Annotated in this window: 51 protein-coding genes and 2 pseudogenes (2 of these 53 cut by a window edge); 19 read left to right on the forward strand and 34 right to left on the reverse strand. The window is 67.8% G+C overall.

Annotation, left to right across the window (positions count from 1 at the left end):
• Positions 1-798, reverse strand: the 5' portion of a protein-coding gene (locus tag A5744_RS03030; RefSeq protein ID WP_076058239.1) for a DUF3068 domain-containing protein. The gene continues 483 nt to the left of window position 1, outside the view; only the first 798 of its 1,281 coding nucleotides appear in the window; its start codon is at positions 796-798; the stop codon falls past the left edge of the window.
• Between the two features lie 147 nt (positions 799-945).
• Between A5744_RS03030 and A5744_RS03035 the strand changes: the two genes are divergently transcribed.
• Positions 946-2,112, forward strand: a complete 1,167-nt coding sequence (locus A5744_RS03035) for an acyltransferase (protein WP_240562947.1) — start codon at positions 946-948, stop codon at positions 2,110-2,112.
• Here A5744_RS03035 and A5744_RS03040 read toward each other — a convergent pair.
• The 4 genes from A5744_RS03040 to A5744_RS03055 are packed head-to-tail and all read right to left on the reverse strand — an operon-like array spanning position 2,078 to position 5,936.
• On the reverse strand, positions 2,078-3,559 hold the full coding sequence (locus A5744_RS03040) for an AMP-binding protein (protein WP_076058243.1): 1,482 nt from the start codon (positions 3,557-3,559) through the stop codon (positions 2,078-2,080). The genes A5744_RS03035 and A5744_RS03040 overlap by 35 nt on opposite strands.
• The gene (locus A5744_RS03045; protein WP_076058245.1) at positions 3,560-4,537 is read right to left on the reverse strand and encodes a phosphotriesterase-related protein; all 978 of its coding nucleotides are present in this window, start codon (positions 4,535-4,537) and stop codon (positions 3,560-3,562) included.
• A 52-nt stretch (positions 4,538-4,589) separates the two neighbouring features.
• The gene (locus A5744_RS03050; RefSeq protein WP_076058247.1) at positions 4,590-5,036 is read right to left on the reverse strand and encodes a nuclear transport factor 2 family protein; all 447 of its coding nucleotides are present in this window, start codon (positions 5,034-5,036) and stop codon (positions 4,590-4,592) included.
• Positions 5,037-5,075: 39 nt separating this feature from the next.
• Positions 5,076-5,936, reverse strand: coding sequence for a hypothetical protein (locus tag A5744_RS03055; protein ID WP_139331215.1), 861 nt, complete (start codon positions 5,934-5,936; stop codon positions 5,076-5,078).
• A gap of 125 nt (positions 5,937-6,061) precedes the next feature.
• On the opposite strand from A5744_RS03055, the gene A5744_RS03060 reads away from it, so the two are divergent.
• The 5 genes from A5744_RS03060 to A5744_RS03080 all read left to right on the forward strand — a co-directional run bounded on the left by A5744_RS03060 (position 6,062) and on the right by A5744_RS03080 (position 11,139).
• Positions 6,062-6,424, forward strand: coding sequence for a YciI family protein (locus A5744_RS03060; protein ID WP_240562950.1), 363 nt, complete (start codon positions 6,062-6,064; stop codon positions 6,422-6,424).
• Positions 6,421-7,629, forward strand: a complete 1,209-nt coding sequence (locus A5744_RS03065) for a sigma-70 family RNA polymerase sigma factor (RefSeq protein WP_205866280.1) — start codon at positions 6,421-6,423, stop codon at positions 7,627-7,629. Before A5744_RS03060 ends, A5744_RS03065 begins: the two co-directional genes overlap by 4 nt.
• A 64-nt stretch (positions 7,630-7,693) precedes the next feature.
• Entirely contained in the window at positions 7,694-9,391 is a 1,698-nt protein-coding gene (locus tag A5744_RS03070) for an acyl-CoA dehydrogenase family protein (protein ID WP_076058252.1), read from the forward strand.
• Between the two features lie 141 nt (positions 9,392-9,532).
• Entirely contained in the window at positions 9,533-10,201 is a 669-nt protein-coding gene (locus tag A5744_RS03075) for a TetR/AcrR family transcriptional regulator (protein ID WP_076058254.1), read from the forward strand.
• Positions 10,198-11,139 carry a R2-like ligand-binding oxidase gene (locus A5744_RS03080; protein WP_076058256.1) on the forward strand — a complete coding sequence of 314 codons (942 nt, stop codon included), beginning with the start codon at positions 10,198-10,200 and terminating at the stop codon, positions 11,137-11,139. Before A5744_RS03075 ends, A5744_RS03080 begins: the two co-directional genes overlap by 4 nt.
• A gap of 4 nt (positions 11,140-11,143) precedes the next feature.
• Here A5744_RS03080 and A5744_RS03085 read toward each other — a convergent pair whose 3' ends face one another.
• Positions 11,144-12,520: an NADP-dependent succinic semialdehyde dehydrogenase gene (locus A5744_RS03085; RefSeq protein ID WP_076058373.1), complete on the reverse strand. Its 1,377-nt coding sequence runs from the start codon at positions 12,518-12,520 to the stop codon at positions 11,144-11,146.
• Positions 12,521-12,611: 91 nt separating this feature from the next.
• Between A5744_RS03085 and A5744_RS03090 the strand changes: the two genes are divergently transcribed.
• Both A5744_RS03090 and A5744_RS03095 read left to right on the forward strand, forming a co-directional pair.
• Positions 12,612-13,046 (forward strand): nitroreductase family deazaflavin-dependent oxidoreductase, encoded by a 435-nt coding sequence (locus tag A5744_RS03090; RefSeq protein ID WP_076058258.1) that lies wholly within the window; start codon positions 12,612-12,614, stop codon positions 13,044-13,046.
• Between the two features lie 42 nt (positions 13,047-13,088).
• Positions 13,089-14,735 carry an acetolactate synthase large subunit gene (locus A5744_RS03095; protein ID WP_076058260.1) on the forward strand — a complete coding sequence of 549 codons (1,647 nt, stop codon included), beginning with the start codon at positions 13,089-13,091 and terminating at the stop codon, positions 14,733-14,735.
• On the opposite strand, the gene A5744_RS03100 is transcribed toward A5744_RS03095, so the two are convergent.
• The 4 genes from A5744_RS03100 to A5744_RS03115 all read right to left on the reverse strand — a co-directional run bounded on the left by A5744_RS03100 (position 14,678) and on the right by A5744_RS03115 (position 21,029).
• Positions 14,678-16,156, reverse strand: coding sequence for a lipase maturation factor family protein (locus A5744_RS03100; RefSeq protein WP_076058262.1), 1,479 nt, complete (start codon positions 16,154-16,156; stop codon positions 14,678-14,680). The two genes, A5744_RS03095 and A5744_RS03100, sit on opposite strands and share 58 nt — an antisense overlap.
• Positions 16,157-16,242: 86 nt before the next feature.
• Positions 16,243-20,448, reverse strand: coding sequence for an alpha-(1->3)-arabinofuranosyltransferase (locus tag A5744_RS03105; RefSeq protein ID WP_076058264.1), 4,206 nt, complete (start codon positions 20,446-20,448; stop codon positions 16,243-16,245).
• Between the two features lie 118 nt (positions 20,449-20,566).
• A complete protein-coding gene (locus tag A5744_RS03110) occupies positions 20,567-20,740 on the reverse strand; it encodes a DUF2613 domain-containing protein (protein ID WP_065443914.1) in 174 nt (57 codons plus the stop codon).
• Positions 20,741-20,831: 91 nt separating this feature from the next.
• Positions 20,832-21,029, reverse strand: a complete 198-nt coding sequence (locus A5744_RS03115; protein WP_076058265.1) for a DUF2613 domain-containing protein — start codon at positions 21,027-21,029, stop codon at positions 20,832-20,834.
• A 111-nt stretch (positions 21,030-21,140) separates the two neighbouring features.
• Here A5744_RS03115 and A5744_RS03120 point away from each other — a divergent pair, with 111 nt between their 5' ends.
• Genes A5744_RS03120 through A5744_RS03130 form a run of 3 tightly spaced genes read left to right on the forward strand, consistent with a single transcriptional unit; the run spans position 21,141 to position 24,232 of the window.
• Complete coding sequence (locus A5744_RS03120; RefSeq protein WP_076058268.1) at positions 21,141-22,274, forward strand: glycoside hydrolase family 3 N-terminal domain-containing protein; 1,134 nt, start codon at positions 21,141-21,143, stop codon at positions 22,272-22,274.
• A gap of 50 nt (positions 22,275-22,324) precedes the next feature.
• A complete protein-coding gene (locus A5744_RS03125) occupies positions 22,325-22,966 on the forward strand; it encodes a TetR/AcrR family transcriptional regulator (RefSeq protein WP_076058269.1) in 642 nt (213 codons plus the stop codon).
• Between the two features lie 15 nt (positions 22,967-22,981).
• Positions 22,982-24,232: a chloride channel protein gene (locus tag A5744_RS03130; protein WP_076058271.1), complete on the forward strand. Its 1,251-nt coding sequence runs from the start codon at positions 22,982-22,984 to the stop codon at positions 24,230-24,232.
• Here the strand turns inward: A5744_RS03130 and A5744_RS03135 are convergent.
• Both A5744_RS03135 and A5744_RS03140 read right to left on the reverse strand, forming a co-directional pair.
• Positions 24,229-25,074: a MaoC/PaaZ C-terminal domain-containing protein gene (locus A5744_RS03135; protein WP_076058273.1), complete on the reverse strand. Its 846-nt coding sequence runs from the start codon at positions 25,072-25,074 to the stop codon at positions 24,229-24,231. The genes A5744_RS03130 and A5744_RS03135 overlap by 4 nt on opposite strands.
• 16 nt (positions 25,075-25,090) lie before the next feature.
• Entirely contained in the window at positions 25,091-26,455 is a 1,365-nt protein-coding gene (locus A5744_RS03140; RefSeq protein WP_076058274.1) for a 3-oxoacyl-ACP reductase, read from the reverse strand.
• A gap of 148 nt (positions 26,456-26,603) precedes the next feature.
• Between A5744_RS03140 and A5744_RS03145 the strand changes: the two genes are divergently transcribed.
• On the forward strand, positions 26,604-27,920 hold the full coding sequence (locus A5744_RS03145; RefSeq protein ID WP_076058276.1) for an acetyl-CoA C-acetyltransferase: 1,317 nt from the start codon (positions 26,604-26,606) through the stop codon (positions 27,918-27,920).
• A gap of 323 nt (positions 27,921-28,243) precedes the next feature.
• Here A5744_RS03145 and A5744_RS03150 read toward each other — a convergent pair whose 3' ends face one another.
• Complete coding sequence (locus A5744_RS03150) at positions 28,244-30,079, reverse strand: acyl-CoA dehydrogenase (RefSeq protein ID WP_076058278.1); 1,836 nt, start codon at positions 30,077-30,079, stop codon at positions 28,244-28,246.
• Between the two features lie 193 nt (positions 30,080-30,272).
• On the opposite strand from A5744_RS03150, the gene A5744_RS03155 reads away from it, so the two are divergent.
• Together A5744_RS03155 and A5744_RS03160 are read left to right on the forward strand one after the other, a co-directional pair.
• Positions 30,273-31,292, forward strand: a complete 1,020-nt coding sequence (locus A5744_RS03155; RefSeq protein WP_076058280.1) for a 2-oxoglutarate and iron-dependent oxygenase domain-containing protein — start codon at positions 30,273-30,275, stop codon at positions 31,290-31,292.
• A 39-nt stretch (positions 31,293-31,331) separates the two neighbouring features.
• Positions 31,332-31,820, forward strand: coding sequence for a flavin reductase family protein (locus A5744_RS03160; protein ID WP_076058281.1), 489 nt, complete (start codon positions 31,332-31,334; stop codon positions 31,818-31,820).
• A 6-nt stretch (positions 31,821-31,826) separates the two neighbouring features.
• Here the strand turns inward: A5744_RS03160 and A5744_RS03165 are convergent, their stop codons facing one another.
• The 4 genes from A5744_RS03165 to A5744_RS03180 form a co-directional block, all read right to left on the reverse strand.
• On the reverse strand, positions 31,827-32,573 hold the full coding sequence (locus A5744_RS03165) for a succinate dehydrogenase/fumarate reductase iron-sulfur subunit (RefSeq protein WP_076058283.1): 747 nt from the start codon (positions 32,571-32,573) through the stop codon (positions 31,827-31,829).
• The gene (locus tag A5744_RS03170; protein ID WP_076058284.1) at positions 32,570-34,489 is read right to left on the reverse strand and encodes a fumarate reductase/succinate dehydrogenase flavoprotein subunit; all 1,920 of its coding nucleotides are present in this window, start codon (positions 34,487-34,489) and stop codon (positions 32,570-32,572) included. The genes A5744_RS03165 and A5744_RS03170 overlap by 4 nt, the downstream gene beginning before the upstream one ends.
• A gap of 40 nt (positions 34,490-34,529) precedes the next feature.
• Complete coding sequence (locus A5744_RS03175) at positions 34,530-35,357, reverse strand: hypothetical protein (RefSeq protein ID WP_076058287.1); 828 nt, start codon at positions 35,355-35,357, stop codon at positions 34,530-34,532.
• Between the two features lie 78 nt (positions 35,358-35,435).
• Positions 35,436-35,741: a hypothetical protein gene (locus tag A5744_RS03180; protein ID WP_076058289.1), complete on the reverse strand. Its 306-nt coding sequence runs from the start codon at positions 35,739-35,741 to the stop codon at positions 35,436-35,438.
• A gap of 112 nt (positions 35,742-35,853) precedes the next feature.
• Between A5744_RS03180 and A5744_RS03185 the strand changes: the two genes are divergently transcribed.
• Positions 35,854-36,615, forward strand: a complete 762-nt coding sequence (locus A5744_RS03185) for an isocitrate lyase/phosphoenolpyruvate mutase family protein (RefSeq protein ID WP_076058290.1) — start codon at positions 35,854-35,856, stop codon at positions 36,613-36,615.
• A gap of 107 nt (positions 36,616-36,722) precedes the next feature.
• Here the strand turns inward: A5744_RS03185 and A5744_RS03190 are convergent, their stop codons facing one another.
• On the reverse strand, positions 36,723-37,163 hold the full coding sequence (locus A5744_RS03190; protein WP_076058375.1) for an Hsp20/alpha crystallin family protein: 441 nt from the start codon (positions 37,161-37,163) through the stop codon (positions 36,723-36,725).
• Between the two features lie 215 nt (positions 37,164-37,378).
• On the opposite strand from A5744_RS03190, the gene nirB reads away from it, so the two are divergent.
• Positions 37,379-39,946, forward strand: coding sequence for a nitrite reductase large subunit NirB (gene nirB, locus A5744_RS03195; RefSeq protein WP_076058292.1), 2,568 nt, complete (start codon positions 37,379-37,381; stop codon positions 39,944-39,946).
• 13 nt (positions 39,947-39,959) lie between these two features.
• Positions 39,960-40,316 carry a nitrite reductase small subunit NirD gene (gene nirD, locus A5744_RS03200; RefSeq protein WP_076058294.1) on the forward strand — a complete coding sequence of 119 codons (357 nt, stop codon included), beginning with the start codon at positions 39,960-39,962 and terminating at the stop codon, positions 40,314-40,316.
• 6 nt (positions 40,317-40,322) lie between these two features.
• On the opposite strand, the gene A5744_RS03205 is transcribed toward nirD, so the two are convergent.
• The 10 genes and pseudogenes from A5744_RS03205 to A5744_RS03245 all read right to left on the reverse strand — a co-directional run bounded on the left by A5744_RS03205 (position 40,323) and on the right by A5744_RS03245 (position 49,280).
• Positions 40,323-40,772 carry a hypothetical protein gene (locus tag A5744_RS03205; RefSeq protein ID WP_076058296.1) on the reverse strand — a complete coding sequence of 150 codons (450 nt, stop codon included), beginning with the start codon at positions 40,770-40,772 and terminating at the stop codon, positions 40,323-40,325.
• A gap of 31 nt (positions 40,773-40,803) precedes the next feature.
• Positions 40,804-41,571 (reverse strand): sirohydrochlorin chelatase, encoded by a 768-nt coding sequence (locus tag A5744_RS03210; protein ID WP_076058298.1) that lies wholly within the window; start codon positions 41,569-41,571, stop codon positions 40,804-40,806.
• Positions 41,568-42,713 carry a uroporphyrinogen-III synthase gene (locus tag A5744_RS03215; RefSeq protein ID WP_076058300.1) on the reverse strand — a complete coding sequence of 382 codons (1,146 nt, stop codon included), beginning with the start codon at positions 42,711-42,713 and terminating at the stop codon, positions 41,568-41,570. Before A5744_RS03215 ends, A5744_RS03210 begins: the two co-directional genes overlap by 4 nt.
• Before the next feature lie 77 nt (positions 42,714-42,790).
• The gene (locus A5744_RS03220; RefSeq protein WP_076058376.1) at positions 42,791-44,188 is read right to left on the reverse strand and encodes a nitrate/nitrite transporter; all 1,398 of its coding nucleotides are present in this window, start codon (positions 44,186-44,188) and stop codon (positions 42,791-42,793) included.
• Positions 44,189-44,450: 262 nt separating this feature from the next.
• On the reverse strand, positions 44,451-44,996 hold the full coding sequence (locus A5744_RS03225; protein WP_076058302.1) for a GNAT family N-acetyltransferase: 546 nt from the start codon (positions 44,994-44,996) through the stop codon (positions 44,451-44,453).
• A 35-nt stretch (positions 44,997-45,031) separates the two neighbouring features.
• Positions 45,032-45,946, reverse strand: coding sequence for a 5-oxoprolinase/urea amidolyase family protein (locus tag A5744_RS03230; RefSeq protein WP_240562951.1), 915 nt, complete (start codon positions 45,944-45,946; stop codon positions 45,032-45,034).
• Between the two features lie 29 nt (positions 45,947-45,975).
• The gene (locus A5744_RS03235; RefSeq protein WP_076058305.1) at positions 45,976-46,650 is read right to left on the reverse strand and encodes an allophanate hydrolase subunit 1; all 675 of its coding nucleotides are present in this window, start codon (positions 46,648-46,650) and stop codon (positions 45,976-45,978) included.
• 99 nt (positions 46,651-46,749) lie between these two features.
• Positions 46,750-47,739, reverse strand: a complete 990-nt coding sequence (locus A5744_RS03240) for an ABC transporter substrate-binding protein (RefSeq protein WP_076058307.1) — start codon at positions 47,737-47,739, stop codon at positions 46,750-46,752.
• A 56-nt stretch (positions 47,740-47,795) separates the two neighbouring features.
• Positions 47,796-47,959: pseudogene (locus A5744_RS25260) on the reverse strand (TetR family transcriptional regulator); the annotation flags it as partial.
• Between the two features lie 28 nt (positions 47,960-47,987).
• Positions 47,988-49,280, reverse strand: a complete 1,293-nt coding sequence (locus A5744_RS03245) for a DNA polymerase domain-containing protein (protein WP_076058309.1) — start codon at positions 49,278-49,280, stop codon at positions 47,988-47,990.
• 58 nt (positions 49,281-49,338) lie between these two features.
• Between A5744_RS03245 and fadD2 the strand changes: the two genes are divergently transcribed.
• Complete coding sequence (gene fadD2, locus A5744_RS03250; RefSeq protein ID WP_076058310.1) at positions 49,339-51,018, forward strand: long-chain-fatty-acid--CoA ligase FadD2; 1,680 nt, start codon at positions 49,339-49,341, stop codon at positions 51,016-51,018.
• Here fadD2 and A5744_RS03255 read toward each other — a convergent pair.
• From A5744_RS03255 to A5744_RS03275, 6 genes and pseudogenes are all read right to left on the reverse strand, one after another.
• A complete protein-coding gene (locus tag A5744_RS03255) occupies positions 51,015-51,356 on the reverse strand; it encodes an ATPase (protein ID WP_076058312.1) in 342 nt (113 codons plus the stop codon). The genes fadD2 and A5744_RS03255 overlap by 4 nt on opposite strands.
• 451 nt (positions 51,357-51,807) lie before the next feature.
• Positions 51,808-52,014: a hypothetical protein gene (locus A5744_RS24560; RefSeq protein ID WP_170874411.1), complete on the reverse strand. Its 207-nt coding sequence runs from the start codon at positions 52,012-52,014 to the stop codon at positions 51,808-51,810.
• A gap of 405 nt (positions 52,015-52,419) precedes the next feature.
• Positions 52,420-54,617, reverse strand: a pseudogene (locus A5744_RS03260) (acyl-CoA dehydrogenase).
• 44 nt (positions 54,618-54,661) lie between these two features.
• Positions 54,662-55,612: a 2-hydroxyacid dehydrogenase gene (locus tag A5744_RS03265; protein WP_076058314.1), complete on the reverse strand. Its 951-nt coding sequence runs from the start codon at positions 55,610-55,612 to the stop codon at positions 54,662-54,664.
• Between the two features lie 7 nt (positions 55,613-55,619).
• Positions 55,620-56,753 (reverse strand): alpha/beta hydrolase, encoded by a 1,134-nt coding sequence (locus tag A5744_RS03270; RefSeq protein WP_076058315.1) that lies wholly within the window; start codon positions 56,751-56,753, stop codon positions 55,620-55,622.
• Entirely contained in the window at positions 56,750-57,403 is a 654-nt protein-coding gene (locus tag A5744_RS03275; RefSeq protein WP_076058318.1) for a TetR/AcrR family transcriptional regulator, read from the reverse strand. The genes A5744_RS03270 and A5744_RS03275 overlap by 4 nt, the downstream gene beginning before the upstream one ends.
• A 91-nt stretch (positions 57,404-57,494) precedes the next feature.
• Between A5744_RS03275 and A5744_RS03280 the strand changes: the two genes are divergently transcribed.
• Positions 57,495-57,671, forward strand: the 5' portion of a protein-coding gene (locus A5744_RS03280; RefSeq protein WP_076058320.1) for a VOC family protein. 405 nt of this gene lie beyond the right edge of the window; the window shows 177 of its 582 coding nt (coding positions 1-177); it begins with the start codon at positions 57,495-57,497; its stop codon lies beyond the right edge, outside the window.

Consider the following 57,671-nt stretch of genomic DNA (forward strand, 5'->3'; position numbering starts at 1 on the left):
TACGGGGTCCACCCAGAAGGTCCGCTGCGCCGCGTAGTAGCGCGTCATGGTGACCTGCTCGGCGGGATCGCCGCCCACCCCCCACATCGCCGCGGACGTGGTGACCTTGCCGTCCTCGTCGCCGGCGTACAGCGAGGGGTACTTGACCGGGGCCGTCAGCTTGCCGTCGGGGTTGTAGCCGACGTTCTGCGTGAAGCGGTAGGTGGTCAGGCCGTTGACGTCTTCCTGGCTTTCGTAGTTGACGTCGAAGGCCTTCTGCGCGATCGGGTCGAAGTAGGGGTACGTCTTCTTCTCGGTGTGGAACGGGAACCGGTAGGACAGCCCGTCGTGGCGCAGTGGGATCGCGGTGGGGGGGTTCTCGTCGCTGAAGGAGCGCGGCTTCTGCACCGAGCCGCCCGTGTGGGTGTCGTCCGAGACGGCCAGCGCGGTCCTGCGGTTAAGGGTGACGGTGTCGACGATCGCCAGCAGCAGTCCGCTGTCCTTTTGCTTGTCGGTGCGCCGAACCGACGTGCCGACCTGCAGGGTGACCACGTCGGCGTTGGCGGGGGATTCGACGCTGACCTGCTGCTGGGACACCAGCGGCACGTTCTGGTTGACGACGAGGTGATCGCTCGACAAGGACGCGGAGTCGAGCGCGGTGCCGTTGCCGTCGCTGATCAAGGTGGTGTCGAGATTGAGCGGGACCTTGGTGATCCTGCTGCTGGTGTAGGTCGACAGCAGCAGGGCGGCGATCAGCAGGGCGGCTCCGAGTCCAATGATTCCGCATGCGGCGAACCGCAACATGACTGCTCGGTTCACGTTGCTGTGTCCTCCTAGTGGTCCTCAAAGTTCTCAGACTCTTCGGCCGCCCCCTCTGGCCTGACCAAGCAGCGGCAAACCCGTTTGACCCTAACAGCAGAATTTAAGGTCTCGGCTTACGAACCTAGCGACAGGCAGACTGTCAACGTGAATGATGACCAGCAGGTGGGCGGCGTCCGCAGCTTCCTGCCCGCCGTGGAGGGGATGCGCGCGTGCGCGGCCATGGGCGTGGTCGTCACGCACGTCGCCTTCCAGACGGGCCATTCGAGCGGTGTCACCGGCAGGTTGTTCGGTCGCTTCGACCTGGCGGTGGCGGTGTTCTTCGCCTTGTCGGGATTCCTGCTGTGGCGTGGTCACGCGGCGGCCGCACGGGGTCTGGGATCGCGCCCGCGCACGGGCCACTACCTGCGATCGCGGGTGGTCCGCATCATGCCCGCCTATCTCGTCGCGGTGGTCGTCATCCTGTGCCTGCTGCCCGACTCCAATCACGCCAGCCCGACGGTATGGCTGGCGAACCTGACGCTCACCCAGATCTACGTGCCGCTCACCCTGACCGGCGGCCTGACCCAGATGTGGAGCCTCTCGGTCGAGGTCGGCTTCTATCTGGCGTTGCCGATCCTCGCGCTGCTGGCCCGACGCATCCCGGTCCGCGCCCGGATACCGGTGATCGCCGCGTTCGCCGCGCTCAGCTGGGCCTGGGGCTGGGTGCCGTTCGCGCATGCCGGCTCCGGTATCAATCCGCTGAACTGGCCGCCCGCGTTCTTCTCGTGGTTCGCCGCGGGCATGCTGCTGGCGGAATGGACCTACAGCGGGATCGGGTTGGCGCACCGGCTGGCGCGACGCCGCGTGCTGATGGCCGTGATCGCCGCGCTGGCGTACCTGGTCGCGGCCTCCCCGCTGGCCGGCCCGGAGGGGTTGATTCCGGGCACCGCCACGCAGTTCGCGGTGAAGACGGCGGCGGGTTCCCTCGTCGCTTTCGCACTGGTCGCGCCGTTGGTGCTGGACCGGCCCGATACGCCGCACCGGGTGCTGGGCACCACCGCCATGGTCACGCTGGGGCGCTGGTCCTACGGGCTTTTCATCTGGCACCTGGCCGCATTGGCCATGGTGTTCCCCGTGATCGGGACCTTCCCGTTCACCGGGCGGATGGTCGAGGTGTTGGCGTTGACGCTGATCTTCGGATGGGCGATCGCCGCCGTCAGCTACGGGCTGGTCGAGTCGCCCTGCCGGGAAGCGTTGCGGCGCTGGGAGAAACGCGAGAAGCCGGCGGACGCCAGGGTCATAGACGCTGAGGCGGACGCAATCGCGCCATGATCTCGGCGCGGACGGCCGACCGCCGCGCCTTGCCGGCATCGTCGCGCAGCGGGGAGCCGACGAATTCGACGGTGTGCGGCACCTTGTACGACGAAATGCGTTCGCGCAGAAAGTCTTTCACGGATGCTTCGTCCAGCGCCGACCCGTCGGCGGTGTGCACCAGGGCATACGGCACCTGACCCAGGTCGCCGGCGTTCGGGTCGGGGACACCGACGACCAGGCAGGACAACACTTCCGGGTGGGCCGAGAGCGCGTTCTCGATCTCGGCGGGGTAGACGTTGCGGCCGCCCACGGTGAACATGTCGACGCGGCGGTCCGATAGGTAGAGGTATCCGTCCTCGTCGAAGTAGCCGAGGTCGCCCAGCGAGTCCCAGCCGTCGCGCGACTTCGCCGTCACGCCGATGTAGCGGTAGGTCGGCGCGCTGCCCGGGCTGGGCCGCATATAGATCTCGCCGACCACCCCCGGCGGGCAGGGGTTGCCGTCGTCGTCGAGCACCTTCATCTCCCCGGCGACCACCACGCCGACCGAGCCGCGGTGGGTCAGCCATTGGTCGCCGGAGATGAACGTCAAAGCCTGTAATTCGGTGCCGCCGTAGAGTTCCCAGACGGCTTCGGGGCCCAGCAACTCGATCCACGCCTGCTTGACGGCCGGCGGGCACGGCGCGCCCATGTGCCAGAACCGCCGGATCGACGACAGGTCATAGGAGCCGGGGTCGGCGTGGTAGACCGGCAGGGCCCGCTGCATGATCGTCGGCACCACAGTCAGGAACGTGACGCGATGATCGGCGATCAGCCGGAGGAACCCATGCGGGTCGAACCGGCTCATCAACACCAGGTGGTGGCCCATCAGTAAGCCGATCGTCGCGGTAGTGAAGCCGGTGTTGTGGGACAGCGGGATCGGCACCAGGGTGGTGTCGCCCTCCTGCGCACCGAGCGGATAGCCGATGGCCGGCGGAATCCGGCTGTCGCCGCCGGATTCGATGAGCTTGGGCCGCCCGGTGCTGCCGCCCGAGCCCATCGCTTTCCACACCGGCGAGACCGCCTCCGGCAACGCGGCGTCGGACAAAGCCGGGTCGGGAGCGAAACCGGTTGGCACGCTTGGGATGCCGGCGCGCTCGCGGCCGACGAGCAGGGCCGGCGGCCGCAGATCCAGCAGGCCGGCCAGCTCGGCGTCCGGCAGCCGCGCGGACAGCGGCTGGGGCACCGCGCCCAGCTTCCAGCACGCCACCGCCGCCTGGATCCACTCGATCGAGTTGGGCAGCACCATCGTCACGTAGTCGCCGACGCCGACACCGCGCTCGGCGTAGGCGCGGGCCAGCCGGTTCGTCGACCGATCGAGCTCGGCGCGGGTGATGGTCAGCCCGTCGCACGTGACCGCGGGCTCGTCGGGAGCGAGTTCGGCCAGCGCCGATATCTGCGAACCGATCGGGGGGACCGGCTCGGTCATTTAGTAAGCGCCTTGTCGCTCGAAGATGCGGCGCGGGTTGTCGACCAGCATGGTGTGCAGCTGTTCGTCGGTGACGCCACGCTCCTTGAGCGCGGGAATCACGTCGTTGTGGATGTGCAGGTAGTGCCAGTTGGGCGCGGCCACCGGCAACAGCTCCTCGGGGATCGCGTCGAAATAGCAGTTGGCGTCGTGGGACAGCACCATCTTGTCGGCGTGCCCGCGCTCGCACATCTGGGCCACCGTGTTCACCCGGTCCTCGAACGGCAGGAACACGTCGATGCCGAATCGGTCCATCCCGATGTAGGAGCCGGCGCCGATCAGCTCCTCGAGGTAGTCGAGGTCGGTGGTGTCGCCGGAGTGGCCGATCACCACCCGGCTCAGGTCGACGCCCTCCTCCTCGAAGATGCGTTGCTGCTCGAGCCCGCGCCGCATCCCCGCGTGGGTGTGCGTGGAGATCGGCACCCCGGTGCGCCGGTGGGCCTGCGCGACTGCGCGCAGCACCCGCTCCACGCCCGGGGTCACGCCGGGCTCGTCGGTGGCGCATTTGAGGATCCCGGCCTTGATGCCGGTGTCGGCGATGCCCTCCTCGATGTCGCGGACGAACATGTCGGTCATGATCTCCGGGCCGTCCATCGGCGTGCCCGGCCCCACGTAGTGGAAGCGGAACGGGACGTCGTTGTAGGTGTAAAGCCCGGTCGCCACAACGATATTCAGGTCGGTCGCGGCCGCGACGCGCGCGATGCGCGGGATGTAGCGGCCCAGCCCGATGACGGTGAGGTCGACGATGGTGTCCACTCCGCGGGCCTTGAGCTCGTTGAGCCGGTCGATGGCGTCGGCCACCCGCTTGTCCTCGTCACCCCAGGCCTCCGGATAGTTCTGGGCGATCTCGGTGGTCATGATGAACACGTGCTCGTGCATGAGCGTCACGCCGATATCGGCCGTATCGATGGGGCCGCGCGCGGTATTGAGTTCTGACACGTGACTGATGCTAGGGCGTGGCGAACGACTGTGGTAAGTGGTTTGGCGCGACTCAGGGCTCAAGGTCGGTGGCCGCGCGGTACGAGCCGTCCATGTAGAACGGCGTCGAGTCGTGTCGGTGCGTGATGAGCCACGACCCGTCGACGCGGCGCAGACCGAAGGTCGAGCGGATCCACAACGTGATCAATTGATCCTGACCAACGGGCGTCATCCTCATCTGGGTGAGGGTGTGCGCTAAGGCAAGGTCGCCGTCTTGGCTCACGACCGGGTCGCGGAAGGTGATCTGCACCGGGCCGTCGAATCCCGCGAACCAGGCGCGAATACCGTCGACGGTGCCGTACGGCGTGTCGGGGCCCTGCTGCAGTGGCGGCGCGAGCGAATACGCCACCAGATCGTCGGCGTAGAGCGCGAACAGGCCGTCCGCGTCATGCGCCGCATGCGCGGCCGCGAACTTGTCGAGGACGGCGTGAACTTCGGTTCCTGCGTGGCTGATCTTCATGGTGTGATCCCTTCTCCGTGGGCACCACGACGGGCGCCTTTAACCGGATGTCGAGGCTGGCTCGCCAGTTTCGACACGGGAGCGCAATACTTGGTCCTCGTCGGCAGCAAATGACACTGAAATGTCGCTGAGTTGAGCACAAATCATCGTCAACCCGGGGATGGGTCGATGCCCGGGCATCGCCAACATCACCCGGCGAAAGGTCGGAAAAATCAGCCCGTCGACCTCGCGGTGGCGGCAGGTGAAATGCGCGGCCTTCAGCGGGATCGGCAACAGCCGGGCGAGCAACCGCGCTTCGGCGAACACGTCGGGTAAGTAGTCGTGGCGGCGTATCAGCCCACGATCATCGATGTAGAAGGTCTCGCGGTGGCAATGCGAGTCAAATCCTTGTGGGTATTCGACCTCGAGCCGACGCCAGATCTCGTTGTCGCCTCGCCAGTCCTCGCCGCGCCGCACCTGAAATCCTGGCTGCGTCATGCGGTAGGGATGTGACATGTAATTCGACATCGCGTACCCCACGAAATAGGCCGAATCGATGACGTCCCACCAGCGGATGCGGCGGAACGCGCCGAGGCCGCCAAACCCACGCCGGGCTTGGGTGCGCCGCTCGATTGCCTCGCCGTGCGCCTCCACCAGCACCTCGTCGTGGGAGAAGGTGCAGGTGAGCTCGGGGCTCGGGAAGCCATGCATCACATTGCGAAGGCCGTGAATATCCACCTGCTGGTGGTAGTGGTAGTCCTCGAGTGGCCGACCCGGGAACTTCCACGTCGGCAACAACCCACGCACCTGTACGTGTGAGCTGACCGTTTGAGCCTTGGCCCAGCGCGCGGCTCCGCCATGGGCCTCCACCACCTCCGACAGCAGAGCAGCGCCTCGAGTCGCTGCGAGGTCTGACTTCATCGTTGGATCCCTTCTCCCGGGCTCCAGGAAGCGGAGCCTTTAAAGGGGTGACGAAACCGGCGAGCCAGTTTCGACACAGGAGCGCAATACTTCGTCCAAACTCACCGGAGGCCGTCGTGAAATACATGATCTTGATTCAGAGCAACCCGCAGTTCGTCGAGCGCTGGCAGGCACTGCCGAAGGAGCAGCGTGATCGATTCGGCCGCGACCACCTCGCGCTGACCGCCGAGCTCGCCGAGTCCGGCGAACTGGTGGCGAGCGAAGGTCTTGCGGATCCGGCGCTCGCGAAGCGCGTCACCGTCGCGGGCGACCAGACCATGATCAGTGACGGGCCGTTCGCCGAGGCGAAGGAGCACCTGGCCGGCTTCCTGCTCGTCGACTGCGACGGCGAGGACCGCGCTTTGGCGATCGCGGCGCGGGTGCCCGACGCCGTCTGGGGTTTCGTAGAGGTCCGGCCGGTGCTCGATTTGAGCGGGTGGGAGATGTGACGCCAAGCGAGGCTGCCATCGCCGGCCTGCTGCGCGAGCTCGCTCCACGCGTGCTTGGTGTGCTCGTGCGCCGTAATGGCAACTTCGACGACTGCGAGGACGCCGTGCAGGAGGCGCTGCTCGCAGCCGCGGTCAGCTGGCCGGTCGACGGCGTACCGAACAACCCGACCGGCTGGCTGATCACGACGGCGTCGCGGCGGCTGGTCGAGATCTGGCGGAAGGAGGCCGCACGTCGGCGCCGCGAAGACGCGTACGCGCTCGAGCCCGCGCCGGGCGACGTGTCACAGTCCGACGACACGTTGGCCCTGCTGTTCCTGTGCTGTCACCCCGAACTGTCCGTTCCGTCACAGGTTGCGTTGACGCTGCGCGCACTCGGCGGCCTGACGACGGCCGAGATCGCGCGCGCCCTGCTCCTGCCGGAGGCGACCGTCGGGCAGCGCATCAGCCGGGCCAAGGCACGCATCCGTGATACGGGCGCACAGTTTCGAATGCCCACCGCGTGCGAGCGCGACGAGCGGCTGCCCGCGGTGCTGCACACGCTGTACCTCATTTTCAACGAGGGCTACACCGCGACGTCGGGCCAGGCCCTCAATCGCGTGGAGCTGACTTCCGAAGCCATCAGATTGACCCGGCAGCTCCGCGTGAGCCTGCCCGACGAGGGCGAGGTCGCCGGGTTGCTTGCGCTCATGCTGCTCACGGACGCTCGACGCGACGCGCGCACCGGCCCGGACGGGTCGCTGATCCCGCTGGCCGAGCAGGACCGCCGCCGGTGGGACCGGACCGCCATCGCCGAGGGCATCGCGATCATCGAGGCGACGCTGCCAGTCGCGAAGCCCGGGCCCTACCAGCTGCAGGCAGCCATCGCCGCGGTGCACGACGAGGCCGCCGACGCCGGCGCGACCGACTGGCCGCAGATCCTGGCCTTGTATGACGTGCTCGCGGCCCTTGCGCCTGGACCGATGGTCGCGCTCAACCGAACCGTCGCCATTGCGATGGTGCGTGGTCCGGCCGCCGCCCTCGCCGAACTCAACGACGTGGCGGCGGACCCCGCCCTTGGTGGACATCATCGCGTCGATGCCGTGCGGGCTCATCTGCTCGATGAGCTCGGCGACCGAGAGGCTGCGCGCGAGTACTACCTTCGGGCGGCCCAGCGCACTCGCAGCCTGCCCGAGCGGAGTTACCTGCTGGCGCGCGCGACGCGCTGATGGTCAGCCGGCAGATTTGCCGGGCGCTCCCCGACGGCTGCGTTAGTGCAGTACCGTCCAGCGCATGTTGCTCAATCCCAACCACCTGCAACGCCGCTACCCGGACCGTCGCTCGGGCGAGATCATGGCCGCGACCGTCGACTTTTTCGAGTCCCGCGGAAAGGCCCGGCTCAAGCACGACGACCACGAGCGCACGTGGTACTCCGACTTTCTGGACCACGTGGGACGCGAGCGAATCTTCGCGTCGCTGCTGACGCCGGCCGCGTACGGCGCGCCGGACTGTCGCTGGGACACCTATCGGATCAGCGAGTTCGCCGAAATCCTGGGCTTCTACGGGCTGAGCTATTGGTATCCGTTCCAGGTCACCGCCCTTGGCCTGGGCCCGATTTGGATGAGCGACAACGAGGACGCCAAGCACAAGGCCGCGGCGCAGCTGGAGGCCGGCGAGGTGTTCGCCTTCGGCCTGTCCGAGCAGACCCACGGCGCCGACGTCTACCAGACGGACATGATCCTGACGCCATCGGAGAACGGCTGGGTCGCCAATGGCGAGAAGTACTACATCGGCAACGCCAACGTCGCCCGGATGGTCTCCACCTTCGGCAAGATCGACGGTTCTGACGAGTACGTGTTCTTCGCCGCCGACTCCCAGCACGACCGCTACGACCTGATCAAGAACGTGGTGAACTCGCAGAACTTCGTCGCCAACTACGCGCTGCGCGACTACCCGGTCACCGAGGCCGACATCCTGCACCGCGGGCCCGGCGCCTTCCACGCCGCGCTGAACACCGTCAACGTCTGCAAGTACAACCTGGGCTGGGGCGCCGTCGGCATGTGCACCCACGCCATGTACGAGGCGGTCACCCACGCGTCCAACCGCTACCTGTACGGGACCGTCGTCACCGACTTCAGCCACGTGCGGCGATTGCTGACCGACGCCTACGTCCGACTGATCGCCATGAAGCTGGTGGCCACCCGCGCGTCCGATTACATGCGCGGCGCCTCGGCCGAGGATCGCCGCTACCTGCTGTACAGCCCGCTCACCAAGGCGAAGATCACCAGCGAAGGCGAGCGGGTGATCACCGCCCTGTGGGACGTCATCGCCGCCAAGGGCGTGGAGAAGGACACCATCTTCGAGGCGATGGCCCGTGAGATCGGCCTGCTGCCCCGCCTCGAAGGCACCGTCCACATCAACATCGGGCTGCTCGCCAAGTTCATGCCCAATTTCCTGTTCGCCCCCAACGGCGAGCTCCCCGTGATCGGCCGCCGCGACGACGCGGCCGACGACTCGTTCCTGTTCGCCCAGGGACCCACCGGCGGACTGGGCAAGGTGCGCTTTCACGATTGGCGCGCGTCATTCGACAGCTTCGCCCACCTCGCCAATGTCGCGCTGCTGCGCGAGCAGATCGACGTGCTCACCGACATGCTCGCCAGCGCCACCCCGGATGCGGTGCAGCAGAAGGACATTGACTTCGCCTTCGCCGTCGGTCAACTCTTCGCGACGGTGCCCTACGCCCAGCTCATCCTCGAAGAGGCGGCGCTGTCCGGGGTGGACGACGCGCTGATCGACGAGATCTTCGCCGTGCTGGTCCGCGACTTCAACGGCTACGCGGTCGAGCTCAACGACAAGCCCTCGACGACCGACGCGCAGGCCCGCTTCGCGACGCGGATGATCCGCCGTCCGGCCCACGACCGCGCACGCTACGACCAGATCTGGAAGGAACACGTGCTGCCGATCAGCGGCGCGTACGCGATGCGTCCCTGACGTCGAGCCCCGCCGAGCGTGCGCCTGGCCGCACGCTCGGCGCCCAGCCTGCGGCTGGCCGCACACTCGTGCACCAAACACCTTGACTGTGAGCTAGCTCACCGTAGAATGACCAGTGGTCATCGACGCGAGGAGGCCACATTGCCGACGGTGACATGGGCACGAGTCGACCCGGCCCGCCGCGCGGCCGTCATCGAAGCCGCGGAAGCGGAGTTCGGGGCGCACGGATTCTCCCGGGGCAGCCTGAACGTCATCGCCCGAAAGGCCGGGGTCGCCAAGGGCAGCCTCTTCCAGTACTTCGCGGACAAGCGCGACCTCTACGCGTTCATCGCCGACATCGGCAGCCAGCGGGTGCGCGCCTACATGGAGGACCGCATCCGCGAGCTCGACCCCAGCCGGCCATTCTTCGACTTTCTCACCGACTGGCTCGACGCGTGGGTGGCCTACTTTGCCGACCACCCGCATGAACGCGCGCTGCACGCCGCGGCGACTCTGGAAGTTGACACCGAGGCCCGCGTCAGCGTGCAGAACGTCATCCACCGCCACTATCTCGATGTCATGCGCCCGCTCGTGCGCGACGCGCACAAGCGCGGCGACCTGCGTGCGGATTGCGACACCGACGCGCTGCTGTCGTTGCTGCTGTTGATCTTTCCGCACCTCGCGCTAGCTCCGTACATGCGCGGCCTGGACCCCGTCCTCGGGCTCGATGAGCCCACCCCGGAGCAGCCGGCCCTGGCCGTGCGCCGGCTCGTCGCGGTGCTGTCCGCCGCGTTCTCCCCTCAAGCCGTCCAGATCAAGGAGGTCACATGACACGCACGAGTTCAGGTTCCATGGTTCGGGGCGGGCTCAATTGGGACAGCTTGCCGCTCAAGCTGTTTGCGGGCGGCAACGCCAAGTTCTGGAATCCGGCCGATATCGACTTCTCCCGCGATCGCGCGGACTGGGAGGCGCTGACCGACGACGAGCGCCACTACGCCACCCGGCTGTGCGCCGAGTTCATCGCGGGCGAGGAGGCGGTGACTGAGGACATTCAGCCGTTCATGGCCGCCATGCGCGCCGAGGGCCGGTTGGGCGACGAGATGTACCTGACGCAGTTCGCGTTCGAGGAGGCCAAGCACGTGCAGGTGTTCCGCATGTGGCTCGACGCGGTCGGCATCACCGATGACCTGCACGAGTATCTCGAAGACGTCCCCACGTACCGCACGATCTTCTACGAGGAGCTGCCGGCCTGCCTCAACGCCCTGACGACCGACCCGTCACCGGCAGCCCAGGTCCGCGCGTCCGTGACCTACAACCACATGGTCGAGGGCATGCTGGCGCTGACCGGCTACTTCGGCTGGCACAAGATCTGCGTGGAACGCGGCATCCTGCCCGGCATGCAGGAGCTGGTCCGGCGCATCGGCGACGACGAGCGGCGCCACATGGCGTGGGGCACCTTCACCTGCCGGCGCCACGTCGCCGCCGACGACTCCAATTGGGAGGTCTTCGAAAACCGCATGAACGAGCTGATGCCGCTCGGGCTGCGCCTCATCGAAGAGGGCTTCGCCCTTTACGATCCGATGCCGTTCGGCCTGTCGGTGGACGAGTTCATGCAGTACGCCGCCGACAAGGGGATGCGGCGGTTCGGCACGATCAACAGCGCACGCGGGCGACCGGTCGCCGAGATCGACCTCGACTACTCGCCGGTGCAGCTGGAGGACACCTTCGCCGACGAGGACGAGAAGGCGCTGGCGGGCGCGTCGGCGTAGCCGCTCACCCGACCCAGACGGTCTTGGCGTTGCAGAATTCGCGGATCCCGAGGCCGGCGAGTTCGCGGCCGTAGCCGGAGCGCTTGACGCCGCCGAACGGCAGCTCCGGGTACGACACCGTCATGCCGTTGATGAAGACCTGGCCCGCCTCGATGCCGTCGATGAAGCGCTGCTGCTCGGCCTCGTCGTCGGTCCAGGCGTTGGACCCCAGCCCGAAGGTCGTGGCATTGGCGATCTCGATGGCTTCCTCGACACTTTCGACGCGGTAGATCGAGGCGACCGGGCCGAACACCTCCTCGGTGTAGAGCGCCATGTCCTTGGTGATGTCGGTGACCACCGTCGGCGGGTAGAACCAGCCGGGCCGGTCGAGACGCTCTCCGCCGCAACGGATTACCGCGCCGGCGGCGGCGGCATCCTCGACCTGCTTGGCGACCTCGTCGCGGCCCGACTCGGTGGCCAGCGGCCCCACGTCGGTGTCCGGGTCGGTCGGGTCGCCCACCCGTAGCCCCTGCATGCGCTCGACGAACTTCTCGACGAACGCGTCGTAGATGTCGGCATGCGCGATGAACCGCTTGGCCGCGATGCAGGACTGCCCGTTGTTCTGGACCCGGGCGGTGACCGCGGTCTTGACCGCCTCGTCGAGGTTTGCCGAGGGCATCACGATGAACGGGTCGCTGCCGCCGAGCTCGAGCACCGTGGGTTTGATCTCGTCGCCGGCGATGGCGCCGACGGACTGGCCGGCCGGTTCGCTGCCCGTGAGGGTGGCCGCCGCGACGCGGGGATCGCGCAGGATGGTCTCCACGGCGCTGGAGGGAACGAGCAGCGTCTGGAAGCAGCCGTCCGGGAAGCCGCCGCGGGCGATGACATCGGCGAGATACAGCGCGCACTGCGGGACGTTCGAGGCGTGCTTGAGGATGCCGACGTTGCCGGCCATCAGCGCCGGCGCGGCGAAGCGAACGGCCTGCCAGAGCGGGAAGTTCCACGGCATGATGGCCAGCACCACCCCGAGTGGCTGGTAGCGGGTGTACGCCTTTTTGGCGCCGACCTTCGACGCGTCGGCCGGCTCGTCGGCCAGCAGCCTCTCGGCGTTCTCGGCGTAGTAGCGAAAACCCTTGGCGCACTTGACCGCCTCGGCCTTCGCCGAGGCCAGCGTCTTGCCCATTTCCAGGGTCATCATCTCGGCGGTCTTGTCCGCCTCGGCCTCCAGCAGGTCGGCGGTGGCGTTGGCCCACTGCGCGCGCTGGGCGAAGGTGGTGGAGTGCCGGTAGTCGAGGAACCGCTCGTGGGCGCGCGCTATCGCCGCCTGGACTTCGTCGTCGGTTGCCGGGGTGAAGGTCTGGACTGTCTCGCCGGTGGCCGGGTTGATCGTGGCGATGGGCACGTTGGCATCCTTCATCTGGTGGGTTGGCGGGGGCGTCTGCTACCAGCCTGCCACTTCGACATGAACATCCCCACCCACCGCAGGAGGCATCATGACCGGCAGCGACGTCAGTGACTTCAATCGGCGCAACATCGAGGAGTTTCGCGCCAACCACGGCCGGATCGGGGGGCAGTTCGAAGGTGCCCCGGTCCTGTTGCTGCACAGCGTCGGGGCCCGCAGCGGCGAGGAACGGGTCAGCCCGATGATGTACCTGCCCGACGGTGAGCGCTACCTGGTCTTCGCCTCCGCAGCGGGCGCCGACCGCAACCCCGCCTGGTACTGGAACCTGGTGGCCAACCCCAACGCCAGCATCGAGGTCGGCGACGAACACCTCGACGTGCGTGCCGTCGAACTCACCGGCGCCGAGCGCGACGAGAAATACGCCGAACAAGCCAAGCGATACCCCGGATTCGCGGAGTACGAACGCAAGACCACCCGCACGATCCCCGTCCTCGCGCTGATCCCGACGGGGCCACACCGCGACTGAAGCCGCGGTGCCGCCACTACTGTGGCCAAAGGGAGGTGCCGGATGATTAAAGCCGCCGAGCTGATGGTCAAGTGCCTGGAAAACGAGGGCGTTTCCGTGGTCTTCGGGCTACCGGGCGAGGAGAACATCCGCTTCGTGCAGGCGCTGGCCGCCTCGGACATCCGCTACGTGCTCACCCGGCACGAGCAGGCGGCCTCGTTCATGGCGGAGATGTACGGACGGGTCACCGGCCGCGCGGCGGTGGTGTCGTCCACCCTGGGTCCGGGCGCGATCAACATGCAGCTCGGGGTCGCCGACGCCACCACCAACAGCACCCCGATGGTCGCGATCTCCGCGCAGGTGGGCCAGGACCGCCAGTACAAGGAGTCGCACCAGTACGTCGACCTGGTGTCGATGTTCGCCCCGATCACCCGGTGGGCCGCCGGTATCCCGACCACACGCGCCATACCGGAGATGTTCCGCAAGGCGTTCAAGCTCGCCGAGGCCGAACGCCCCGCCGCCGTCTATCTGGCGGTGCCCGAACATATCGACGCCGACGACACCGACTACGACCTGACCCCGTTGCCGCGCAACGTCGTCCGCGCCGAGGCTCCGGCCTTCCGGCAGGTCGCGCGCGCGGTCGACATCCTGCGCGAGGCCAAGCGACCGGTGGTGTTGGCCGGGCATGGGGCGGCCCGCGGCGACGCGACGGCGGCCCTCGTGCGGTTCTCCGAGGAGTTCGGCATCCCGGTGGCCAACACCTTTCACGGCAAGGGCGTGATGCCCGACGACCATCCCAACAGCATCGGGACGCTGGGGTTCATGCGCCATGACTACGTCAACTTCGGGTTCGACAACGCCGACGTGGTCATAGCGGTCGGCTACGAGCTGCAGGAATTCGACCCGGTCCGGATCAACCCGAAGGCCGACAAGAAGATCATCCACATCCATCGTTTCCCGGCGGAGGTCGACGCGCACTATTCCGTCGACGTCGGGATCGTTGGCGACATCAGCGCCTCGCTCGACGCGCTGCGGGAGGCGCTTGGCGAACACCGCTTCGACGCCGACCCGGAGATACCCGGCTCCGGCCTGCTCGCCGAGGAATTCGCTCGGGGGCAACAGGATTCGCGTTATCCGCTGGCTCCGCAGCGGGTGGTCGCCGACACCCGCGCCGCGCTGGGCCGCAGCGACGTCGTCCTGGTGGACACCGGTGCCACCAAGATGTGGATGGCGCGGCTGTACCCGACGTTCGAATGCAACACGTGTTTGGTCTCAAACGGCTTGTCCACCATGAGTTTTGCGCTGCCCGGCGCGCTGGGTGTCAAGCTGGCGCGACCCGAGTGCAAGGTGCTGGCCGTCGTGGGCGACGGCGCGTTCATGATGAGCTCGCAGGAGATCGAGACCGCCGTTCGGGAGCGGATACCGCTGGTGGTGTTGATTTGGGAGGACGGCGGTTACGGCCTCATCGAATGGAAGATGGACCTCGAACTCGGTGAGCATCACTACGTGAGGTTTACCAACCCCGACATCGTCACCTACGCGGAAAGCTTCGGCGCCAAGGGATATCAGATCAAGAGTGCGGATGAACTGTTGCCGACGCTGAGGGCGGCGCTGGACGACGACGGCGTGTCGCTGATCAATTGCCCGGTCGACTACTCGGAGAACCTGCGGTTGACCGACCGGCTCGGCGAGCTGGACGAAACGCTGTGATCTAGCGCCATGGGCCGGACGTAGCCACCGATCAGCGCGCGATGCCACCATGCCCGGTCGCGGTGCAGCTCGGCCCACGTCGTGAAGCGGTACTGGTAGAGCTGCGCGCGCACATACGTGGGTGCTGACTCGGGGAAAGGGTTGCGCCGCAACAAACGCAGCGTCGGTCGATCGTTGCGCAGCAGCCGCTGCAGCAGGGGCGTCAGCCACTGGTGGGCGTAGCCGGGTGAGATGGCGGCGAACCACATCAGCCAGTCCAACCGCAGGTGATACGGCGCCCACTGCCCGGGCAGCCGTCGTACGGAACCGGGCTTGCCCTTGAATTCGTATTCCTTCCAGACGGTGTTCGGGGTAAGCCGCTCATCTTGGGTTCCTTCGATCACCACCTCGCGGCGCACGCGACCGATGCTGCCGAAGGCGCCGTAGGTGTTCACCAAATGAAATGGGTTGAACGACATGTTCATTCGCTGATGCGACGACAGCATGTTGCGCACTGGCCAATACGTCATGAACAGCACCGCCGCGGTGAAGGCGACCACCAGGGCGGCGAACCACTGCGGCGTCGCCGACAGCGCCGGGCGCGCGGGCATCGGAAGCGCCGCCGCCACCGACGAATCGTCGACGGCGCTGAAAGCCAGGATGATCGTCACCCAGTTCAGCCACGCGAAGTTGCCCGATGCCACCAGCCACAGCTGGGTGACGACCACGATCGCCGCGGCGACGCTGGCCACCGGCTGCGGCGCGAACAACCCGAACGGCACCACGAGCTGGGCGAAATGGTTGCCCGCCACCTCGATCCGATGCAGCGGCCTGGGCAGGTGATGGAAGAACCAGCTCAACGGTCCCGGCATCGGCTGGGTTTCGTGGTGGTAGTACAGGCAGGTCAGATCGCGCCAGCACGGATCGCCGCGCATCTTGATCAGCCCGGCGCCGAACTCCACCCGGAACAGCAGCAAGCGCGCCATCCACAACGTCAGGATCGGCGGCGCGACGCGGTCGTTGCCGAGAAAGATCGCCAGGAAGCCGGTCTCCAGCAGCAGCGATTCCCAGCCGAACGAGTACCACGTCTGCCCGACATTGACGATGGAAAGGTAGAGCACCCACAGCGTCAGCCACATCAGCATCACCGCCCAGAGCGGCACCAGGTTGGCCGCGCCGGCAAGAATGGCCGCCGACAGCGCCGCACCGAACCACGAGACACCCGCGAACCACCGGTCGGAGTAGCGCAGATGGAAGATGCTCGGAGTCCGCCAGAACGTCTGCCCGGCCAAAAACCGGGGCACCGGCAGGATTCCGTGCTCGCCGATGAGGGCGCGGAACTGCAGGGCCGCCGCGAGGAACGCGATCAGATACAACGCCGCGGCGCCGCGCTCGAGCACCAGCCTGCCCAGCCAGTATTCGGGCGCGGAGATCCATCCCATGGCCGTAACTCCTCGGACGGTGGCGATTGCACCAACCCGCATATCCAGTCAACCAGCAGGTAAACCGGTAGCCAACTCCTTCGTCGTCATTCGTCGTGGCGCGGGGGTGTCCGATCGGGCAGGGCCACCACCGAGGCCGCAAGCACGCCAAGCGAAATCAGCGCCAGCACTTGCACATTCGCGGAATGACCGGCGTAGCCGCCGACCGACCGCCAGGGGTACCGGGACAGCTGGGCCCCGGCCAGGATCAGCCCGCCAGCGCTGAGCGCGACGGTCGCACCGTCGCGCCAGCGCGGCCGCTCACGCAGCGCATACCGCAGACCGAGCGCCGCCGCGGCGACGACCAGCCCGGCGGGCCCGGCGATCACCGTCCCCACGGCCAGCACCGCGACCCCCGCCCAGGGGCTTGGCCGCCACGGCGTCGCGGGCGGGTCGTCGTCGCGCCCCCGCCGCGTGCGCCACAACGCGAGCGCGGCCAGCAGCGGCAGCAGCGCCAGCCCCACCGCCAGCCCGGCCCGGTACAGCGAGTTGGTGGCGAAGGTCAGCGTGATGGTGCCGGGGTCACCCGCCGGCACCACCCAGCCCTGCTGCCACCCGTTGACGGCGACGGGCGTCAGCCGGGCCCCGGTGCCGGTGCGCGCCACCCAGCCGGGGTTGATGCTCTCGGGAATGACCAGCACCCGTGCGGTGGCCGACGCGGGAGCCCGTACCTCGCGCCGGTCGGGACCCCACGCCCCGGTCTGGGCGGGAACCGGGTAGGCGCTGGGCATTTCGGCGGCCGCCGGGGTCATCAGCTGGGCCCCGTCCACCACGAATTGATCCCCGGGGCTGATCAACAGCTCCTGTTGGCCCGCGGGCAGCGCGATCGGATCGCGTTCGCAGGGCATCGCCTCGACCGGCTCGCCGTCCAGAACGGCGCCGGCGGTGGTGCGGATCGAGGTGTGTACGAACCGCCCCGCGACGGCGATGACCGGGCCGTGGTCACAGCCGACGGTGATCTCGCGCGATCGGTTGCGGGCGGCGTCGGCGGGCGCGATCGGGTTGCCGTCGGTGCCGAGCACCGCCACCTCGGCCAGGCCCGGCGGCTTGAGCTGATCGAAGCCCAGGGCGTTGCGGTCGATGACGTCTTCCCAGTCCAGCAGGCTGATGGTGACGGTGTCGGTCAGGCGCGGTTTCAGCGACAGGGACTGCGGCTCACCCGGCTTGAGCGCCCGGACCTGCGGGCCGTCGCCCAGATTGACGGCCAGCATCGTCGGGTGCGCCGGCAGCGCCGACCGGCTGGGGGCCACGCGCAACCCCGCCACCTCGGTGGGATGCGGCAGTGTGACGGTCAGCGTCGGCGGCGACTTGTGTTGCACCACCCGCTGCGGCGCCGTCCACGCGGTGGCCGGGTCGCCGTCGGTGGCGGCAAACGCCGAGCCGAGGACGTCCACCGCGTCCGAATCACCTTGGGCCCGAGTGGTATTCGGCTCGGCGACCAGATCGGCCAGCTTGGGACCCTGCCGCGGCCGCACCCACACCGTCGGCGTCACCGACACCGGGGCGGCGACGGTCAGGGTGCGGCTGAAATTGACCGGCTCCTCCGGCGTCAGCGCCATCGACGCCGCGCAGCGCACGCCGTCGGGCGCCTGGGCGCAGCCCGGCCTGCCGAGCAGTTCCGATCCCAGGTCCCAGCCCGCGATCGCCGAACCCGGCGGTGGGCCGGGCACCTGGACGGTGTGCCGCAGGCTGACCTGATGGGCGAATCCCGAAGCGTCGTATTGGGTGATCGACAGGTCGGTGATGCCGAACTGCACGCCGGGGGACCCGTCGTCGGTGCCGGCGGCGGTGACCCGCACCCACGGGGTTTCGCCGTAGGGCAGCGCCGCCGCGAGCGGCTTGCCGGGTTCGTCGAACCGCAGCGTGGTGCTGCCGTTGGCGGTCTCGACCAGGATGCGGCGGACCTGGGCGCCGACGGCCGTCGCGCTCGGCGTGATGGTGATGGCGCCGTTGGCCACCGGGTGATCGAAGTCCACCTGCAGCCACTGCCCCACGGCCGACTGCAGCGCGTTGGACACCCACGCGGTCCCGGAGTCGCCGTCGATCGCGGCGGCGGGGGAGGTTGCCGGCGCGACGTCGGGCATCGCGGTGGAGTCCGACGACGAACTCGACACGGTGATGCGGCCGCCGGTCCAGGCCCCGAACACCGGGTCGGCGCCGGGCACGGGGTAATCGGGCACCCGGTTGAAGGTGTGCCGCGCGTCGCCGGGTGCCCGGATCGCCGACGAATGCTGGTCGACGCGGCCGTAGTCGGTCTCGCGGGCCACCGGGGTGTCGGTGATGGTGACCAGGGGCGCCGCCAGCCCGGCTCCCCGGGCGTCCTTCAAATCAGATGTCATGAGCACCGGACCCAGCGGCGGCCGGCTCAGCAGCCGTCGCCGCTCGTCGAGGCGCAGCAGCGCTTCGGGGCCGCCGTCGACCCGGGCCAGCCGATCCGCGTCGGCGAAGTAGGGCGCGCCGGGAGCGCCGGCGCCCGCGACGCGGTAGATCTCCACGGCCGGGTACCGCGGCCGCAGCCCGCTGTCGGCAACGAACCCGGCGAGCGTGCCGGGCCCCACCGGCTCGCCGAACTGTGCCACCTTCTGCAGCCCCGGCGAGCCCTCGACGGCGCGGTGCACCAGGATGGGGCGCGCCGAGCGCGACGTCTCGGGATCCAGGTCGTTGCGCAGCACCACATACGAAATGCCTTGGCGGGCAAGGGTATCGGCCAGGCCCGCCGACGGGCGTCCGGCGGCGAACAGGCGTTGCACCGAATCAAGCGCCCGGATGGTCTGTGGCGGTGTCAACGGGATGGAGTCGCGCACCCCCCACGGGCTGCTGCCGAGCACCTGCAGCGGCTCGTCGTGGCTGGTGCCCCACACCTGGGTGGCGAATGGCGCCCCCGGGGCAACCAGCACCCGCCCCGGGGCCGGCGAACCCGAATTGTGTTCGCTGAGCCAGTCGGCGGCCTCCTGCCAGTACCGGGGTATCGCGCTGAAGGTGCCCGGCGGGGCCAGCCGGCCCGTCCATGCCAGCGAGGTGCTGACCGCCAGGGCGGTCAGGATCACCACCGTCGCGGCGACCCGCTTGTCGCGCTCGGGGTGGGCGAACGCCCGCAGCCACACGGGCAACGGCGCGCTGCCGGGCAGCGGTATCCGGCCCAGCAACTGCGCGATGCCCAGCGCGACGGGGATCCGGATCACCACGTCCAGCTTGTGCACGTTGCGCAGGGGCGCGCCGGCGGCGTCCAAGAATGCCTGCACCTGGTGGGCCACCGGTGAGCCCAGCCCGCCGCTGTAGCCGACGGCCATCAGCGCCACGCCGACCAACAGCATGGTGACCAGCCGTCCCCGCGCCGGCATCGCCGGGCTGGCCAGCCCGGCCAGCCCCGCCGCGGCGACGAGGCAGGTGCCCAGGATGGCCGCCGACCCGGTCACCAGCGGCGCGCCCGCGGTGGCGGTCGGCGCCACGAACGGGGTCCAGCTCTCGGTGCCGCGCAGCATCTCCACCAGCGACGACCATTGCGTGGTCACGCCGGACGATTCGATGAAGTCCAGGAACGGGGGGCTGACGCTGCGCAGCAGCCCCAGCGCCACCACCCACCACAGCATCGCCAGGGACAAGGCCAGCAACCACCACGCCGTGTAGCGCCACCACAATCGGTTCGGCCGGTGACAGGCCCACCAGATCACCGCGGGCAGGCAACCGGCCAGCGTCGCGATCGCGTTGACCGCTCCCATCAACGCGACGGCCAGGCCCGCCTGGGCGGCCAGCGCCCGAACCGAGCGGCCGGACGACCCCCGCAGCGCCAAGATGGTGGGCAGCAACACCCACGGCGCCAGCATCATCGGCAGGGTTTCCGACGAGATCGACCCGAGGGTGGTCAGGACGCGCGGGGACAGCGCGAACGCCGCCGCACCGATCAGCCGTGCCGTCGGGCTGCCGATGCCCAGCGTCTCGGCGACCCGCAGCAGCCCCCAGAAGCCGACCGTCAGCAGCAGCGCCCACCACAGCCGTTGGGTCGCCCATCCGGGCAACCCCAGGAAGTGGCCGACCAAAAAGAACGTGCCGTGCGGAAACAGGTAGCCGTAGGCCTGGTTCTGCGCCTGGCCGAAGGGCAGGTCGCTGTTCCACAAGTTGGTCGCCCGGGCCAGAAAGCGCAGCGGGTTGGCGGTGAGGTCGAGTTTGGTGTCGGGGGACACCTGCCCCGGGGATTGGGCGAAGGTCAGCGCCAGCGCGATCGCGGAGACTAACGCCAACCACCGGCGCGACAGCGGCGCCGCCGACGAGCCCGACGCCGTTTCCGGGGGCTCCGCGAGTGCCGAACCCGCCGCCGCAGAGTCCGATGGCGGCGACCCGCTGCGCCCGGCTTCGCCGCGCTTGCGATCGCCGCTAGCTACGGTTGCCGTACTCGACCCGGTTGAGCACTGACGACTGCGGATCGCCCCCGGGAAGTGGCGGCTTCGTGTCCTGTTGCACCATCAGCGTGATCCCGAAGATCGCGGCCGCGCCCAGCAGCAGTCCGACCACGACGCTCGCGGCGGCGGGCGCAATGATCCGGTTCATCGATGGCTCCTTGCTTCGCGGTCGGGACGGTGGGCAACCCAAACGTCAACCTAGCAGAAGCGCGGCCGCGGCCCCGGTGCCCGAGTCGTCCTCACGGCCACGGTATGCAATGCCCGTGCAAGCACCGGTCGCCGTAGTTCACCAGGTGCGGTGCGGACGGAGGTGGCGGGCCTTGCACGGGCGCCGCGCTGTGGTCGTGCACGGCGAGGGTGACGCCAACGGTCGCCGCGGCGCCGATCGAGAGGCCCGCCGCGATGCTGGCCGCGACGGCCAGTGTGAACCCGGTCATCGCTGGCTCCTCCCTGCCAGTCAACTGGGGTACCGGCCCCGTCGAAGGGCAACGTACCGCTGATGCCCCCTGACGTCGGAGATGAAACGCCGTTCGTGACAACATGTCCCGATGGCTTTTTCGCGCGTCCTGGCCGTGCTGGCCGCCATGACGGTACTGGCGGCCTGCGGCCACGGCCCCGCAGGGCACCCCTCGTCGACGGTCAGCAAGCCGGTGGCCGCTCCCGCGCCACCGGTGTGCGGCGACCCGACGACCGCGCTGTCGACCCGCGACAAGCTGGCACAGCTGCTGATGGTGGGCGTGCGGAACGCCGACGAGGCCCGGACCGTCGTCAACAACTCCCACGTCGGCGGCATCATCATCGGCGGCTGGACGGACCTGTCGATTTTCCAGGGCGGGCTGGCCGAGGTCGCCCGCAGCGCGGGGCCCCTCCCGCTTGCGGTGGGTGTCGACGAAGAAGGTGGCCGGGTCTCGCGGTTGAAGTCGCTGATCGGGGTGGCCCCCTCGGCCCGGCAGCTGGCGCAGACCATGACGGCGCAGCAAGTCCACGACCTGGAGTTGGACCGTGGCAAAAAGATGCGCGAGCTGGGCATCACCGTCGACTTCGCCCCAGTGGTCGACGTCACTGACGCCCCGGACGGCGTCATCGGTGACCGCTCGTTCAGCGCCGATCCCGGCACGGTCACCGCGTACGCCGGGGCCTACGCGCAGGGTCTGCGGGACGCCGGACTGCTGCCGGTGCTCAAGCATTTCCCCGGCCACGGGCACGGCTCGGGTGACTCACACAAGGGCGGCGTCGTCACGCCGCCGCTCAGCGACCTGGAGGCCAACGACCTGGTGCCCTACCGGACGCTGGTGAGTCAGCTCCCGGTCGCAGTCATGATCGGTCACCTGCAGGTTCCCGGGCTGACCGGCGACGACCCGGCGAGCCTGAGCCGGGCCGCGGTGCAGCTGCTGCGCACCGGCACCGGCTACGGCGCGCCGCCCTTCAATGGGCCGGTGTTCAGCGACGACCTGTCCAGCATGGCCGCGATCTCCGATCGGTACGGCGTCTCCGACGCGGTGCTGCGCACCCTGCAGGCGGGCACCGACGTCGCGCTGTGGGTGAGCATCGAAGAGGTGCCCGCAGTCCTGGACCGGCTCGAGAAGGCAGTGGCCGCAGGCGAATTGACGATGCCGGCCGTGGACGAGTCGCTCCAGCGGGTGGCGACGATGAAGGGCCCCAATAAGGCGTGCGGCCACTAGCGCGCCACGGCATCGTTACTCTGGAGTCAGAGGGCTAGAGAGGGTTAGCGATGGCAGGTGGGACCAAGCGGTTACCGCGTGCCGTCCGCGAACAGCAGATGCTCGACGCCGCCGTGCAGATGTTCTCGGTCAACGGCTACCACGAGACTTCAATGGACGCCATCGCCGCCGAGGCGGAGATCTCCAAGCCGATGCTGTACCTGTATTACGGCTCCAAGGAGGACTTGTTCGGCGCGTGCCTGGACCGCGAGCTGAGCCGGTTCATCGACGCGGTGCGCGCCGACATCGACTTCACGCAAAACCCAAGGGACATGCTGCGCAACACGATCGGGGCGTTCCTGCGCTACATCGACGCCAATCGGGCGTCGTGGATCGTGATGTACACCCAGGCCATCAGCTCGCAGGCGTTCGCGCATACCGTGCGCGAGGGACGCGAGCAGATCATCGAGCTGGTGGCCGGGCTGGTGCAGGCCGGCAGTCGCGCCCCACGACCGGACACCGACTACCAGATGATGGCGGTGGCGCTGGTGGGCGCGGGCGAAGCGATGGCCAACCGGCTGTCCACCGGCGACATCGACGTCGACGAGGCGGCCCAGCTGATGATCGACCTGTTCTGGCACGGCCTGCGCGGCGGGCCCGAGGGCCGCGAAGCCGCCGCCGAGGCGGGCGGCTCAAACGCCGCGGCCGGCTAGACATACATTCGTGCGGTGGCCGAACCCCTGCGCCGCCGCAACCTCGAGTTCTTTTGCGCGGTGGTCATCGTCGGCCTGCTCGCCGGGTTCGCCGGACTGGCGACGACGGAGGTGTTGCGCTTCGTCGAGCACGTCACCTACCACTACAGCTTCGGCACGCTGCTGGCCGGCATCACGGGCAGCAGCCCCGTTCGCCGCGCGGTGGGGCCGATGGTCGGCGGCGTGCTGGCGGCCGTCGGCTGGTGGATCCTGCGGCGCCGAAGCGACGTGCCACCGCTGGCGGAAACCATTGCGGGCGGCGGCCGGATTCCGCGCCTGTCGTGGAGCGTCGATGCCATGCTGCAGGTGCTGCTGGTCGGCTCCGGGGCATCCCTCGGCCGGGAGGGAGCACCACGCCAATTTGCCGCTGCCCTAGGCGATTTGGGCACCGAGTGGCTGAGGCGGCTGTCGGCGCGCGACCGCGAGATCCTGCTGGCGTGCGCGGCCGGCGCGGGGCTGGGTGCGGTGTACGCCGTCCCGCTGGCCGGCGCGCTGTTCTCGGCGCGGATCATGCTCAACACCTGGCATCCGCGAGCGGTGGGCGCGGCGCTGCTGTCGTCCAGCCTCGCGGTCGCGATCGGCTCGGCCCTCACCGGCGACCAACCCGACCTCAAGTGGCCGGTCGGCGAGTCGACGTATCTCGTGACCGCGCACGGGCTGGCGTTGGCGCCGCTGGCCATGGTGGTTGGGCTGGCGTTCAACCGGCTCATGGCCGCCGCGCGCCCGGCCCGCCTGATGCGGACCTGGGTGCTGATCCCCGCCCTCGCCGTCGCGGGCCTGGCGACGGGCATCTGCTCGCACTGGTGGCCCGAGCTGCCCGGCAACGGCCGCAGCATCCTGACGGTCAGCCTGGCCAGCGGGATGACGCTGTCGGCGGCCGCCGTCATCCTGGTCCTGAAGCCGCTGCTGACCGCGCTGTACCTGCGCGCCGGCGGCGCCGGCGGAATGCTCACTCCGTCGCTGGCGACCGGCGCGGCGGCGGGGGCGGTCCTGGTTCTGGCGGTCAATTGGCTGGCCGGGACGCACCTGCATGTGCCGGCGGTGTCGCTGAGCGGCGCCGCGGGCGTGCTCGCGGTTACCCAGGGCTCACCGATCTGGGCCGCGATCTTCGTCTGGGAACTCGCGCGGCCCCCGCTCTGGCTGTTCCTCGTTTTCCTGCTGACCGCCTGCGGCGCGCACGGGCTGAAAGTGCTTGTGTTAGGCCGCGGTTCGACGCACCCGGGCTAGAGCGCGCGGACCGTCCCGGTCAGGTGCGGGTAGCCCTTGGCGATGTTGCGCAGCGAAAGATCCCAGCCGCCGTCGTCGCCCCTGTCGATGTAGAGTCCCGCGGTGGCGGGCAGCAGCACCGGCTTGCCGAACCGTACGGAGTACGTGACGGCCTCGGGAAGCATGCCTTCGATGTTGGCCAAGACCGCTGCGGCAGTGAACATCCCGTGCGCGATGACCGTCCGAAATCCGAACAGCTTGGCCGCGATCGGATTGGTGTGAATCGGATTGTGATCCCCGCCGACGACGGCATAGCGCCGGATCTGGCCCGGGGTAATCCGCAGCACCGTGCTCGGCGGGGGCAGCTTGGGCTGCTTCTGCGGCGGCGGCTTGGGCTCGTCGGACAGGCTGGTGCGCTGCTGGTGCAGGAAGGTCGTCACCTGATGCCACGCGGTCTCGTTGCCGACGCTGACGTCGGTCACCAGGTCGACCAGCAAGCCCTTGCGGTGCTCGCGGAGGTTCTCGGCGTGCACGCGCACGCCCACCGTATCGGTGACCGCGATCGGCCGGTACTGCGTGATCTGGTTCTCGGTGTGCACCGATCCCATTGCGGCGAAAGGGAAGTCGAACCCGGTCACCAGCGACATCATGGCGGGAAAGGTCAGCGCGAACGGATAGGTCAGCGACACGTTGTTGCCGTAGCGCAGGCCGGCGAGCGACGCATACTCGGCCACGTTGGTCTGGTCGATCGCCAGTTCCTCGACGGTCACCGTCCGGCTGGGCAACTGGTCGGAGCGGGGCACCAACGGTAGCGCCCCGGCCGCGGCGCGCAGCAGGTTCTTCAGGCCGCTTGGCTGATTCATCGCGTTCCCCTCGAACCTATGCGCCCAGCATCGCCTGGCCGCAGACCCGAATCACGTTGCCGGTCACCGCGTTTGACGCCGGGCTGGCGAAGTAGGCGATGGTCTCGGCGACGTCGACGGGCTGGCCGCCCTGCAGCAGCGAGTTCATCCGGCGGCCCACCTCGCGGGTGGCCAGCGGGATGGCGGCCGTCATCTGGGTTTCGATGAATCCGGGTGCGACGGCGTTGATCGTGATGCCCTTGTCGTAGAGTCCCGGAGCCAGCGCCTGGGTGAGCCCGATCATGCCAGCCTTCGTGGTGGCATAGTTCGTCTGCCCGCGGTTCCCCGCGATGCCGGCCATCGACGACAGGCCGATCACCCGCCCGCCTTCGCCGATGCTGCCGTTGCCGATCAGCCCTTCGGTAAGCCGTTGCGGGGCAAGAAGATTGACGGCCAGGACGGCGTCCCAGCGGGCATCGTCCATGTTGGCCAACAGCTTGTCGCGGGTGATCCCGGCGTTGTTGACCAAGATGTCGGCGTGCCCGGCGTAGTGGTCGCGCAGGTGCTCGGTGATCTTGTCGACCGCGTCGTCGGCGGTGACATCGAGCCACAGCGCGGTGCCCCCGACCCGGCTGGCGGTTTCGGCGAGGGCCTCCGCGGCGGACTCCACGTCGATCGCGACCACACGGGCGCCGTCGCGGGCGAACACCTCGGCAATGCAGGCGCCGATGCCCCGCGCCGCGCCGGTCACGATGGCGACCTTGCCGTCCAGCGGCCGGTCCCAGTCGGCAGGTGGGGTGGAGTCGGCCGCGCCGACGTAGAAGACCTGCCCGTCGACGTAGGCCGACTTGGCCGACAGCAGGAACCGCAGCGTGGATTCCAGGCCCGTCGCGGCCGGCTTCGCGTCCGGCGATAGGTACACCAGCGCGACCGTCGTTCCGTTGCGGACCTCCTTGCTCAGCGAGCGGGTGAAGCCCTCCAGGGCGCGCTGCGCGATCCGCTCGTCGGTGCTTGCCGCCAGGTCGGGTGTGGTGCCGACAACCACGACGCGCGCGCAGTGACCCAGGTTGCGCAGCAGAGGGGTGAAGAAGTCGTGCAGCGCCTTGAGTCCGGCCGGCGTAGTGATTCCGGTGGCGTCGAAAACCAGCCCGCCGAACTGGTCGGCCCAGCGGCCGCCCAGGTTGTTGCCAACCAGGTCGTAGTCGCGTTCCAGCGCCGCCCGCAGCGGCTCGACCACTCTGCCCGCACCCCCGATCAGCAGGGATCCGGTCAGCGGCGGATCACCGGCGGCGTACCGGCGCAGGGGCTCGGGTTGCGGCACGCCGAGTTGCTTCGCCACAAACGATCCGGGTCCGGAATTGACGATCTGCGAGAACAGATCGGACGAACGATTGGGAGCCACTGAGCTGCCTTCCGCTTTCTTTTTAGGTCGACCAGTGCCGTCTAGGCCAACGGTATCGAGGACGAACTTACTGCAGAGTAAGGAGGGTAAGAACAGTGGGTAGGATGGCCCTAAATGGCCGACCCCAAACTGATAACCGGAGATAAACGTGGCCTCTGCAAGCTCTGAATCCAACCCCGCCAGGCGGAAAGTCGCCGTGCTTGGCGGCAATCGCATCCCGTTCGCGCGATCGGACGGCGCCTACGCCGAGGCGTCCAACCAGGACATGTTCACCGCCGCCCTGGGCGGGCTGGTGGACCGGTTCGGGCTGGGCGGCCAGCGGCTGGGCGTGGTGGTCGGCGGCGCGGTGCTCAAGCACAGCCGCGACTTCAACCTGACCCGCGAATGCGTGCTTGGTTCGGAGCTGTCGTCGTACACCCCCGCGTTCGATGTGCAGCAGGCTTGCGGTACCGGCCTGCAGGCGGCGATCGCCGCCGCCGACGGCATCGCGGCGGGCCGATACGACGTCGCCGCCGCCGGCGGCGTGGACACCACCTCCGACCCGCCGATCGGCCTGGGCGACAACCTCCGTCGCACTCTGCTGAAGTTGCGCCGGTCCAAGTCCAACGTCCAGCGGCTGAAGCTGGTGGGCACGCTGCCGGCCACCCTCGGCATCGAAATCCCCGCCAACAGCGAGCCGCGCACCGGGCTGTCGATGGGCGAGCACGCCGCCATCACCGCCAAGCAAATGGGGATCAAGCGCGTCGACCAGGACGAGCTCGCGGTCGCCAGCCATCGCAAAATGGCCGACGCCTACGACCGCGGTTTCTTCGACGACCTCGTCACACCGTTCCTGGGGCTGTACCGCGACGACAACCTGCGGCCCGAGGCCAACGTGGAGAAGCTGGCCACGCTGCGGCCGGTTTTCGGCGTCAAGGCCGGAGACGCGACGATGACGGCGGGCAATTCGACCCCGCTGACCGACGGCGCCTCGGTGGCCCTGCTGGCCAGCGAACAGTGGGCCGAGGAACATTCGCTGGCCCCGCTGGCCTACCTGGTGGACGCCGAGACCGCCGCCGTCGACTATGTCAACGGGCGCGACGGCCTGCTGATGGCACCGACGTACGCGGTGCCGCGGCTGCTGGCGAGAAACGGTCTCAGCCTGCAGGACTTCGACTTCTACGAAATCCATGAGGCGTTCGCCTCGGTGGTGCTGACGCATCTGGCCGCGTGGGAGTCCGAGGAGTACTGCAAGGAGCGGCTGGGCCTGGACGCCGCGCTGGGGTCAATCGATCGCTCGAAGCTCAATGTCAACGGCTCGTCGCTGGCCGCGGGACACCCGTTCGCGGCGACCGGGGGGCGGATTCTCGCCCAGGCGGCCAAGCAGCTCGCCGAGAAGAAGGCGGACGGCGGCGGGCCGGCGCGGGCGCTGATTTCGATCTGTGCGGCCGGCGGACAGGGCGTGGCCGCGATTCTGGAGGCCTGACCGCGCTAAACCGGCGCCCCGGCCCCAGCGCGCCTGCCAGGGCAAATGATTTTCGTCACAGTCGGTTAGTAACGCAATCGCCTGGGTATCCGATGTGCCGGATAACCCCGTGTTGTGGTCTGACCCCCCGACCCCGACGGCAACACGGGGTATCCCATAGGCGACCGCCGGTCAGAGACGTACGACGGGCGTACGAGAAGGGCCGCCGCTGGAGTGAGGGGATCCAGCGGCGGCCTTTTTCGTGCGCCCGGGCGACCCCGGACACCCGCAAACACAGGGTCCCCCGCTTCGCTGTGCAAACGGGGGACCCTGTTGGAAGCGACCTAGAAGGCGGCCTCGTCGAGCTCCATGATGTCGTTGTCCAGCGTCTCGATCACCTCGCGGGTGCTGGCCAACAGCGGTAGGAAGTTCTTCGCGAAGAACGCGGCCACCGCGATCTTGCCCTCGTAGAAGGACCGGTCCGCACCGCTGGCGCCGGCGTCGAGCGCGGCCAGGGCCACCGCGGCGTGCCGCTGCAGCAACCAGCCGATGATCAGGTCACCGACGCTCATCAGGAACCGCACCGAGCCCAGGCCCACCTTGTAGAGGCTGGTGACGTCCTCCTGCGCGGCCATCAGGTAGCCGGTGAGGCTGGCCGCCATCGCCTGGACGTCGGCCAGGGCCTTGCCCAGTAGCTCGCGCTCGGTCTTCAGGCGCCCGTTGCCGGACTCGCTGTCGACGAACTTCTGGATCTCGGCCGACACGTGGGCCAGCGCCACACCCTTGTCGCGGACGATCTTGCGGAAGAAGAAGTCCTGCGCCTGGATGGCGGTGGTGCCCTCGTAGAGGGAGTCGATCTTGGCGTCGCGGATGTACTGCTCGATCGGGTAGTCCTGCAGGAAGCCGGACCCACCGAACGTCTGCAGGCTCTCGGTCAGCTTCGCGTAGGCCTGCTCGGAGCCCACACCCTTGACCACCGGCAGCATCAGATCGTTGATCTTGACGGCCAACTCGGCGTCCACGCCGTGCAGAGCCTCGGCGACCGCCGCGTCCTGGAACGTCGCGGTGTAGAGGTACAGCGCACGCAGACCCTCGGCGTAAGCCTTCTGGGTCATCAGCGAGCGGCGCACGTCGGGGTGATGCGTGATGGTCACGCGCGGCGCGGTCTTGTCGGTCATCTGGGTCAGATCGGCGCCCTGCACGCGCGATTTGGCGTACTCCAGCGCGTTGAGGTAACCGGTCGACAGGGTGGCGATCGCCTTGGTGCCGACCATCATCCGGGCCTGCTCGATGACCTCGAACATCTGCGCGATGCCGTTGTGCACCTCGCCGACCAGCCAGCCCTTGGCGGGCACGTCGTGCTGGCCCAGCGACAGTTCACAGGTCGCGGAAACCTTCAGACCCATCTTGTGCTCGACGTTGGTGACGAAGACGCCGTTACGCTCGCCGATCTCACCGGTCTCGAAGTCGAACAGGAACTTGGGCACGAAGAACAGCGACAGGCCCTTGGTGCCGGGGCCGGCGCCCTCGGGGCGGGCCAGCACCAGGTGGAAGATGTTCTCGAACAGGTCGCCGGAGTCACCTGAGGTGATGAAGCGCTTGACGCCCTCGATGTGCCAGGAGCCGTCGTCCTGCTGGATGGCCTTGGTCCGTCCAGCGCCCACGTCCGAGCCGGCGTCCGGCTCGGTGAGCACCATGGTCGATCCCCAGCCACGCTCGGCGGCGATCACGGCCCACTTCTTCTGCTCCTCGGTGCCGAGGTGGTAGAGGATCTGCGCGAAACCCGCGCCGCCGGCGTACATCCAGACCGCCGGGTTGGCGCCCAACAGGTGCTCGTGCAGCGCCCACAGCAGCGGCTTAGGCAGCGGGGTGCCGCCGAGGGCCTCGTCGAGGCCGACCTTGTCCCAACCGGCTTCCAGAACGGCATGGACCGACTTCTTGAAGGATTCCGGCAGCGTCACGGAGTGCGTCGCGGGGTCGAAAACGGGCGGGTTGCGGTCGCCCTCGACGAAGGATTCCGCGATGGGCCCCTCGGCCAGCCGGCTGATCTCGTTGAGCATTTCCTGGGCGGTTTCGGCGTCGATGTCGCCGTACTCGCCTTGGCCTAATGCCTGGTCAACGCCCAACACTTCGAACAGGTTGAATACCTGGTCACGGACGTTGCTCTTGTAGTGGCTCACTACTCTCCTCCTCGTTGAGAATTGCCACGTTGTGGTTGGGTACTTGGGCTTAAGTTACCCACCAGTAACACAGCCAAACTATAGCGGTCGGGCGGCCCTATGCAAGCGAGTGTGAGCTAGATTTCACCATCTAATTAACCAACTGGTTGGGCAGCGTTGCGGTGCCCCTTCTACCTGCGGTTATGGTGGACGGATGACTGGTGTGGGGCGCGCCACGGCGGTGCCCGTGGTGGACCTGCGACACACTTCCGGCCAACTTCGCAGCAGCCTGCGCGAGGCCGCCCACGAGGTGGGGTTCTTCTATCTGCTCGGCCACGGTGTGCCGCAGGCGTTGGCACGCCGCGTGCTCGACGCCGCCCGCAAGCTGTTCGCGCTGCCGCAGGTCGACAAAGACGCCGTGGCGATGGTCCACAGCCCGCATTTCCGCGGCTACACCCGGCTGGGCGGCGAGCTGACCCGCGGCGAGGTGGACTGGCGCGAGCAGATCGACATCGGGCCTGAACGCCCGTCGATCGGGGGACCGGAGAAGCCGGACTACCTATGGTTGCAGGGCCCGAACCAGTGGCCCGCCGGGCTGCCCGAGTTGCCCGGAATCGTCGACGAGTGGGACGCCGCACTCTCCTCGGTCGCGCGCACGCTGCTCCGGCACTGGGCCGCCTCGCTGGGCAGCCCGCCGGATGCGTTCGAGGCGGCCTTCGCCGAAACACCGGCCACGCTGATCAAGATCATCCGCTACCCGGCCCGCGCGTCCAGCCCGCAGGGCGTGGGCGCGCACCGAGACGCCGGGGTGCTGACGCTGCTGCTGGCCGAGCCGGGCAGCGCGGGCTTGCAGGTGCGGCGCGCCCGGGGACGCGACGACGGCTGGATCGACGTGCCACCACTCGAGGGTGCGTTCATCGTCAACATCGGCGAGCTGCTCGAGGTCGCCACCGGGGGCTACCTGCGCGCCACCGAGCACCGGGTCAGTCTGCGCGGGGCGGCGGCCGAGCGGATCTCGGTGCCGTTCTTCTTCAATCCGCGACTCGACGCGCAGATACCGGTGCTGTCGCTACCCGCCGACCTCGCGGCGCGCACCGACGCGCGCTGGTCCCCAAGCGCGGACCCGTCGGATCCGATCTTCGCTGTTTACGGCCGCAACGCGTGGAAGAGCAGACTGCGGGCGCACCCGGATGTGGCTGACGCGCACGGATACTCGTCCAGTAGGGTCGGATAGGAGAAATCCGTCGTCGGCTCGAGGGGCGAATCAACTCCGGTGAACTCAACGAAGAAGCTGACCCCGTCCTCACTCCGTGAGGCCTTCGGACATTTTCCGTCCGGTGTGGTGGCGATTGCCGCCGAGATCAACGGAACCCGGGAAGGGCTGGCGGCCAGCACCTTTGTTCCCGTCTCGCTGGACCCGCCGCTGGTGTCGTTCTGTGTGCAGAACACGTCGACGACGTGGCCCAAGCTCAAGGACCTGCCGATGCTGGGCATCAGCGTGCTCGGTGAGGCCCATGACGAAGCCGCGCGCGCCCTGGCCGCCAAGACCGGCGACAGGTTCGCGGGACTGGAGACGGTGTCCACCACCACCGGCGCGGTCTTCATCAAGGGCACCGGGCTGTGGCTGGAGAGCGCAATCGAGCAGATGATCCCGGCCGGGGATCACACCATCGTGGTGCTGCGCGTCAGCGAGGTGACGGTGGATGCCGACGTGGCGCCGATTGTGTTCCACCGCAGCGGGTTCCGGCGTCTCGGCGCCTGAAACCGCTCAGCGGCGAAACAGCTTGTTGCCCAACCACACCACGGGGTCGTACTTGCGGTCGGCGACGCGTTCCTTCATCGGGATCAGCGCGTTGTCGGTGATCTTGATGTTCTCCGGGCAGACCTCGGTGCAGCACTTGGTGATGTTGCAGTAGCCCAAACCGTGCTCCTGCTGGGCGTCGTTGCGCCGGTCCCGGGTGTCCAGCGGATGCATCTCCAGCTCGGCAATGCGCATCAGGAAGCGCGGCCCGGCGAACGCCTTCTTGTTTTCTTCGTGGTCGCGGACCACGTGGCAGACGTTCTGGCACAGAAAGCATTCGATGCACTTGCGGAATTCCTGCGAGCGCTGCACGTCGACTTGCGCCATGCGGTACTCGCCGGGCTGCAGTTCCTTGGGTGGCGTGAAAGACGGGATCTCGCGCGCCTTTTCGTAGTTGAACGAGACATCGGTGACCAGATCGCGAATCACCGGAAAGGTCCGCAGCGGTGTGACGGTCACGATCTCGTCCTCGGCGAACGTGGACATCCGGGTCATGCACATCAGCCGCGGCATGCCGTTGATCTCCGCCGAGCAGGAACCGCACTTGCCCGCCTTGCAATTCCACCGCACCGCGAGGTCGGGGGTCTGCGTCTGCTGCAGGCGATGGATGATGTCGAGCACCACCTCGCCCTCGTTGACCTCGACAGTGAAGTCCTGCAGGTCGCCGCCGGCCTCGTCGCCGCGCCACACCCGCATGGTCGCGTTGTAGGTCATTCGCCTCTCCGTCCTGGGTGCTCGGCCAGCTCGTCGTCGGTGAAGTATTTCTCCAGCTCGGAGATCTCGAAGAGCTCCAGCAGATCGGCGCGCATCGGCACCTGGTCTTCGCGGGTGATCTCGACGTCGGGAACGACGGCATCGCCGCCGGCCGCACGGCAGACCAGCAACACCTTGCGCCACGACGCGTCCATCGACGGGTGATCATCGCGGGTGTGCCCGCCGCGGCTCTCGGTGCGCGCCAGCGCGGCCTTCGCGACACACTCGCTGACCAGCAGCATGTTGCGCAGATCGAGGGCCAGGTTCCAGCCCGGGTTGTACTGGCGATGGCCTTCCACGTGGATGTTCTTGAACCGCTTGCGCAGCTTGTCGAGCCGCTCGAGGGCCTGGGAGATTTCGTCCGCCTTGCGGATGATGCCCACCAGGTCGTTCATCGACTGCTGCAGTTCGAGCTGCAGCGTGTAGGGGTTCTCGGCGGTGTCGCCGTTCGTCGGTCCCTCGAAGGGGGCGAGCGCCCGTTTCGCCGCGGCGTCGATGGCCTCCTCGGAGACGGCCGGGCGGTGGCTCAGCGCCCGCGCGTAGTCCGCGGCGCCGAGGCCGGCGCGGCGGCCGAACACCAACAGGTCCGACAGCGAATTGCCGCCCAGCCGGTTGGAGCCGTGCATGCCGCCGGAACACTCGCCGGCGGCGAACAGCCCGGGGACCGTGGCCGCGCCGGTGTCGGCGTCGACCTCGACACCGCCCATCACGTAGTGACAGGTCGGCCCGACTTCCATTGGCTCCCTGGTGATGTCGACCCCGGCCAGCTCCTTGAACTGGTGATACATCGACGGCAGCCGCCGCTTAATCTCCTCGGGTGTGAGCCGGGAGGCGATGTCGAGGTAAACCCCGCCGTGCGGGGTGCCGCGGCCGGCTTTGACCTCCGAGTTGATCGCGCGCGCGACCTCGTCACGGGGCAATAGGTCCGGGGTGCGACGGGCCGAGTCGTTGTCCTTGAGCCACTGGTCGGCCTCTTGCTCGGTTTCGGCGTATTGGCCCTTGAACACCGGCGGGATGTATTCGAACATGAACCGCTTGCCGTCGGAGCTCTTCAGCACGCCGCCGTCACCGCGGACGCCTTCGGTGACCAGGATCCCCTTCACGCTCGGCGGCCACACCATGCCCGTCGGGTGGAATTGCACGAACTCCATGTTGATCAGCGACGCGCCGGCCCGCAGCGCCAGCGCGTGCCCGTCACCGGTGTACTCCCAGGAGTTCGAGGTCACCTTGAACGACTTGCCGATTCCGCCGGTGGCCAGCACCACGGCCGGGGCCTCGAACACGACGAACTTTCCACTTTCGCGCCAGTAGCCGAAGGCTCCGGAGATCACGTCGCCGTCTTTGAGTAGCTCGGTGATCGTGCACTCGGCGAACACCCGGATGCGCGCCTCGTAGTCGCCGAGTTCGGCGTAATCCTCCTGCTGCAGCGAGACGATCTTCTGCTGCATCGTGCGGATCAGCTCCAGGCCGGTGCGGTCGCCGACGTGTGCCAGGCGGGGGTAGGTGTGGCCGCCGAAGTTGCGCTGGCTGATCTTTCCGTCCTTAGTGCGGTCGAACAGCGCGCCATAGGTCTCCAGCTCCCAGACCCGGTCCGGTGCCTCCTTGGCGTGCAGCTCTGCCATCCGCCAGTTGTTGAGGAACTTCCCGCCGCGCATGGTGTCGCCGAAGTGGGTCTTCCAATTGTCCTTGGGGTTGGTGTTGCCCATGGACGCCGCGCAGCCACCCTCGGCCATCACCGTGTGGGCCTTGCCGAACAGGGATTTGGACACCACCGCGACCTTGAGGCCACGCTCGCGCGCCTCGATGACGGCACGCAAACCAGCGCCGCCGGCACCAATGACGACGACGTCGTAGTTGTGCCGTTCGACCTCAGCCATGAAAACCCTCGCTCAGTCTAGTAATCAGCGAATTGGCTTTTCAGCCAACAAATCTCAAGTCGGTGATGGTGCCGCTGGCCACCAGCGCGATGTAGAAATCGGTGAGCATCAGCGTGCCCAGCGTGATCCAGGCGTACATCTTGTGTCGGGTGTTGATGCGGCTGACCTGGGTCCAGATCCAATACCGCACAGGGTTTTTGGAGAAGTGCTTGAGTCGCCCGCCGGTCACGTGCCGGCACGAGTGGCAGGACAGCGTGTAGATCCACAGCATGATGACGTTGCCGACCAGGATGACGTTGCCCAGCCCGAAGCCGAAGCCGTGCGGGCCGGATTCGGACTGGAACGCGACGATCGCGTCGTAGGAGTTGATCACCGAGATGATGGCGGCGACATAGAAGAAGTACCGGTGGCTGTTCTGAATGATCAGCGGCAATCTGGTCTCGCCGGTGTAGTGGACGCGCGGCTCGGCCACCGCGCAGGAGGTGGGCGACTGCCACACCGAGCGGTAGTAGGCGCCGCGGTAGTAGTAACAGGTCAGCCTGAACAGCAGCAGGAACGGCAGTGACATCGCCGCGTACGGCACGAACCACCAGTTCGGCAGGAACTGCGGCCAGAACTCGCTGGCCGCACCGCAGGCCTTGCTCATGCACGGCGAGTAGAACGGCGTCAGGTAGTGGTACTGCGGGACAAAGAAGTAGTTCTTCTGCAACCCGCGCGCTATCGCGTAGATGAGGAATGCGGCGAAGCCCAGGTCGACCCGCAGTGGCGACATCCACCACCGGTCGGTGCGTAGGGTCCGTTGCTCGATCTGGGCGCGCGTGGGTGAAAAGACACCCGACGCAGGACGGTTCGCCGTGGGTGCGCTCATCTAGTGTTCCTCTTCGAACGGGCTGTTGGTCGAAGGGTACACAGACAGAGCCCTCCCTTTTACGGGGGGCTTGGGTTGTCAGGACCTGCTGTGACCCCCGACACCCTCGTCGTCGACATCGCGCCAGAAGTCGGTGTCGTACTGGGTGTCGGGAATGGTGATCTTCTCGCCGGACTGCTGCACCGTGGCGCGAGCCAAATCCAATTCGGAGACGTCGGTATCGAGCAGTTCGATGTCGGACAGGATCCGGTCGGCGTCGATCACGATGCGCCGCAGCGCCGGGCTGTCGCCGTAGCGCGCCTTCAAGGAGCTCACGCACCGCCGCAAACTGCCGATGAGGTCGTGAAGTTCGGCGAGTTCGGTGGTGTCAGCGGGGCTCGACAACGGATCTCCTAGTGCGGACGAGTGTTACGGATCACAGTACGCTCCCGATACTATCCACCCCGCCGACCGCACGTGAGGCAGGTCACCCCGCACGCCCTAGGGGGCAAACACCATGACAGGTCAGACCGCACTGGCGCGGCGCGCCGGCGCGCTGCTCGAACTGCATCGGCCGGGCAACCCGGTCATCCTTCCGACCGTGTGGGATGCCTGGTCCGCACGCCTCGCCACGGACGCGGGATTCGTCGCGCTGACCGTCGGCAGCCATCCGCTTGCGGATTCGATCGGCAAACCGGACGGCGAGGGCATGTCGTTCGACGACGTCCTGACCCGGGTCGCCCAGATCACCGCGGCCGTCGACGCCCCGGTATCGGTGGACATCGAGTCGGGCTACGGCCAGCCGGCCGGGCGCCTGATCGAGGGCCTGCTCAGCGTGGGCGCCGTCGGGCTGAACATCGAGGACACCGTGCACTCCGAGGGCAAGCGGTTGCGGTCGGCCGCCGAACACGCCGAACTGGTGGGCGCGCTGCGGTCGGCCGCCGACGCGGCCGGGGTCCATGTCGTGATCAACGCCCGCACCGATCTCTTCCTGCGCAGGGACGGCGACGACGCCGACCGCGTCGACAGGGCCGTGGCGCGGCTGACCGAGGCCGCCGCCGCGGGCGCCGATGTGCTCTACCCGGTGGGGCGGCACGACCCGGAGACGTTGCGGCGCTTGGCCACCGAGTTGCCGCTGCCGATCAACGCGATCGCGCTGCCCGATCAGGATGACCCGGCGTCGTTCGGCCCGCTGGGCGTCGGCCGGATCAGCTTCGGCCCGTTCCTGCAGGCCGCACTCGCCGGCAGGGCGCGCGAGCTGCTCGCCCGCTGGAGTTGACCGCAGAAACGGGAATCGTTGTCGGTCAAAGGTTTTGGTATTGGCCGAATGCAATGAATCCGGCGAAGCCGTTGCGGCCCCACCGGATTCACTCTTGATTTCCCGAATTACTTACTGATCGCGATGCGCTGTGCCTGGGCCCCCGCGTACGCGCCGGTGACCCGGACCGTCAGCACGCCGGCGTCGTAGGAAGCCGCGACGGCCTCGCTGGTGACGTGGCCGGGCAGCTGGAACGACCGGCGGAACGAACCGTAACGAATCTCACGCAAAGTGCGACCGTTCTCCTCCTCGGAGCGCTCGTCACGGTGTTCGCCATGGATAACCAGGCGGCCATTCTCCACCTCGACGTTGACGTCCTTGTCGACGTCGACGCCGGGCAGTTCCAGGCGCACCACCGCGTCGTCGCCCTCCTTGACGATCTCCGCGGCGGGCGTAAACCCAATGGTTACCGGCTTAAACCAGTCCGCCGTCGCGGCGGGACCGAAAAAGTCGCGCAGCCACCGGTCGGTGTCCCAGGCCGGTCGCGACCACAATGCGAGGTTACTCATGTCCGTCTCCTTGAGCTCTGTTGTGAGTTTGCTGTGACCGGCGCCTTGCCGGCCGGCTACTAGTACAAACATGAGTCGACGACGCTAAAGTTCCACCTGGCCGTTCGCCGTGCGAGAACACATTCACAGCCGCCCGTGTGAGGTGGTGAGGTGGCCGTCATACGAGTGTCACATTGGGCGACGTTTCCTTAATTTCTCGCTTCTACTCTCTTGGCATGGCTTCCGCCGGAACTCCGTCCGCACACTGTGCCGCCCGCCACATCATCGTGGTCGGGCACGGCATGGTGGGGCACCGTTTCGTCGAGGCGCTCCGCGCCCGCGACACCGACGGGTCTTGGCGGGTTACGGTTTTGGCCGAGGAGGGCGATGCGGCCTACGACCGTGTCGGCCTGACTTCGTACACCGAAAGCTGGGACCGCGCCCTGCTGGCCCTGCCCGGTAACGACTACGCCGGCGACGAGCGGGTGCGCCTGTTGCTGAACACCCGCGTCACCGAAATCGACCGCGCGACAAAGTCGGTGATCACCGCGGACGGCCAACGGCACAGCTACGACGCCTTGGTGCTGGCCACCGGCTCGTTCGCCTTCGTGCCGCCGGTGCCGGGTCACGACCTGCCCGCGTGCCACGTCTACCGCACTCTCGACGACCTCGACGCCATCCGCGCCGGCGCCGAGCGCGCCCGTGACAGCGCTCACAACCTGGCGGGCGTTGTGATCGGCGGCGGCCTGCTGGGACTCGAGGCCGCAAATGCGCTGCGCCAGTTCGGGTTGCAGACACACGTCATCGAGATGATGCCGCGACTGATGGCGCAACAAATCGACGAGGCCGGTGGCGCGCTGCTGGCCCGGATGATCACCGAGCTCGGGATCGCGGTGCACGTCGGCACGGGCACCGACTCGATCGAAAACATCCAGCATCCGGACGGCTCGACCTCCGTGCGGGTACGCCTGAGCGACGGCGACGTCATCGATGCTGGCCTGGTGATTTTCGCGGCCGGCATCCGGCCGCGCGACGAGTTGGCCCGGGCGGCCGGGCTGACGATCGCCGACCGGGGCGGCGTAATGACCGATTTATCTTGTCGTACAAGCGATCCCAACATATACGCCATCGGTGAGGTCGCCGCGATCGAGGGGCGCTGCTACGGCCTGGTGGGCCCCGGCTACACCTCCGCCGAGGTTGTGGTGGACCGGCTGCTGGACGGCGCCGCGGAGTTTCCCGATGCGGACCTGTCGACGAAGCTCAAGCTGCTGGGTGTCGACGTCGCCAGCTTCGGGGACGCGATGGGTACGACCGAGAATTGCCTCGAGGTCGCCATCAACGACGCGGTGAACCAGACGTACGCCAAGCTGGTGCTCTCCGACGATGCCAAGACCCTGCTGGGTGGGGTGCTGGTGGGCGATGCCTCGTCGTACGGGGTGCTGCGGCCGATGGTCGGCAGCGAGCTGCCCGGTGATCCGCTCGCGCTGATCGCGCCGGCGCAATCCGCCGGGGGCGCTTCGGCTTTGGGGGTTGGGGCGCTTCCGGACGCGGCGCAGATCTGCTCGTGCAACAACGTCACCAAGGGCGATCTGAAGTGCGCGATCGCGGACGGCTGCGCCGATGTTCCCTCGCTGAAGTCGTGCACCGCCGCCGGCACCTCGTGCGGGTCGTGCGTGCCGCTGCTCAAGCAGCTGTTGGAAGCCGAGGGCGTGGAACAGTCCAAGGCGCTGTGCGAACACTTCAGCCAGTCGCGGGCCGAACTCTTCGAGATCATTTCCGCCACCGAGATCAGGACCTTCTCGGGCCTGCTGGAGCGCTTCGGCCGCGGAAAGGGTTGCGACATCTGCAAGCCCGCGGTCGCATCCATCCTCGCTTCGACCGGCTCCGACCACATCCTCGACGGCGAGCAAGCATCGCTGCAGGATTCCAACGACCACTTCCTGGCCAACATTCAGAAGAACGGCAGCTACTCGGTGGTGCCGCGGGTCCCCGGCGGCGACATCAAGCCCGAGCATCTGATCCTGATCGGGCAGATCGCCCAGGACTTCGGGCTCTACACCAAGATCACCGGCGGGCAGCGCATCGATTTGTTCGGCGCCCGGGTGGATCAGCTGCCGCAGATCTGGAAGCGATTGGTCGACGGCGGCATGGAATCCGGCCATGCCTACGGGAAGGCGTTGCGCACGGTGAAGAGTTGCGTGGGCAGCGACTGGTGCCGTTACGGGCAGCAGGACTCGGTGCAGCTGGCCATCGACCTCGAGCTGCGCTACCGGGGTCTGCGGGCACCGCACAAGATCAAGCTCGGCGTCTCGGGTTGCGCGCGGGAGTGTGCCGAGGCGCGCAGCAAGGACGTCGGCGTCATCGCGACCGAGCAGGGGTGGAACCTCTACGTCGCCGGCAACGGCGGCATGACTCCCAGGCATGCGCAGCTGCTGGCCAGCGACCTCGACACCGAGACGCTGGTCCGCTACATCGACCGGTTCTTGATGTACTACATCCGCACCGCCGACCGGCTGCAGCGCACCGCGCCCTGGGTCGAATCGCTCGAAGGCGGGCTCGATCACGTGCGCGAGGTCGTCTGCGACGACTCGCTGGGCCTGGCCGAGGAATTCGAGGCCGCGATGGCGCGACACGTGCAGAACTACAAGTGCGAATGGAAGGGCGTGCTGGAGGACCCGGACAAGATGTCGCGGTTCGTGTCCTTCGTCAACGCCCCGGATGCCGTCGACTCGACGGTGGCGTTCACCGAGCGTGCCGGTCGCAAAGTACCTGTGCCTATTGGGATGCCGCGGGTCCGCGGGTGACGAGGGAGGAATCATGACACTTCTCAACGACATTCAGGTGTGGACCATCGCCTGCGCCTACGACCACCTCATTCCGGGTCGCGGTGTCGGCGTGCTGCTCGACGACGGCTCGCAGGTGGCGCTCTTCCGGCTGGACGACGGATCGGTGCACGCGGTCGGAAACGTCGACCCGTTCTCCGGCGCGGCGGTGATCTCGCGCGGCATCGTCGGGGACCGCGGCGGCCGCGCCACCGTCCAATCCCCCATCCTCAAGCAGGCTTTCGCGCTCGACGACGGCATTTGCCTGGACGACCCGGAGGTCTCGGTTCCGGTGTACCCGGTGCGCGTCACGACCGATCGCCTCATCGAGATCGCGCGCGTCGACACGTAATCGCGGCTAGTCGATATCCCCGACCAGGTAGCGCTGCATCGTCGGCCCGATCGCGTCGACGAGCGCGTCCACCGACATCGAGTGCAGCGGCTCGGATCGGACGCCGTAGCGCAGGATGCCCAGGCCGACCAGCTGAGAGGCGCACAGCGACGCCCGCACGGCGACCTTGTCGGCGCCCAGAATTTTCAGCAGCGGTCCGAAAACCGGGCCGATGAACATGCCTTGGACGATCTCGGCGGTCTTGGCCATGCCGGTCGACGCGACCGCACTCGCAGCGAAGGGGCCGCCGCCGGCGGCATCCCACGTGGTGATCAACATGTGCAGCGTTCGCCGGCCCACCTGATTGGCGCCGCCGGTGACTATTCGATCGATGAACTCCGGTGTGCCGAACGGCAAACGCAGCATCTTGGCGACCGGGTCAAGGAGCCCACGCGATGGCTCTTCGCGACGGGACATGGTGCCAGGATCACCCGTCCGCGAGCAAAGATCAAGCGTTGCGAGCCTCGGCGCGCCTTGCGTGCAAGGCTTTGTGCTCCACGGGTTTCGACCTCAGGCGCGGCCGCTGGGTCGGGTGCGGCACGGCCCTACGGAATCGGTTTGCGATCAACCGCGCCAGGCCCGGATGGGTGCCGAGCGGTCGGCTGACGATGTCGGCGCCGCAATCGCGCAGCCGTTGCTGAAACAGCCCGTCGGCCAACAGGTAGGAGGCAACCGCGACCCGGCGGGCGCCGTCGCGGCGAGCGTGCTCGACCGCTTCGTGCACATAGGGACCGCCGGCGGCCGCGAAGCCCAGGCTCACCCGTGATCCGGTGAGCGCCGACAACAACGTCGCGGTGGTGTGCAGGTCCGCGCGCGCCCGGTGATCGGAGGTGCCGGCCGCACCGAGGATCACCGAATCGCCGGGGCGCCAACCCGATTGCATCAATTGGTAGAAGACTATCCGTGCGATCTCGCCGCTCGGACCCAGTGCCGGGGTGACGATGACGTTCGAATGTCCGCTGGCCGCTACGTGGGCGGGCAGATCGGTGCGGACGTGATATCCGCGAGACAAGAACGTCGGGACCACAATGGCGCGGCGCTCGCACTGCCCATCTGAGGCCTGCGACAGCACCTCGCTGGGCGTGGGCCCCAACACGTCGACGAATGCCACCTGCACCGTCCGGTCCAGCAGCGTACTCACTTGCGCCGCAAGGTCTCCGATCATTGCGACGCCCCCCGGGGCGCGGGTGCCATGCGCGGTCAGTATCAGGTTCATGACCACCCCGCCCGTTCGTCGACGGCCAGCCGGTAGCCGCGCTTGACCACCGTCGCGACGATGTTCCTGTCGCCCAAGGCCGTCCGCAGCCGCAGCACCGCCGTGTCGACGGCGTGCGGGTCGTTGCTGTTGCCGGGCAGCACCCGCAGCAGGTCATCTCGGGCGACGACGTCACCGGGCCGTCGCGCCAGCGCGCGAAGGATCGCCATCCCGGACCCCGACAGCGATTTGACCGAACCGTCCACCAGAGCGCAGGTGCCCCGGATGTCGACGCGGTGACCGGCGGCCTTCACGTTGCACGCGCCCAGCAGGGGCAGCTCTTCGGCGATGTGGCGGGCCAAGGCCCCCAAACGCATTCGCTCGGGGGACGACGTCGGGACGCCCTGCCGGATCAGCGGCTGGGAGGTCACCGGGCCCACGCACATAGCGTGCACGCCGGTGCGCAGCGCCTTCAGCAGTTGGTCCTCGATGTCCAAGTCGCGGCTGCGTTCCAGAACCGCCGCCGCGGCCGGTGCGGACGTGAAGGCGACGGCGTCGAATTGCCGTCGCGCGAGCTCGGTGACCAGCTGGTCGAACTCACCGCCCAGCGGTGTCGATTTCCACCGGTACACCCGGATGGGCACCACTTCCGCACCCGCCGAACGCAATCCGCCGACGAATTCCGGGAACGGATCCCAGGCGTCGGCGGCGCCGTGGAGTTGGACCGCCACCCGCATACCGGAGACATCGGTTTCGAGCAGGTATTTCAGCAACTCGGTGGAGGATTCGGATTTCGGCGACCATTCCTCGTGCAGCCCGGCGGCGCGCAGCGCGCCGGTCGCCTTCGGTCCGCGGGCCACGATTCGGGCCGACTCCAGCGCCGCGACGAGCTGATGGCCCAGCCCCCACCCCTCGGCAGCGGCCAGCCAGCCCCGCATGCCGATGCCGGTATGCGCGACGAGAATGTCGGGTGGCTTGGCGATCAACGCCTCGGTGTTGCCGTGCAATTCATCGTCATCGGGCAGCGCGATCATGTTGATCGCGGGCGCGCTGAAGACCTCGGCGCCGTTGCGGCGCAGTAGCGCGGACAGCTCCTCGGCGCGGCGCGCGGAAGTCACCGCGATCCGATAACCGATTAGTGGCGCAGAGGACTGCTGGGCCATATCAACTGTGTATGCCTAGGACGTTTCCGCCGCGTTACCGCACAATTGCTGACGCATTGCCCTCGTTGCGACCACGATCACACCCGAGCCGGCTCGGTGTCGAGCGCCGGTCCTGCGACGCTTTGCGCGGTGACCGGCCGGCGAACATACGTGGTCCACGTCAGGATCGCGGCCACCACATAGGACGCGAGGAACAACCAGTATGCCGACGTTTCGGTGCCGCTGCGCAGGTAGGACTCGCGCAGCGCCAAGTTGATCCCGACGCCGCCGAGAGCGCCGACCGCGGCGCACCAGCCGATCAACGATCCTGACATCGCGCGCGACCAGTGCCGGCGTTGCGCCTCGCTGGCGTCGAGCGAGCGGCTGCGCGCCTCGAAGACCGACGGGATCATCTTGAACACCGAGCCGTTACCCATGCCCGACAGGATGAACAGCACGACGAAGCCGATGACGTAGCCGAACATCGCGAACGGACCGCCGCGGCCACCGCGGTCGTCGAGCGTGCTGATGGTGACCAGCAACCCGGCGCCCAGGATCATGCCGGCGAGGACGCCGAGGGTGACGCGGCTGCCGCCGAGCCGGTCGGCCAGCCTCCCGCCGTAGATCCGCGCCAGCGATCCCAGCAGCGGTCCGACGAAAGCGATCTGCGCGGCGCGCAGCGATGCCTGCGCGGCGCTTTCGCCGCCGGCCACGAAGTTGACCTGCAGCACCTGGCCGAAGGCGAAGGCGAACCCGATCCAGGAGCCGAAGGTGCAGATGTAGAGCAGCGAGATCACATACGTGTCGCGTTCGAAGAGGACCGAGCGCATCGTGTGGACCTCGATGCCGTGGTCGAGGTTGTCCATCCACAGCGCGGCCGCGATGCCGACGATCGCGAGCAGTACCAGATAGACCGCGCACACGATGTACGGCGCTTGGTGACCGGCCGTGGCGAGCACCAGCAGGCCGACCAGTTGGATCACGGCGACGCCGAGGTTGCCGACGCCGGCGTTGATCGCCAGAGCGGCGCCCTTGAGGCGCTGGGGGTAGAAGGCGTTGACGTTGGCCAGCGAGGCCGCGTAGTTGCCGCCACCCAGTCCGGTCAGCGCGGCGCACACGACATAGGGCCACAGCGGCAGGCCGGGATTGGCCAGCAGCACGATGGTGCCGACGGTGGGGATCAGCAGCACGAGGGCCGAAAAGGTCGTCCAGTTGCGGCCACCAAAGGCCGCGATGCCCAGGGTGTACGGGATGCGAGCGCAGCCTCCGACCAGTGTTGCAACCGCACCGAGCAGCAGCTTGTCGCCCGCGGAAAAGCCATAGACGGATGCGGGCATGAACAGCGCCATCACCGACCAGAGCGACCAGATGGAAAACGCGGCGTGGTCGCCCGCCATCGTGCACAACAGATTGCGGCGGGCGATTTTGTTCTCGCCCGCCTCCCAGGCCGCGGTGTCTTCGGGATCCCAGTCCGTGATGCGGTGGCTGCGGCCCATGCGGTATTCGCCTTTCGTGGACGGGATTTGGGTTGGCGCGGTAAGGCGGCCGCGTCTTGCGCCGCAGGTTTCGATGCTCACATTCGCGACCGAAAGCCGTCAACTCGATTCCGCCGAAATCGCCTGTCAGTTGAATCCCAGTTGTCTGGTAAATCGCTGAAGGACAACCGGATTCGCGAATGTTCTATGACGCGGCTCCGCTGTGGAATCCGGTGTGAGGTTCAATACATTGTGTGCTATACGGGCTTTCGCCCCATAGCACTTACCACACGTCTCCCGCGCGCCAATCGCACATCAGGTCCGCGGAGGTGTCCAGACTGATTCCCACCGGCAGCACGAATATCGTCTCGTCGTCCTCGGGCGTGCGGGTCGGGCCGGTCGGGGCCAGTACCGACGTGGGGCCGCGCCACGGCAACCAGCCGCGTGCAGCGTAGAGCCCGCGCGCCCGGGTCGACGAACTGAGAGCCCCCACTTGGTACGCCCCGCGCACCACTTGCTCGACGCCGTCCAGCAGCGCGTGCACCAGGCCCTGCCCGCGGCAGTCCTCCCGCACCGCGACGCCCTCGACGTAGCCGCAGCGCAGCGCGGTTCCGCGGTAGAGCAATCGGCGCTGGACCACCGCGGCGTGCGCGATGATCGCGCCGTGCCGCCAGATCAGGGCGTGCATGCCGCCCAGTGCGTGCTCCCAATCGTTTTCGGTGAAGTCGCCGGCGAAGGCGGTGGTGACCATCTGGCAGACGTCTCGCCGAGTCTCGACGTCGAGATCGGCGGTATGGACCAGGCGAGCGGTGTGGACCTGGGCGGTCACACCCCTTGTCTACCAGCCTTGTCGATAGCTGTGTACTACGAGAACTGCAAGCCCACCGCGTTCGCGTGCGCCCCGGCACCAACCGGAATGCGGGGCCGTGCCCAGTGGAAGCGCACGTATTGGCCGGGCCGCACCTGGGCGACCTTGTCGACATCCTCATCGATCACCACGCCGACGACGGGGTACCCGCCGGTGACCGGGTGATCGGGTCCCAGGATCACCGGTAAACCGTTGGGCGGCACCTGAATTGCGCCACGAGTCGCGCCCTCGCTGGGCAGCTGGCGATCCGGGTAGCGATATTGCAGCGGGCGGCCCTCCAAGCGCATGCCCACCCGGTCGCTGCGGTCCGAGGCCATCCAGATCGTATGCACCAGTGCGTCGGGATCGGCGAACCAGTCGTCGCGCGGCCCGGGCACCACCTGCAGTTCCACCAGATGCCGGGTAATGGCCGCCACGGGCGCCTGGTCAAGTTCGGGGTAGTCGTCGGTGTGCTCGCCGATCGGCAGCCGGTCTCCAGCCGCGAGGGGCGACGGGCCGATCGCGGACATCACGTCATAGCTGCGCGAGCCCAGCACCGGCTCGACACAGATGCCGCCGCGCACGGCCAGATAGGTCCGCAGTCCCGCTCGCGGGGCGCCAAGGGAGATCACTTGGCCGTCGCGGACATGCTGAATGCTGTTGGTGCCGAACGTGATTCCGTCGACGGTGGGGTTAGTGTCGGCTCCCGTCACCGCGATGTCGACGTCGCCGCCGCGGACCCGGGCGCAGAATCCCCCGAACGTCACCTCCACGGTGGCGCGGTCGTCGGGGTTGGCGACCAGCCGGTTGGCCAGTCTGTGCGAGCGGCGGTCGGCGGCCCCGGAGCGTCCGACGCCGAGGTGGGCCAACCCGGCGCGGCCGAGGTCCTGGACGACGGCGAGTGGTCCGGTGCGCAGGATTTCGAGCTGGATGTCTGGATTTGTCACGGCGCCCTCCCTGGTCATGCCGCGCGGAACTGGACCCACATGCCCTGCGTCAGCAACGCCGGATTGGGCCGCTCGAGGTCCCACAGCACCGCGTCGGTGTGGCCGATCAGTTGCCAGCCGCCGGGCGACTGGCGTGGATATATCGCGCTGAATTCGCCGGCAAGGGCGACTGACCCGGCCGGCACCGAGGTCCGCGGCTCGGAGCGGCGCGGCACCCGCAGGCGTGGATCGCCGTCCACCAGGTACGCGAAACCCGGTGCGAATCCACTGAATCCGACCCGCCAGAGCGTGGAGGTGTGGGCGTTGATCACCTGTGCGGTGGACAGCCCGGTGTGGCTGGCGACGTCCGCGAGGTCCGGGCCGTCGTAGACGACGTCGATCACCACGTCGGCGCGGCGATCCGCGGGGGCGGTCTCGGTGGCGGTGACCGGCATTTTGCGCAAGCGCCGCCGGATGATCCCTTGGTTGCGCGGGCCGTCGAGCTTCACCAGCACGGTGCGCGCGGCCGGGACGATGTCGACCACGCCGGGCAGCGCCGCGCCGCGCAACGCGTCGGCCCACGCCAATACCTCTGCGGTGCTGCCACATTGCACCATCAGAGCTCGGTCGCCGTAGTCGAGTACGGTGTTGCCGACCAGCTCCGTCGGCAGGCCCCGGGATAGGCCGCTGCTGAGGTCAGTCACGCTCATTACTCGACGGTAACCTCGGAATCCGGGCAGGTCGAGGGAATGCCCGGGGATTTTCGAGCACTGCCAGAGGTGCCTTAGCAAACGCTCAAACAGTGGAATCTAACCCAGGATCTTGCTGATCTGCGGGGGCAGTTGGTCGGCGACCAACGGGTAGCTCAGCGGCGAGGAAAACGCGATCGCCCCGGCCTGGTCCTTGGTGGTGAAAATGTGGCGGCTCTGCGCGGTCGCCTGCGAGGCCGCCACGTCGGGGTCGGCGAGTATCGCCTTTTGGTCGTCCGGACTCTCGGTCGTCCATATCACCACGTCCGCGGAATTGAGCACCGTCTTGATCTGGTCGCGCGGGATGACGGCGCGATGATCGGTGTCGAACGGTTTGATGCTGTCGGCGATCACGAGGCCCATCTGGTTGAGGAAGTCCGTGCGCCAGCCCGCCGTGGTCGCGACCACCGTGCCCTGAAAAAGCGTGCCCTGCATCAACAATGCCTTCTTGGCCTGCCACTGCGGATTCTTCTGGGCGACCGCGACGAACTGTTTGTCGACGGCGTCGATCAATGACCTCATCTGGTCGGCCTGGAACACCGCCTGCCCAATCGCGGTGGCCTGCTCCTTCCACGGCTCGAAGAACGCGTCGCCGTCCGATTGCGCGATGGTCGGGGCGATCGCCGACAGCTTCTGATAGGTGTCGGCGTCCACTCCGGCGTTGACGGCCACGATCAAATCGGGCTTCAGCCCGGCGATCTGGTCGACCGGAATCCCGTTGTCGAGGTTGAGCACCACCGGATGCGCGGCGCCGAGTTTGGGCTGGGCCCACGGCCACACGGCGAACGGTTGGTCGCCGAACCAATTGGTGACCGCGATGGGCACCACGCCCACCGCGAGCAGGTCGTCTTGTTCGGTGTAGCCGGCGCTGACGACGCGCTTGGGTGGCTCTTTGACGACGGTCTGGCCGAACAGGTGACTGACCGTCACCGATCCGCGGGGAGCGGAACCCGGCGCCGGCTTGGGTGACGTGCAACCCGGCGAGACGGCGGCCACCCCGACCGCCGCGGCGGCCCCGGCGAGCCGCAAGAATCCTCGCCGATTCTCCATCGCGTGAGAGTATCGCGTTTCGCCCTCTCACCTGCGTCGCCGCGCGGTTTCGCCGCTCAGCCCAGCGGCATGCCGGCATCCGCGAAGTCCGTGGCCCGATAGACCGTTTCGGCCGTCAGCGGCGCATTGTCGAAGGCGGCCATCATGGCGCCGGTCACCGCACCGACGAACAGACCTCGAAATCGCTTGCGGGCCGGCCGATTCGGCGGCTGATCACTTTCTTGCGCTCCCGCAGAGCCAGGGGCGGCTCAGTCACCTGCATGCGGCGATCGTCCCGCATCCGCGACGCCCCGTCTGGAAGCCGGCGGCGTGTAGCCCTCCCAAGGGGAGTAGTCGGCGATCAGCTCTTCCTGCGGCGGGCGCTGGTCGACCGGCACGTGCTGCAGGTTGATCCGGATCCGGTACCAGATCGAGCTCGGCCCGCGCATCCCGTCGACCAGAACGTCGGCCGGGTGTAGCCGGTCGGCGACGGCGGGGTAGCGGCCGCGCCAGGTGTCCAGCGCGGCCATCGCCTCGTCCCGGGTTTTGGTGCGGGCGATCTCGATGAGCGGCTTCGAGGACTGACGCCTGCCGTCGCCGCGCGATCCCGATCCCTTCGGTGCGCGCTCCGCGGGCCCCAGCTCCTCGGCCAGCATCAGCAGCCGATCCAGGTCGCCAACGGCGTCGTCCATGCCCGCCCACGGATCACCCAGGTCGGCTAACCGGTCCGGCACGGTGGCGATGGTGAACGCCTCGGGCTTGCAGTTGGCGACCTCGTCCCAATGCAGTGGCGTCGACACCCGGGCATCGGCGGTGGCCCGCACGGAGTAGGCCGACGCGACCGTGCGGTCCTTGGCGTTCTGGTTGAAGTCGACGAAGACGCCCTCGCGCTCCTCCTTCCACCAGCGGCTCGTCGCCGCCTCGGGCGCCCGCCGCTCCACCTCGCGGGCCACGGTCTGCGCGGCCAGCCGCACCTGACGGAAGCCCCAGCGGGGCGCGATGCGCGCGTAGATGTGAAAGCCGCGCGACCCGGACGTCTTCGGCCACGCCGTCAGGCCGTAGTCCTCCAGCACCTCGCGGGCCACCAGCGCGACGTCGACGATCCGCTGCCAGGGCACCCCGGGCATCGGGTCCAGGTCGACCCGCAATTCGTCGGGGTGATCGAGGTCGATGGCTTGCACCGGATGCGGGTTGAGGTCCACGCAGCCCAGATTGATCACCCACGCCAGCCCGGCCGGGTCGTGGATGACGGCCTCCTCGGCGGAGGTGCCCGACGCGTAGCGCAGCTCGGCGACGTCCACCCAGTCGGGCCTGTTCTTGGGCGCACGCTTCTGGAACACCGCCTCTTGCGATATCCCCTTGACGAAGCGTTTCAGAATCATCGGTCGGCCGGCGACGCCGCGCAGCGCCCCGTCGGCGACGGAAAGGTAGTAGCGGACCAGGTCCAGCTTCGTGTAGCCGCCCACGCCGTCGCCGCCGGGGAAGACCACTTTGCCCGGATGAGTAATGGTGACCTCGCGCCCGGCCACGTCCAGTGACACCGGAGCGGTCATGGGGTTCATGGTAATTCCGGGAAAATTTTCCCGGCCCATTGCGACCTGCGTCACATAGGGTGAAGTCATGCCTAACCTCATCGGCCTGCCCGGCCAGGCGGTCTCCAAGATCCAGCAGTACCTCGAGCGGGGCTCGGCCGAACTGCATTACGTGCGCAAGATCTTCGAATCCGGTGCCTTCCGGATCGAGCCACCGCAGAACTACGCCGCGATGGCCGCGGATATCTACAAGTGGGGCGAGTTCGGCATGCTGCCCTCGCTCAACGCCAGGCGTCATCCCGACCGCGCGGCCTGCATCGACGAGGAGGGCGAATTCACCTACCGCGAGCTCGACGAGGCCGCGCACGCGGTGGCCAACGGGCTGCTTGAGAAGGGGATCAAGGGCGGCGACGGCGTCGCCATCCTGGCCCGCAACACCCGCTGGTTCCTGATCGCCTACTTCGGTGCCGCCCGGGTCGGGGCCCGCATCATCCTGCTCAACAGCGAGTTCTCCGGCCCGCAGATCAAGGAGGTGTCGGAGCGCGAGGGCGCCAAGCTGATCATCTACGACGACGAGTACACCAAGGCCGTCAGCAAGGCGGAGCCGGAACTGGGCTTCCTGCGCGCCCTCGGTTCCAACCCCGACGCCGACGAACCGTCGGGCAGCAAGGACGAGACGCTGGCCGACCTGATCGAGCGCGGCGACAAGTCACCCGCCCCGAAGGCGTCCAAGCACGCGTCGATCATCATCCTGACCAGCGGAACCACCGGCACGCCCAAGGGCGCGAACCGCAGCACCCCGCCGACGCTGGCGCCAATCGGCGGCATCCTGTCGCACGTTCCGTTCAAGGCCGGCGAGGTGACCTCGCTGCCGGCGCCGATGTTCCACGCACTGGGTTTTCTGCACGGCACCATCGCGATGTTCCTCGGGTCGACGCTGGTGCTGCGGCGCAAGTTCAAGCCGCCGCTGGTGCTGGAGGACATCGAGAAGCACAAGGCGACCGCGATGGTCGTGGTGCCGGTGATGCTGTCGCGACTGCTGGACGCGATCGAGAAGATGGACAAGAAGCCCGATCTGTCCAGCCTGAAGATCATCTTCATCTCCGGGTCGCAGCTGGGCGCCGAGCTGGCCAGCCGGGCCCTCAAAGACTTCGGCCCGGTCATCTACAACATGTACGGCTCGACCGAAATCGCGTTCGCCACGATCGCCGGTCCCAAGGACCTGGAAAAGAATGCGGCGACGGTCGGACCGGTGGTCAAGGGCGTCAAGGTCAAGATCCTCGACGACAACGGCAAGGAGAAGCCGCAGGGCGAAGTCGGGCGGATCTTCGTTGGCAACGCGTTCCCGTTCGAGGGCTACACCGGTGGCGGCCACAAGCAGATCATCGACGGCCTGATGTCGTCCGGCGATGTCGGCTACTTCGACGAGCACGGCCTGCTGTACGTCAGCGGTCGCGACGACGAGATGATCGTCTCTGGTGGTGAGAACGTCTTCCCGGCTGAGGTGGAGGATCTGATCAGCGGGCATCCGGACGTCGTGGAGGCGACGGCCATCGGGGTCGAGGACAAGGACTGGGGTCACCGGTTGCGCGCCTTCGTGGTCAAGAAGGAGGACGCCGACCTCGACGAGGACACCGTCAAGCACTACGTGCGCGACCACCTGGCCCGCTACAAGGTGCCGCGGGAGGTTGTCTTCCTCGACGAGCTGCCGCGCAACCCGACGGGCAAGGTGCTCAAGCGCGAGCTGCGCGAGATGGAGATCGACTAGCGCCGATCTTGGATGGCGCGGGTGATCTCGGCCCCGAGTTTGGGATCTGCCAGCAGCCGGTCGATCAGCGCGGTGAGGACCTCTTGTCCGGTTACCCTCGCGACCCCGATGCGGTCGGCCGCGTCCCTTTGCCAAATGTCGAGCGCCCGGTGGGTGGCCGCCGGTAGATCCACGGTTCGCCGCGTCCGCTGGAGGCGGATCGGTCGGTCGGCGGTGTCGCGTGACTGAGGGGTTGGGCCGATTCGTGGGGCACGCGGTTGCCGGAAGCTCGTGAGGCGCTCGGTCGTCGTCGCGTCATCGGGCGGCGTGCCCGGTGTGCGGCTGGGGTTGAAGCTCACTGCGGCGGCCGTCCCTTCGTGGGGGTACAAGTCAGTAAATCAGTAGGTGTCTGCTACCGATTCTGTCACTAAAGTCGCCCCGAGTCGCGCCGCGAGCCACAGACGCCGCCGGCCGGCCGGGGGGCCGCTGCCGCATTCACCGCACAATGTAATTTTAGAATTTGCTATGTGATTCTCGTCGGCGTACCTGCCGCAATTGATCGACTACGCAATTCATGAGTCACGTAAAGTCGGAAATAAGTACCTCAGTACCTCAGTAGATGGTCCTTTACCTAGTCTTATGTCGAAAGAAATCTACTGATCTCAGTATTTCGAGATGTCCTCAAATACGTCGTCCAGGCATATCCTTCCACGAATGTGTTAATTAACTGTTGTTTGCCTGAGAATTTCTGGGGTAGTCTTGTTACGTATCAGATTGGACGGATCGTGGAGGGAGGTCGGAAAAATGATTTCACTGCGATCCATGCGTAACGCCGCCGCAAGCGCGGTAGGCGCCGGCGCGCTCGCCGGAGCCATGCTCGTCGGCGGCGTTCCCGCGGCGCAAGCCGCGCCAGCGCCCACTCCAGCGACGAGCTTCGACACCGTCGGGCCGCATGGCGGCGCACCCCTTAGTCCCGGCGTGATCCCGGACCGCCCCGGCGGGGGCGGAGGTGGCCATGGCGGCGGAGGCCATGGTCCTGGCCCCGGCCCCGGTTGGGGTCACGGACCTGGTCCCGGTTGGGGTAAAGGCCCCGGTTGGGTTCCCGGCCCGGTTTGGCACGGTCCCGATGTCGGATGGTGGGGTCACCCCGGCAACGGTTGGGGCAACATCCCGCCAGGTCGCGGCTTCTGGGCTCCCGGGCACTGGTGGGGGCCCGCTGAGCACTGGTGGAACTGGTGGTGGTGAGCCAAGCCGCTAGCTTCGTGTGGCGCGGTCAGCCTTGTCCTGCCGAGCGTTTAGGTTGACCCGCCCGCGCTGAGGGGGGAACGTCATGCCGGCCTACCACCGCGAGGCCGGCATGACCCCCCACCCAAAGGCATCCATGCCGACCCGAGACCGGCCTCGGGTCGGCATGGATTCTTTTTACGGGTCGCGGGGCAGGCCCAGGAGCCGCTCGGCGATGATGTTGAGTTGCACCTCCGACGTGCCCCCGTAAATGGTCGTGGCGCGGCTGGCCAGGAGGTACTCGTCCCACTTGCCCGCCAACTGGTCGGGGTCGCCGATCGCGGCGTCTGTGCCGAAGGAGGACACCGCGAATTCGGCGTAGCCCTGGCCGGTGCGCATCGACAGCAGCTTTGAGATCGCCGCCGACGGCATGGCGTCGCCGCCGGCCAGCGTCAACAGCGTCGAGCGGAGGTTTAGCACCTTGGCGGCGTGACCTTCGGCGATCAATTGCCCGGCCCGGTGTTGCGCGATCTGGTCGAACTGGCCGTCGCGGACGAACTCGACGAATTCCGGCAGGGTGGCAAGGAAATTCGCGTCGCTGCTGCCGATCGATACCCGCTCCGCCGTCAGAGTGTTGCGGCTGACCTCCCAGCCCCGGTTGACGTCACCGAGCACGCACTCGTCCGGGACGAACACGTCGTCGATGTAGACGGTGTTGAACATCGCGTTGCCGGTGAGCTCGCGCAGCGGCTTGACGGTGACACCTTCGCTTTTCATGTCGAGCAGGAAGTACGTGATGCCGTTGTGCTTCGGCGCCGACGGATCCGTCCGCGCCAGCAGCGCGCCCCAGTGCGAGTACTGCGCGTAGGTGGTCCAGATCTTCTGCCCGGTGATGCGCCACCCGCCGTCGGCCCGCGTCGCCTTGGTGGTCAACCCGGCCAGATCCGACCCGGCGCCCGGCTCGGAAAACAGTTGGCACCAGACCATTTCGGCGCGGAAGGTGGGTGGCAGGAAGCGTTGTTTCTGCTCTTCGGTTCCGAACGCGACGATCGACGGAATGATCCAGGCGGCGATGCCGACCTGCGGCCGTTTGACCCGTCCGGTGGTGAACTCCTGGGCGATGATGATCTGCTCGACCGGGCTCGACGCCCGGCCCCACGGTTTGGGCAGGTAGGGCAGCACCCACCCGCCCTCGGCGATCGCGACCTTGCGGGGCTCGCGGTCCATCGCCTTGAGCGCCGCCACCTCGGCCCGGATTTCGGACCGCAGCTTTTCGGTATCGGGGTCCAGGTCGATGTCCACGGCACGCATCCCCGTGGTGGTCGCGGTATCGACCACCCTTTGCGGGTACTCCGATCGGCGTCCGAACGACGCGGCGAGGATCACCGCCCGGCGGTAGTACACGTTCGTGTCGTGCTCCCAGGTGAACCCGATGCCCCCGTGCACCTGGATGCAGTCCTGTGTGCAGCGCAGGGCGGCCGCCGGAGCCAGCGTCGCCGCCACGGCGGCGGCGAACTCGACTCCGGAACCTGCTGTGTCCCAATCATTTGGCTAGCCTCGTCGATGGCGCGCGCGGCATCCCACACCGCGGCGGTCGCTCGCTCGGTGTCGGCGATCATCTCCGCGCACTTGTGCTTGATGGCCTGGAACTGGCCGATCGGCCTGCCGAACTGTTCGCGGATCTTGGCGTATTGCGAGGCGGTGTCCGTGGCCCAGCGCGCCACGCCGATCGCCTCCGCGGACAGCAGCGTGGTCATCAGCGCGTGCGCGGTCGCCATGGTCAGGCTGCTCAACACCGTGTCATCGCCGACCTCGACAGCGTTGGCCCGCACATGCGCGATCGGGCGCAGTGGGTCAACGCTTTTCACCGGCTCGATTTCCAGCTGGTCGGCGCGCAGCACCACCCACTCGTCACCGCTGTCGATCGCCACCGGAAGCACCAGCACCGATGCCTGCGCCGCCGCGGGCACGGCGTGCGCTTCACCGCGGATCACCAGCGCGTCACCCTGCCTGGTGGCGGTCAGGCCGGAATCCAGCGCGTAGGCGGCGATGGCCGTGCCGGACGCGAGGTCGGCGAGCACCTTTGCCTCCGGGTCGTGCGCGGCGATCAGCGCGCTGGCGATCGCCGACGGCGCGAACGGTCCGGGTACCGCACCGTAGCCGAACTCGGCGAGCACGATGGCCAGCTCGAGGATGCCGAATCCCTGTCCGCCGACGGACTCCGTCAGATGAACCCCCTGCAGGCCCTGTTCGGCCGCCGCGCGCCAGTAGGGCGGCGGGTTCTCGATGGGTGTTTCCATGGCCGCGTGCAGCACCTCCGACGGCGCGACGCGCGCCACCAGGGATCGCACCGAATCGGCCAGGTCTTGATGCTCAGGAGTTATCGCGATCGGCATTGGTCGCCTTCCCACACTCTGTGTTTCGGCCAGCGCCTTCCAAGCTAACAACCGGTGGGTTGGTTGACCACATTGGCCAACGGAAGCCCGTCGCGCAGCCGGCGGCAGTTGGCAACGGCCTCGACCAGATACCGCCGCATGGTGTCGGCCGTGTACCAGGTGACGTGCGGCGTCAGCACTACATTGTCCAGGCCCAGCAGGGGATTGTCGGGGGCGACCGGCTCGGCGTCGAAAACGTCCAGGCCCGCCGCGGCCAGCCGGCCGCCGCGCAGCGCGTCGACGAGCGCGTCTTCGTCGACGACGGCTCCGCGTGACGTGTTGACCAGTACCGCATCCGGTTTCATCCGGGCCAGCGCGTCCCGGTCGAGCAGATGGACGGTGTCGGCGCGCAACGGTAGGTGCAGCGAGACGATGTCGCTGGCCGCCAGCAATTCGGGCAGCCGCCGCCAACCGGGCCGCCCGTCGTCGCGGGTGCTGGTGTGCAGCACGGTGGCGCCCATGGCGGTGACGATGTCGCCGACACGCTTGGCGATGTTGCCGTAGCCGACCAGGCCGACGGTGCAGCCGCCGATATCGCGTACCGTCTCGCCGAGCTCGGGATCGGCCGGCCAGCCGCAACCGCGGCGCACCGCACGATCCAGCGTCGGGAGCCTGCGCAAGGCGGCCAGCATCAGCAACACCGTGCCCTCGGCCACCGACGGTGCGTTAGCACCGGGCATATTGGCCACTGCGATACCGCATTTCGTCGCGGTTTCCACGTCGATGGTGTTGACTCCGGCGCCGAGTTTGTGCACCAACCGCAGGCGTGGCGCGCGCCGCAGGTCGGCGCCCGACAGGGGCCGCAGCACATGCCAGATCACCTGCGCGTCCGGCAGCTCCCGGTAGAAGGCGGTGTCGTCATCGTCGGCACACCAACGAATGTCCAGCCAATCCGCTTCGGGCGCAACAAAATTAAGGACCTTGTCGCCGGGGACAAAATGGGCCAGTATCCTCACGAGATTCTTAGCGCCACCGCTTGGATATCCACTTGGCGATGGTATCGGCCTGCTCGGTGCGCGCGCCCGGGGTGCTGAAGTAGTGGTCGGTGTCGATCGAGCATTGGGTCTTGTCGGTGGCGGCGAGCCCGTCGTAGATGCGCTGGGCATCCGATGGAAAGACGCCGGTGTCGGCGTCGGCGTTGATCACCAGGGCCGGGCAGGAGATGCGGGCCAGATGCGGCTCGGCGCGGGTTTGCGCGACCCGCAGACTCCACATGCCCAGCCAGTTGCGCAGCGTGCAGGCCGCGGCGATGCCGTGTGCGGAGCGGTTGGCCTTGGCCGGGATGCCCGCGTAACACAGATTCGGCTGACGCTTGGTGGGCTCGATGCTCGGATCGACCATGCGGGGATCGGCCCAGGTTCGCATGACGGTGAACGGTCGATCGGAAAACCCCGCGGCGCGAACGCGTTTGAGTTCCATCTCGGCCCAGTCGGTAATGGCATGGTTGCGCGCGGTCTGTGCCGCACGATAGCGGGCCAGGAACTCCGGCGAGTACGGCGGACCGTTCGCCTCGTCGAACAGGTCGAGCTCGGGATCGGTGGCGACGGGATCGTTCTCGTCGACGACGGCGGCGTCCATCCACGCCGTCAGCACCTCGGGGCGCCCGGGATGGGCGGCGGTGGCCACGTAGCCGTCGGCGGGAATCAACTCGCCCAGCCCGGCCGCCGGACGCATCCCCTCGAGCGGGGTCACGTTGGGTTCGACGGCCTGGGACTGATACGCGGCCATCAAGGAGCCGCCGCCGGAATTGCCCAGCAGCACAACGGTATCCACGCCCTGGACTTCGCGCAGCCAGCGGACCCCGACGCCGATGTCGACCAGGGCGTGGTCGAGCAGAAAGCTGCTTTCGAAACCCCGGAATCTGGTGTTCCAGCCGAGAAACCCGACGCCGCGGGTCGCGATGTAGTCGGCGAGATAGTGCTCGGAGAAGTCGATCTGGTAATGCGTGGCGATCATCGCCACCTTCGGCTTGCGCCCGACCGCGCGGTGGTACAGGCCCTGGCACGGATGGCCACCCGCGCCGGCGCGTCCCGCGGTGGGAGACGGCAGCCCGACGAACTCACGGATAACGCCAGCTGCAGGAGTATGACGAGTCACTTCAGCGGCTCTCCTGGGGAGTAGATGGCCCGGTAGTAGATGTTGGCAAGCGTCTGGATGCAGGCCCGATCGTCGGGCTCGCCGGAGCGTGCCCCACTGAGCTGGATGTAGCAGAACTGGTTGAACATCGCCACGATCGCCTCGGCGATGAGCCGCGGGTCGTCTTCCGCGCAGTATCCCTCGGCCTGGGCCCGACGCACCGTCTCGGTGATGAAAGAGATTGGTATCGCACATATTTCGGACCAGTACTGGGCGAAGTCGTCGTTGACCATCGCCAGCTGGGACACGCCGATCATCTCGGCCAGCCGGTGGCGGTAGGTGTGCCAGTGCGCGGCGGCGGCCTCGTACGCCCGCTCGCGATGCGACAGGCCGTGCCGGGTCACCGTCAGCGCACGCTGGTTGGCCTCGTCGCGGAAGCGCAGGGCCCACTGCCGGACCATCGCCTCTTTGGAGTCGTAGTAGTTGTAGAACGAGGCCGCCGAACGGCCCGCCTCCGTCGCGATGTCGGCGATGGTCGTGGCCAGAATGCCCTTGCGCGCGATGACCGTTCGGGCGGCCGCGTCGATCGCCGCTTGGGTGCGGCGGCCCCGGTGCGTCGGGAAGTCGGGGGACTGGCCTGGCCGGCGATTGGGCTCTGCCGCGGTCAACACGTGGCACACCTCCCTGGAGCAAAACTGAATCTGATGTTAGATTCAGATCTGAATCTTGGCCAGGGCCTGCACCTCGATTGGGAGCCGCAAGATGATCAAGCCGCACAACACCAACACGGAATTCGAGCTCGGCGGAATCAATCACGTCGCGCTGGTGTGCTCCGACATGGCACGCACCGTGGACTTCTACAGCAACGTCCTGGGCATGCCGCTGATCAAATCGCTCGATCTGCCGGGTGGTCAGGGGCAGCACTTCTTCTTCGACGCC

The organism is Mycobacterium sp. IS-1264 (genome assembly GCF_001954195.1).
In the GTDB taxonomy this organism is placed as follows: Bacteria; Actinomycetota; Actinomycetes; order Mycobacteriales; family Mycobacteriaceae; genus Mycobacterium.

Bases quoted from the DNA above. Each gene is read 5' to 3' on its own strand.
- A5744_RS03040 (WP_076058243.1), bottom strand. From the start codon at position 3,559: ATGACCGAGCCGGTCCCCCCGATCGGTTCGCAGATATCGGCGCTGGCC.
- A5744_RS03050 (WP_076058247.1), bottom strand. From the start codon at position 5,036: ATGAAGATCAGCCACGCAGGAACCGAAGTTCACGCCGTCCTCGACAAG.
- A5744_RS03055 (WP_139331215.1), bottom strand. From the start codon at position 5,936: ATGAAGTCAGACCTCGCAGCGACTCGAGGCGCTGCTCTGCTGTCGGAG.
- A5744_RS03060 (WP_240562950.1), top strand. From the start codon at position 6,062: ATGATCTTGATTCAGAGCAACCCGCAGTTCGTCGAGCGCTGGCAGGCA.
- A5744_RS03070 (WP_076058252.1), top strand. From the start codon at position 7,694: ATGTTGCTCAATCCCAACCACCTGCAACGCCGCTACCCGGACCGTCGC.
- A5744_RS03080 (WP_076058256.1), top strand. From the start codon at position 10,198: ATGACACGCACGAGTTCAGGTTCCATGGTTCGGGGCGGGCTCAATTGG.
- A5744_RS03090 (WP_076058258.1), top strand. From the start codon at position 12,612: ATGACCGGCAGCGACGTCAGTGACTTCAATCGGCGCAACATCGAGGAG.
- A5744_RS03095 (WP_076058260.1), top strand. From the start codon at position 13,089: ATGATTAAAGCCGCCGAGCTGATGGTCAAGTGCCTGGAAAACGAGGGC.
- A5744_RS03100 (WP_076058262.1), bottom strand. From the start codon at position 16,156: ATGGGATGGATCTCCGCGCCCGAATACTGGCTGGGCAGGCTGGTGCTC.
- A5744_RS03110 (WP_065443914.1), bottom strand. From the start codon at position 20,740: ATGAACCGGATCATTGCGCCCGCCGCCGCGAGCGTCGTGGTCGGACTG.
- A5744_RS03115 (WP_076058265.1), bottom strand. From the start codon at position 21,029: ATGACCGGGTTCACACTGGCCGTCGCGGCCAGCATCGCGGCGGGCCTC.
- A5744_RS03120 (WP_076058268.1), top strand. From the start codon at position 21,141: ATGGCTTTTTCGCGCGTCCTGGCCGTGCTGGCCGCCATGACGGTACTG.
- A5744_RS03125 (WP_076058269.1), top strand. From the start codon at position 22,325: ATGGCAGGTGGGACCAAGCGGTTACCGCGTGCCGTCCGCGAACAGCAG.
- A5744_RS03135 (WP_076058273.1), bottom strand. From the start codon at position 25,074: ATGAATCAGCCAAGCGGCCTGAAGAACCTGCTGCGCGCCGCGGCCGGG.
- A5744_RS03155 (WP_076058280.1), top strand. From the start codon at position 30,273: ATGACTGGTGTGGGGCGCGCCACGGCGGTGCCCGTGGTGGACCTGCGA.
- A5744_RS03165 (WP_076058283.1), bottom strand. From the start codon at position 32,573: ATGACCTACAACGCGACCATGCGGGTGTGGCGCGGCGACGAGGCCGGC.
- A5744_RS03170 (WP_076058284.1), bottom strand. From the start codon at position 34,489: ATGGCTGAGGTCGAACGGCACAACTACGACGTCGTCGTCATTGGTGCC.
- A5744_RS03175 (WP_076058287.1), bottom strand. From the start codon at position 35,357: ATGAGCGCACCCACGGCGAACCGTCCTGCGTCGGGTGTCTTTTCACCC.
- A5744_RS03185 (WP_076058290.1), top strand. From the start codon at position 35,854: ATGACAGGTCAGACCGCACTGGCGCGGCGCGCCGGCGCGCTGCTCGAA.
- A5744_RS03190 (WP_076058375.1), bottom strand. From the start codon at position 37,163: ATGAGTAACCTCGCATTGTGGTCGCGACCGGCCTGGGACACCGACCGG.
- nirB (WP_076058292.1), top strand. From the start codon at position 37,379: ATGGCTTCCGCCGGAACTCCGTCCGCACACTGTGCCGCCCGCCACATC.
- nirD (WP_076058294.1), top strand. From the start codon at position 39,960: ATGACACTTCTCAACGACATTCAGGTGTGGACCATCGCCTGCGCCTAC.
- A5744_RS03205 (WP_076058296.1), bottom strand. From the start codon at position 40,772: ATGTCCCGTCGCGAAGAGCCATCGCGTGGGCTCCTTGACCCGGTCGCC.
- A5744_RS03210 (WP_076058298.1), bottom strand. From the start codon at position 41,571: ATGAACCTGATACTGACCGCGCATGGCACCCGCGCCCCGGGGGGCGTC.
- A5744_RS03215 (WP_076058300.1), bottom strand. From the start codon at position 42,713: ATGGCCCAGCAGTCCTCTGCGCCACTAATCGGTTATCGGATCGCGGTG.
- A5744_RS03220 (WP_076058376.1), bottom strand. From the start codon at position 44,188: ATGGGCCGCAGCCACCGCATCACGGACTGGGATCCCGAAGACACCGCG.
- A5744_RS03235 (WP_076058305.1), bottom strand. From the start codon at position 46,650: ATGAGCGTGACTGACCTCAGCAGCGGCCTATCCCGGGGCCTGCCGACG.
- A5744_RS03240 (WP_076058307.1), bottom strand. From the start codon at position 47,739: ATGGAGAATCGGCGAGGATTCTTGCGGCTCGCCGGGGCCGCCGCGGCG.
- A5744_RS03245 (WP_076058309.1), bottom strand. From the start codon at position 49,280: ATGAACCCCATGACCGCTCCGGTGTCACTGGACGTGGCCGGGCGCGAG.
- fadD2 (WP_076058310.1), top strand. From the start codon at position 49,339: ATGCCTAACCTCATCGGCCTGCCCGGCCAGGCGGTCTCCAAGATCCAG.
- A5744_RS24560 (WP_170874411.1), bottom strand. From the start codon at position 52,014: ATGGCCACCTCCGCCCCCGCCGGGGCGGTCCGGGATCACGCCGGGACT.